This window comes from Candidatus Accumulibacter sp. ACC005 (assembly GCF_907163215.1).
In the GTDB taxonomy this organism is placed as follows: domain Bacteria; phylum Pseudomonadota; class Gammaproteobacteria; order Burkholderiales; family Rhodocyclaceae; genus Accumulibacter; species Accumulibacter regalis.
In genome coordinates this window covers 230,687-277,595 of sequence record NZ_CAJQUB010000015.1, presented here as the reverse complement: position 1 = coordinate 277,595, position 46,909 = coordinate 230,687, and the positions used below count along the sequence as shown (strand labels likewise).

Here is a 46,909-nt window from a genome sequence, read left to right as displayed (position 1 = left end):
CAACGCGGCGTCGTCACCGAGCGGCAGTGACCTCGTCAGCTTCGCCTTGTCCGTAAAACGTCGCGTCGTCCCAGCCGAGCCCCTACCATCGCGCCTGGGTGGGCGCATACGTGGCGGTTGAAGGTTTCCCTGCGCACGAGCATTCTCTACGGCCGCGGGTCAAGGTTTCCAGCGTGGCTTTCGACGAAGGACACCGCGCTCCAGTACAGCGGGCGATTCCAGGATCGCAAGTTCCTTCTCAGGGGACTTCGACAACTCGGGTCTTGCTCGTGCCGTCCCGAGGTAAGCAGTACCGTTAAGAAAAGACCGGCCGGTCGAAACGATGGATGCACTTCAAACGCAGGCACCCGCTTGCACTGGTAGAGAAGGTGTGGGTTGCAAAGCCGACGTTGGGTGCAGGCCAAGCGACAACAAAGAGCGACAGCTAACTTGCGTGCTCTTTGCCGTTCTCAGCTTGTGGGTCGAAAGTGGTGCACATCACCGCATGGCTGCCGTCCTGAATGCCGAACACCAGGTAGGCGCGCGGCTTGCCAAGCAAGCAGGCGGAGTTGGCCAGCGCCGACACGTATTCGCCAAGCACTGGGGCTCAAGGCGATTGGCCTTGAACTCCAGCCCACTCGGTCTCGCGTGGTTCCGCGCGCAGCCGGTCCAGCAGGGCGGTTGAGTTCAGCGGTGTTCATGTTGCGGAAGGCTGGCCAGCGTGGCTGCCGCAGGTGCTGCGTGACGAGCCTGGATTTTGGGGGGGGGGGGGTTGGCATCGACCTCAGGACTCCGATCTCACCGGACGATCGACAGACGGCGGCGACTTCGGTCGACGATGCGGTGTTGTTCCGCCAGCTGGCCCGCCTTTTTTTGGTACCCCGTTTCGTGTTCCCTCTCTCCGGTAGGGATTGATGGGCCACCCCCGCGCAGGGAGCCATCCAGCTCCGCACTTCAGATGCAGAATTTCCAACACCCGGCCGCCAAGCGCGCAAAACGTCTTTTGCACCATCGGTAAGGCACGTGTGAAGAAAGAAGTAGTAGACGATCTTTGCGGCTGGCATGTCTAGCAACATTGTCGAATGCGTTTATTTTTCCGGTCGTACTTTCTGAATCAGTATGCCCTCCTTCTGTTTTATGGTAGCACGCGTTCGGGATCTCCATTTCACCCATCACCCATTATAAGAGTCTGGTTGCCACAGCCACCCACCTCCATTGGGCCTACCGGAGGGCCTCAGATAAAAGAATGTCGCCCCAACTCGCAAGCCGGTAGCGTCCACATGTTGGAAAAATTCATTGATCTTGGACCTCCCTAGATGCAAGTCCACCCATCCCCAAGTCACATTGCGTTTCCGTTCACTTTTTGTACACGTAGGACGGCTCTCGTTCAGAGGCAGCCCGTGAACCCGGCGCGCGTTGCTCGCCGAGCGCACGTCCGCGCATCCATGTCTTTCTAGACGTTCCAGGCCAATGCCAGGAGGCTGGTCTTCCGGTATAACAAGGTACGGCAGTTCCATGGCCCCCCGGCTTTGAGGACGGCGCGCCTTGTAGCGTTTGAGGTGAAGCCTTGACGCGATGATGGTTGGCGGATCGCTTCGTCGAGGCCCGGCGAGAAAATGGCATTTTTCGTTTTTCACTGCAGTACGATCTTTCTTGCCTCTCTCTATAGTGGCGCGATCGGAATTGCAATTTTCTTTGCATTGAGCACCGATAAGCTTCTCTCAGTGTAACCGCCAGATGGCTACCTGTCCCGATGAGGCTTATACCGCGCGCCGTTTTTGGATCCCTTCCCCATGTCCCATACTATAGACGTATTCCGGCATGATACGCCCGTACCGTGATTTCAGTTCTTTACAGAATGCCTCCTTGAATCCCTGGTTGTAGCGATCGTGATTTGTAGGTCCGCTAATCGCACATGGCCGTATTGTGGGGCGCGCACGCCCACTTTGTTCTCCCGTGCACCAGCACCAATCTATGTGTCCCGCCCGACTAGGATGTCACTGGGTGCGTGCAATGCTCGCGCATTTTTTTTTCCTTTACCTTTTTCTGCGTTGATGGATAGCGATGCTCCACGGAGCCAACGTACTTGTTCAGGTGGTAGCAGAAAGATACGGTCAGCAGGAGGAGCACATTGTTTTTTTTTTCCACCCGCCGAATGGTCGCAGTTTTCGATAGGTTGGCTGCTTTTGTCCCGTTGAGCCCCCCCGCGGTTAGCCCCTGGCACACCGCACCCTTCCCGCCGATTCTTGCGGCGCCGATTATTTTTTGACCTATGTCGTCGTCTCCACCTCTATCCCTAGGTTATCCCACACACGGCATAAGGTTCCCCCTTTCGCCCACCCGCCGGAACCGGCGCTCTACGCCGCCACACTCTTCCTTCCTGTTTATAGTACGTTCCTTCATAGTCCATCCTTTCGTCATCCAATTCCTATTTCGACAAAAATCTGATGTCCATATTCTCCCAAGCCCCGCACCCGCTGAGTGTGCGCCCCCCCACGGGGTGCGTAGCTGTACTTTTGCGCAGTTCACTGCCTCCTGACTCGTAGACTTAGATTTCTTGTATTTTTTTTCGTGGCATGACACCCGCCACTGTGCTCGGTATCCCAATGCCGTGTTCGGTTACATTTGCCCCCACCAACCAGCGTGCTAGCTAGCGTGATTTCATGCTTTTCTCCCTGTCCTTGTTTTTCCCTGGTTCTCTCCTGCTGCGCACCATCCACCAGCCTAGATTTTTAGTTGGCGGCCGATTTTCGGCCGCCGGGGGTAGTGGCACCAGTTCGTTTATCCTCGTAGTCATGGGTATTTTCGGCACCAGCGATGACGAGGTCGGTAGTGTTACGTCGCTGGCTGGCGCCGACGCACCCTTCTTGTGTCGTCATACGCTGGATTTTCGAGCGTTTTGGCATAGGAATGCAAAGAGCTGGCTTTCGGTCCATAGATGCGGCCCCATTTGGTGCCTGCAGGGTGTCGGCGCCCAGCGACGTTTCACAGTCGGCGGAAAACTCAGTCGTTGCGCGCCCGGGGTCGGGCGGTTGTAGAAGACATTTGAGCGCGGGTAGCTGTCGCGCATGCTCGGTGTGATTGAACGGTTTTCCACAGGTCGAAGCTATGGGACGATGCCCTGCGGCCCCCGCCCTCCGCGGGCGGCCTGTCGGATTACCATCGGCGGCGAGCCAGGAGACCCCTCCTGGTTGGACGATGTCGTACACCAGTTCTTATGGCCTTGAGTGATCAGCAGCAGCTCGCGCAGTGGCGCTTGGCCCGAGCGGATGACCGCACGAGTAGCGCAGCGCGCTTCGGCTGATGCGGCGAGCGGCGCTGCTCGTGGTTGAGCGCCTGCACGATGGGCGTGACAGCTCCTTCAGCTCGACGCCTGCCGGGGCGCTGCGCACACTGGCGCGACTCGGCGCTGTCCCTTTCATTCGCTGAGCCGCGCGTAAGGGACGCGTAACAGGACGTAACGCGACGCTGGACAGCACTCGGGTTTCGACGTTGCCGAGGCTGATGGCCTGCACCACCCCGCGCAGCTCAACTTGGCAACCGATTATTTGGCTCCATCGGCCATAGGCGGATGTTCAGAGTCTTGTCGCGCTCCTCATTCTTCTTCCGACACCAACGCAGTCGAGATCACAGAAGGCGGCCTTGTGTGCGTGTTCGCCGGGTTGTGGTGTGATCCGCCGCGCAGGTCCGTCGTCGCTGACGATGCGCACGCCGCGTTTTTCTCTGTTTATCCCTTCATATGTTCACCCGAGAAAGCTGCGGCTCTTGACGCCCTGCGCATGAAGACGACGTATTTCTGCCACCCGGCTTGCGTCGGTTGCCGGGTGGAGATCATGTCGACGGTATGACGGACGATATTGCGACGGGTTTAGTATGCTGCTTGCGGAGGACGGATCAGGTTTACGGCGTGTAGCCGCGCTGAAGCGGTAGCGCCCCGATCTTCATCTTTGTCGCGACCCCAGTCTGGTGCAGCGCCAAGAAAATCCCTGGTGATGTGTAAGATTTCGACACGATGGCTTCAGAGAGCGGCGGTTGTTCGTCCTTGTCGAAGACCAGCGTCTTGGGCAGCTCGCTGCGCGCGGAAAGAGTCGCGCTGCAAGTTGTCGCGCAGACGTGCGGGCTGAGTTGGGTGCGGACTATGGTCCGGGCGTCATGCACGATGCGTGGTCGAGTTCGGTCGGATAGTACTCCCGATTAGGTAGTCGTGGCGAGCTGAAATTTGAACGTCGCACGGCGCGAAAGGGTAAGCCTTCCCCCCCCCCCCCTGTCCGCGCACTTCGAGCCAAGTGAGTTGAAGGCTTCCACTTTCGTCGCCGGTTCGCATCGGACCCTTCGGGCGGATGCGATAAAAGGTCGTAGTTGAATTTCTCATGTTGGACGCCGTCGCGACCGCCTGCTCGTGGCTTGTTTTTTATCCATCACCCATAGGTTTTTGTTGAAGAAGACACCAAAGGTCTGCTTGTTTGGGCTGTCGCGGTGAGGCGACCAGGTAGGCGGCGAAGTATTCGAGCACCTGCGCCACAAGTTGTAGATCGAGCGTGCGCTTCGTCACAGGTACGATGATGTCGAAGGTCTCGATCCGGGATCCGCCGGGTTTGTAGTGATCGGCTCGGGATGCTTGACCGGGCGTCGATGCCGGCGGTGTGCTCTGCTCGTCGTCGCCTCGGCCAGTTCGCGGCCCTTGAGCATCGAGTACATGCGCTGGATGGTTTGGCGATGCAGAGGACGCGCGCGGTGCTGTCAGGTGGTTGCTGACGAGTGTGCTGGACGATGAACTCCTCGCACGAAACTTGAAAGTGTGTCCGGCGAGACTACTGGTTCAAACCCCTTTTTCGCATGGCGGCCAGAGGTTGCCGCGGTCGACCAGGAACAGCACGCGCGCGCGCCGGCGAATTTGTCAGCCGGTAGATGACAGTGATCCGGTTTTGAAGGTATGCCACTGCGGAAGGCCATCATGGACAGCGCGCGCGGCTTGTTGGCGCGCCCACAGTGACTCCCGTTCCAGTTGTTGATGGCCCCCGGTGATCTGGGCCGGCCCGAGTCCGCTGCGCTGGACGCCGTCGCCCGGTAGCCCACTCGGTGAGCAGCCGGGCATTATGGTCATACGGGCAAGGAAGGTGAGCGGTGCGAACTCGGAGTGCGGGGCAGCTGTTGCCGCGACCGGTGGCCGAAACCGCGTTTGCGGCAGCAGAGCGTGAGCCATTCGCTAGCGTCGCAGGTTTGCTTGTGAATAAGCTGCAAGATCGTGTACCTCGGCCTTGCCTCTCTTTTCACCGACCCCCCACCAGGCGCGTGGCTCGGGCGAGGCCGTTGCTGAAGTGCGTTTTCGGCGCCAGTCGATTTTCGTTATTTGCTGTGAACGCCTGGTGCAGTCCCGGGCACCGCCCGCCATGCGTGGCCACATGGTGCGCGCGCCAGGCCCTGCGCGTTATACGCGCCCGATGGATCTCGACGCCGAGTGAGAGTCGCGCCCCGCTCTTGGTTCGTGATTTGACGCCAGCGGCCTTGCAATCGACTTAAAGCAGGTAGTAGGCAAAGCCGTTACAGGCTTCGAAGCGGGGAAATCGCGCAGCGCGACGCCACGCGGCGCATGAATGTCGGCTGCAGCGGTTCCAGTACATTGCACGCCACAGACCGGGCGGCGCGCAGCAGATGGTCGATTGCTCGCGCGGCGGTTGCTCGGCGGTGCGCATGGCTTCTTACGCAGGGGTCGGGAGCGTGTGTTGTATCGACCATCACGCACACGCGGTGGCAGGGCTCACGTGTGAGCGCCATGGGATGCGGGTGCTCGCGGCTCGTCATGAACATCGCTTCAAACTCCCGGTTGTTTTTCGTTGGCTTTGCGTCGCGCACAGTCAGCGTTTCGAGGTGCCTGAGGGCGATGAAGCAGACCTCTTGTGACACTAGCGATGCCCCCTCGTGGATAGGTTAGCATGGGCGAACACGGGGCGCACGCATGCGGCACTTCGCACCGTTTGTCGTTGCCCGCCGCTAGGATGGCCGGGCTGCGGGCAGCTGGTGGGTGGGCCGACGCGCGGGCGGGCCTTCGATTGCCCCCGGCACGCAAAACAGCTGCTGCCAAATGCTTAGAGCCGGCTTCCGAACATGACCAAGCAAGGCTGCATGCGGGCGAAGTCTGGATCGTTCCGTCAGGCCAATGCCTGGCCGGCCAACGCAGTATGTGAACGGGAAAAACCATTATGGAAGCCACCCGCATTGCTTGTACGCCAGGCGAACGTCCTGGAACGCTGAAAAAAACGGCGTTATTCCAGGAAATATCGACGTTGGTCTGGAGAAGCGGCGCCCGCCCTGGCCGTCAGGCTCGATGCTGCCGCAACAGTGGCTGGCCGCCGCTGGGCGTTCGGACGCGCTCTACAGTGACCGAGTTACATGAACGCCGCGCGCCAAGACGCCGGGCGCAACGCCGTGGCGCTTGAACCTGGTCCGGAATCCTGCGGCAGGAGTCCGGCGAGCGGCGCTACGGGCTTTCGAAGGGCTGACCTACGAGCAGTCGCGGAGCCGCTACCCGACGTGTATCCGCGCTGTGCGATATAGAGCGCGTGCCGGATTCGTGATTCCGTACGGCGGATCGAGAGTCTGCCAGCAACTGTCAGTGCGGGTGCGCGCGGCTGGCCGACGCGCGTCGACGAGCATCGCGGCCAGGATTCGATCGTGTGGCTGACGCACGGCCGGTGTCTGGACATCGTCAACCCGTTGGTGCGTGGCCACTTCAGCTGCGTCAGCCTGCGGATTTCACGAGCCACAACGCCGGGCATCAACTGGGTGGGTGACTGCCATCGGGCGGCGACCGATGGCACAGAAAGCGTGGGGCGTGACCGACCATCTGGCGCGGTCGGGCCTTGACGAGCTACCGTCGCGACCTGGCGACCGCGCAGGCCGCCACGCGGGAAGTCGCCAGGTCGAGTTCATTTCGGCGTCAGGATTTCGGCTGAGATACAGGGCTGCCGGCGACAACTTGACCGAACTATATCAAGTCCCCTCGAGCAGCGACGCCATCCCCTGGCGCAGATTCCCCAGCACCGGCGGCGGCATTTTCCCCAAGCGCCGCGCAGCTGGCCCTGCATCGGGCCGGGAATATCCTTGATCACTTCGGCGCCCTCATCGGTGAGGTGCAGACGGACCACGCGGTTGTCGGTGTCGCGCCGTTCACGGCGCACCAACTGGCGTGCTTCGAGCTTGTCGAGCAGGTTGCTGGCGGTGGAAGGCCTGATATGCAGGGCACTCGCCAGCTGCGAGACACGCAGACCGGGGCGCGCCGAAATCTGCCACAGCGCCCACAGCTGCGAGCCGCTCAGACCGTGCGTGTCGTCGATGTTCTGCATGCCGTTCTGAACCGAGCGCACCAACTGCCAGCAGCTTGCCGAAGGCGTCATCCGCGCCGGCAGCGGGCCCGTCTTGCTGACCATCAGGCAGCTGCTCTCGCGAACTTTCCTGGGCTACCGAACTGTCCTTGTTGAGTAATCTATCAACCCCTCCCTGCGTGCCTGAAACCTATGTCATCACATACTATGTTGGCTCAAAACTGTTGTACAAGCACAAAAATTTTAGGCCAGATGCTTGCCAACCCGGATGTAAAGACAAAACAATAACGATTCAAATTCTTCCTCGGAAAACAGCTCACGCTCAATGGGTCGGCCGGGCGGCATATGCCTCATCCATAGTGCTCGCCTGCTGGCGTATGGCCTTTCGCATAAAATGATCCGCAACTTTCCGCATTCTACATCAGCAGTGGCTGCACACGATGTGAGAGGTGCAGAGGCTTGCGACGCTCGCGGCGCGTCTTCGCTACGCAGTGTTCCGGTTGTGATTCATTTCGGGGGTGCAGGCATCCTGCCCGGCTGGCCGAGGTGGGCGTGTCGGTCTGCTCGATATCCTTGGCACGCCCTGGCACACGGTTCGTTTGTGTGTTCTGGCGTCGTCCGTCGGCTGTCGGGCTCGCAGATTGTCGGTCAGGCCGATTATCGGGTTTTTCCTGCTGCGGAGAACCAGATTCCGTTTTTTTTTGGCGATCGTGATAGCCTAACCGCCCGGCTCGTGGCTTATCAGTTATTGTTGGCCCCCCCCCCCCCCATGGTCCCACGCGAGTTTGAACCCTTTTTCTCCACCTTGCTTTGATAGCTTAAGTGTCCATGAGCATACTACGACTTTTTTTTTGTGCCTAGCAGTGCACTTTTGTTCAGCTCTTTTTTTTCTTGAAACGGCAGCATCCCCCACGACGGTCACCAATATGACACCCGTGGTCTGTCGCTTTGGCACGGCAGTCGACGATTTGGACGGCGTTTGTGCTTTTAACGCACGTTGAGGAGCGTCGATCAGGCACGCTGGCGGTGCATGCGCCCACTTCGGCGGCACCAGTTGTGCGCCGATCCCGATTGCGCGGCCAAGATTCCCCCTCGACGGACCCCGTCGAGATTTTGATTGATCAGGCCCGTCGAAATGCTGGCCGCTGATTCGGGGAGTGGTCACAGCTTGCACGCTATTGTTCGCTCCAAGGTTGTCGCCATTTTTCTTGATATTTCAGTGGACCCCATTCTGCCGCGATACTGCGTTTTCCCCCCCACCGCTTTTTTTTTCTGAGGACGCCCTTCGATGGGTCGCCCGCATCGAAATTCCCTATCCTACGCATTAACCGTCCCATTACCGGCAGGCAAAGATGGCTCAAGCCCGCACTTGCATAATGGCGATGGATGGAGCCACGCAGATCCAGGAGGCCTACGCAATGAACCAGCTTCCGACAATCCGTCGTAGCAATATGCCTGCTCAGCGAACACGACATCTACTCTTCAGCTGAGGGCAGCCACCAAACGCTCTCCGACAGTTTCGGCGCGCACCGGCCACCACAAGGCCACGGCCCCCCCAAGGCACGTTTACCAGTTCCCAGCGTATGGGCGCCCAACGCGGAGAAAGAAAGGATCGGTTGTCACGGCGCCCGCTACAACACTTTAGGGCCCGACAGTCATCGGTTGCATCGTCGCGGCGACCACTCGGGCATCTGGGAGGGCTTCATCGCCGGACCGACGCTGGGCGACAGCTACAAATTCCAGATCACCAGCCGCATGGGGACGCAGGAGAAAGCCGACCCCTTTGCCCGCCAGTCCGAAGAGCCGCCGCGCAGTGCTTCGCGCCTGTGCACGCTCGACTACAGCTGGAGCGACGACGAGTGGATGGCCAAGCGCCGGGCGATCAATGCCCTCGACGCGCCGCTGTCGATCTACGAGGTGCATCTCGGTTCGTGGCGGCGCGTTCCCGAGGACGGCAACCGCTCGCTGAGCTACCGCGAAATGGCTCACCAGCTGGCCGCCTACGTGACCGAGATGGGCTTCACGCACGTCGAACTGATGCCGGTGATGGAGCACCCTTTCTACGGCTCGTGGGGCTACCAAACGACGGGCTATTTCGCGCCCACGGCACGCTACGGAACGCCCGCGGATTTCATGTTCCTGATCGACACCCTGCACCAGGCCGGGATCGGCGTCATCCTCGACTGGGTACCCTCGCACTTTCCCGCCGACGGCCATGGCCTGGCCAACTTCGACGGCACCTGCCTCTACGAACACGAGGACCCGCGGCAGGGTTTCCACCCCGACTGGAAAAGCTCGATCTTCAACCTCGGGCGCAACGAAGTCCGCGGCTTCCTGATGTCCAGCGCGCTGTTCTGGCTCGACAAATACCACGTGGACGGCCTGCGCGTCGACGCCGTGGCCTCGATGCTCTACCTCGACTACGGACGTGCGGACGGTGAGTGGATCCCCAATGAACACGGCGGCCGCGAGAACCTCGAATCGATGAGCTTCCTGCGCAGCCTCAACGAAGCGGTCTATCGCGACCATCCGGACGTGCAGACGATGGCCGAGGAGTCCACCGCCTGGCCGATGGTTTCGCGCCCGACCTATATGGGCGGCCTGGGTTTCGGCATGAAGTGGAACATGGGCTGGATGAACGACACGCTGAAGTATTTCCAGCAACAGCCGCTCTTCCGCAAGTACCAGCACGACAAGCTGACGTTCACGATCTGGTACGCGTTCACGGAAAACTTCGTCCTGCCGCTGTCGCACGACGAGGTGGTGCATGGCAAGGGCTCGCTGGTCGGCAAGATGCCGGGCGACGAGTGGCAGCAGTTCGCCAACCTGCGCCTGCTCTACGGCCTGATGTGGGCGCATCCCGGCAAGAAGCTCCTGTTCATGGGCGGCGAACTCGGCCAGCGGCGCGAGTGGCAGCACGACGAAAGCCTCGAATGGCACGTCCTGCAATACCCGTCGCACCATGGCGTGCAGTCCTGGGTGAAGGACCTCAATCGTGTCTATCGCCAGGAAAAGGCGCTGCACGAACGGGACTTCAGCGGCGACGGCTTCGCCTGGATTGATGCCCAGAACTGGGAGGAAAGCGTCATCAGCTTTCTCCGCTACGGCAAGCACCGCGACGACACCGTGCTGGTGGTCTGCAATTTCACGCCGGTACCGCGCCATGACTACGTTGTCGGCGCGCCGCGCGGCGGGCAGTGGCAGGAAGTGCTGAACAGCGACGCAACGCTCTACGGCGGCAGCGGCATGGGTAATCTTGGCCAGGCGGAAGCCTTGCCGCAAGCCGCACACGGCCATGGGCATTCGCTGTCGCTGACCGTGCCGCCGCTGTCCGTGATGGTTTTCAAGCCGGTCCCCGAAAACCGGGCCAGCTCCTGAGCGATGGCAGGTTCAGCGCGCAAGAGGGAGTACGCCGCCCGGCCAGCGCCGCGGTCGTGCTCCGCCCTTGCATGCGCTCGACAATCCCGTCATGCTTTGCTTCTTCGTGGTGACCAACGCTGACACCGTGCTCACCATCGCCCCCGGCCCTGTAAAACGGTCGGGCCGGCCGGATAGAACAGCCCCTGGCCGTGCCGGCTTACCGCCGGCGCGCCTTGCCAGATGGTCGAAACGCCTGCTGACAACCGCCTTCTCGTGACCACGAGATACGCAACTTTGACGACTTCCCTTGAGTGGAGGAAATGATGCAAATGGCCAACGAGTCGATAGAAAAAGCCGCCGCGGCGGTTGAACTGACCTGGGAAAACGACCCCCTGTGGTACAAGGACGCGATCATTTACGAATTGCACGTCAAGGCCTTCAAGGATAGCGGCGACGACGGCATCGGTGATTTCAAGGGACTGACCGAGAAGCTCGACTACATCCAGGATCTGGGCGTCAACACGCTCTGGCTGCTGCCCTTCTACCCGTCGCCGATGCGCGACGACGGCTACGACATTTCCGACTATCACAACGTCAGCCCGGACTACGGCAACCGCAACGACGCGCGCATTTTCATCCGCGAAGCCCATCGCCGCGGATTGCGGGTGATCACCGAGCTGGTCATCAACCACACCTCCGACCAGCACCCCTGGTTTCAGGCGGCAAGAAGAGCCCCGGCCGGGTCGAAGAAACGCGATTACTACGTGTGGTCCGATACCGACAAGAAGTTTCCGGAAACGCGCATCATCTTCACCGATACCGAGAAGTCGAACTGGGCCTGGGACGACGTCGCCAAGGCCTACTACTGGCACCGCTTCTTCTCGCATCAGCCGGACCTCAACCACAACAATCCGGACGTCGTCAAGGCGGTCATCCGGATCATGCGCTTCTGGCTGGATATGGGCGTCGACGGCCTGCGCCTCGACGCCATCCCCTACCTCTGCGTCCGCGAAGGGACGAACAACGAAAACGTCCCCGAAACGCACGAAGTCATCAAGCAAATTCGCGCGGTCATCGACTCCCGCTACCAGAACCGCATGCTGCTCGCCGAAGCCAACATGTGGCCGGAAGACGTGCGTGAGTACTTTGGCGACGGTGACGAGTGTCACATGGCCTACAACTTCCCGGTGATGCCGCGCATCTTCATGGCCGTCGCCCAGGAAGAACGGCATCCGATCATCGAGATCATGAACCAGACGCCGGAAATCCCCGCCAACTGCCAATGGGCGATCTTCCTGCGCAACCACGACGAACTGACGCTGGAAATGGTCACCGAGAGCGAACGCGCCTTCATGTACAAGGCCTATGCGTCCGACCCGAGGATGCGCGTCAACGTCGGCATTCGCCGCCGCCTGGCACCGCTGATGGACAACAACCGCCACAAGATCGAGCTGGTGAAGTTCCTCATCCTCACCCTGCCAGGATCGCCGGTCCTCTACTACGGCGACGAGATCGGCATGGGCGACAACATCTATCTCGGCGACCGCAACGGCGTGCGCACGCCGATGCAGTGGAGCCCGGACCGCAACGCCGGCTTCTCGCGGGCCGACCCGCAGCGACTCTACCTGCCGCCGAACATGGACCCGATCTACGGTTACGAGGCGATCAACGTCGAAGCGCAGGCGCGCAATCCGTCGTCGCTGCTGCACTGGACCAAGCGCCTGATCGCGGTACGCAAGAACTACAAGGCTTTCGGCCGCGGCAGCATCGCCTTCCTCGAACCGGGGAACCGCAAGATCCTCGCCTACGTGCGCGAGTACGAGGACGAAACGCTGCTCTGCGTCGTCAATCTGTCGCGCAACGCGCAACCGGTCGAACTCGACCTGGCGCCCTTCAAGGGCCGCGTGCCGGTCGAGCTGCTCGGCCGCTCGGCGTTCCCGCCGATCGGCGACCTGCCCTACCTGCTGACCCTGGCCGGCCACGGCACGTACTGCTTCCGCCTGACCACCGACGCCGAAGTGCCGTACTGGCACGAAGAACGTCTGCCGCGCGCAGAACTGCCTGTGCTGGTGCTCACCGAGGGTTGGCTGACCTTCTCGGGCGGCAAGACCACGGCCACCACCGTGCGCCGGGCGATCGCCGCAACCACCCGCAACCAGCTGCAGCACAAGGTGCTGGCACCCTACCTGGTGACCAAGCGCTGGTTTGCCGGCAAGGGCCACGCCATCGAGAGCATCAATATTGTCGAGCAGGCGCCGTGGGATACCGACAAGGGAAGCTGGCTGTTGACCATCATCGAGGTGCACTGCGCCGGTATCGAGCCGCAGGTCTACTTCCTGCCGCTGGCCATCTGCTGGGACGACCAGACCAGCGAAGAACAGCGCGCCCTGCTCGGCTCGTGGGCGCTCGCCAGAGTGCGCCAGCAAGACCGCACCGGCCTGCTTTACGGCGCCTTCGGCGCCGACGACTTCTGCCGCGACCTGGCCGAAGGTATCGGCAGGAACGTGGCCATCCCCTTTGCCCGCGGTCGTCTCGAGTTCCACGCCTCGCCGGCGTTTGCCAAGCTGGCCGCCGGCCTCGACGCGCCGGTACGGCACCCCTCGCTGGAACAGAGCAATACCGCGGTGTACTTCGGCGACAAGCTGTTCCTCAAGGGCTATCGTCGCCTGCAAACGGGGACCAACCCGGAGGTCGAAGTCGGTCGCTTCCTGACCGATACCTCGCCCTACGAGCACATTGCTCCGGTCGCCGGCTCGGTCGAAATCCGCCGTGCCGACGGCCAGACGATGACGCTGGCACTGTTGCAGGGCTACACCAAGAACCAGGGTGACAGCTGGAACTTCACGCTCGACTATCTTGAACGCTACCTCACCGAAGTCGCGGTGACGACCGACGAGCTCGACGGCAACCCGCACGACTTCTTCCTGGCCCTGATCGAGGTGCTCGGCCGCCGTACCGGCGAGTTGCACCAGGCTTTCGGTCGTTCGACCGGCGACGCGGCCTTCGAACGCGAGCCAATCAGCGAGCAGGACATGAGCGGCTGGTCAAACGCCTTGAAGGCCGAAGCAGTGGCCACGCTCGACGAACTCGAACGGCGCAGAGAGGACTTCTCCGAAGAGGTGCGCGACGGCTGCGACCGCCTGTCGGCGTTGCGGCCGGTGCTCCTGGAGCGCATTTCGCCGCAGGCACTGGCCGGCATTTCGGCCGCCAAGATGCGCTATCACGGCGACTATCACCTCGGCCAGGTGCTGCGCGTCGACAATGATTTCGTGATCATCGACTTCGAGGGCGAACCCGCACGTTCGATGGACGAGCGTCGCCAGAAGCATTCGCCCCTACGCGACGTCGCCGGCATGCTGCGCTCGTTCAGCTACGCGGCGGCGGTGGCCACCAACCGCCTGACCAACGAAGACCCGGTCGACCGCCATCGGGCCGGACCGCTGGTCGAGAGCTGGGAAGAGCAGGTCAGAGACGCCTTCATGAGCGGCTATCGCGACGCCGTCAAGGGTTGCCCGGCGTGGCCCGAGGAAGCGGGCGCTGCGGAACGACTGATCGAGTTCTTCGTCATCGAGAAGGCGCTCTACGAGTTGCGCTACGAGATGGGTAACCGGCCCGACTGGGTTGCCGTCCCCCTCTTCAGCCTGCTCAGGAACCTCGAAGAGCAAGAACCGAGCTAATTGCTACCCGTAAAGGAGAAACACCATGAAAGTACTCGCGATGGTCCTGGCCGGCGGCCAGGGTTCCCGGCTGCACCCTCTGACCGCAGAACGTTCCAAGCCGGCGGTGCCCTTTGGCGGCCGCTACCGGATTGCCGACTTCGTGCTCAGCAACATGGTGAACTCCGAGATCCGCGGCATCTACATGATGGTTCAGTACAAGTCACAGTCGCTGATCGAGCACGTCGCCAAGGCCTGGGGCAATTCGAACGCCTACACCGGCCAGTTCGTCACCGTCGTGCCCCCGCAGATGCGCGAGGGTCCGGAGTGGTTCCAGGGCACCTCCGACGCCGTCTTCCAGAACATCAACCTGATCGAGCGCCACTCGCCGGACCTGGTCGCCGTGTTCGGCGCCGATCACATCTACCGCATGGACGTGCGCCAGATGATCGACTTTCACCGGCGCAATTCTGCGCACGTTTCGGTGGCCGCGATTCCGGTGCCGCTGGCCGAAGCCTCATCCTTCGGCATCATCGACGCTGACAAGCGACAGCGCATCCGCGGCTTCCTTGAAAAACCGGCCAATCCACCGGCAATGCTCAGCGACCCGACGCGCGCCTACGGCTCGATGGGCAACTACCTGTTCAACACCGAAGTCCTGCTCAAGGCGCTGCGCGAGGCCAACGAACTCGGCGAACACGATTTCGGCCACCACATCCTGCCGCGTCTGATCAAGACGCATCAGGTCCTGGCCTACAACTTCGCCGACAACCACGTCCCCGGCGTCGCCGATTACGAGGAGCAGTCGTACTGGCGCGACGTCGGCAATATCGACGCCTACTACGCCGCGCACTACGACGTCCTCGGCGCGCAACCGCGTTTCAACCTTTTCAACCCGCAGTGGTTCATAAACTCGAGCGCTTACCAGGGCCCGTCGCCGCGCATCCTCTCCGGCGACATCAAGGACAGCACCATCGCCGCCGGCTCGCTGGTCAAGGACGCGCGCATCCGCAACTCGATGCTGCGTCGCGAAGTCGTCGTCGAAGAAGACGTCGAAATCGACGACTGCCTGATCATGGACTACACCGTCATCCGCCGCGGCTCGCGCCTGAAACGAGTGATCGTCGACCGCTACAACGTCATCGAGCCCAACTCGCGCATCGGCTTCGACGCCGCCGCCGACCGCGCCCGCTATACCGTCAGCGAAGGCGGCGTGGTCGTCCTCGCCAAAGGCCACGATGTCCCCGACGTGACCCGTTACCAGATTTAGGAGAGCTAACCATGAACCTTCCCGTTACCGCCGTCTGGCCCGGAGCACCTACGCCACGTGGCGCTACCTGGGACGGCGAGGGCGTCAACTTCGCCCTCTTTTCGGAACACGCGGAACGCGTCGAGCTGTGTCTCTTCGATCCCAGCGGGCGCCGCGAGGTGCAGCGCATCGAATTGCGTGAGCAGACCAATCTGGTCTGGCACTGCTACCTGCCCGAGGCGCGCCCCGGCCTGCTCTACGGCTACCGGGTCCACGGCCCGTACGACCCCGCCAACGGCCACCGCTTCAACGGCAACAAGCTGCTCATCGAACCCTACGCCAAGGATATCGTCGGCCAGGTGCGCTGGAGCGATGCCCATTTCAGTTACAAGATCGGTCACCGCACCCAGGATCTTTCCTTCGACCGGCGCGACAACCACGCCGGCATGCCCAAGTGCCGGGTCATCGACCCGGCCTTCACCTGGGGCGACGACAAGGCACCGAACATTCCCTGGGCGGACATGGTGATCTACGAAACGCACGTGCGCGGCTTCACGATGAAGCATCCGGAAGTGCCACCGGCCTTGCGCGGCACCTACGCCGGCCTGGCCACGGCGCCGGTCATCGACCACCTCAAACGTCTCGGCGTCACTTCGATCGAGTTGATGCCGGTGCACGCGTTCATCAACGACCGCCACCTGATCGAACGCGGCCTCACCAACTACTGGGGCTACAACTCGATCGGCTTTTTCGCGCCCGACCACCGCTACAGTTCCAGTGGCGTCGTCAGCGAGTTCAAGACGATGGTCAAGACCTTTCACTCGCACGGCATGGAAGTCATTCTCGACGTGGTCTACAACCACACCGCCGAAGGCAACCAGCTCGGCCCGACGCTCTCGTTCCGCGGCGTCGACAACGCCTCTTACTACCGACTGGTCGGCGACAACAAGCGCTACTACATGGACTACACCGGCTGCGGCAACACCCTCGACCTGCAGCAGCCACGCATGCTGCAGCTGATCATGGACTCGTTGCGCTACTGGGTACTGGAAATGCACGTCGACGGCTTTCGTTTCGACCTCGCTTCGGCACTGGCCCGTGAGCTGCACGCCGTCGACAAGCTCGGCGCCTTCTTCGACATCCTGCTGCAGGATCCGGTGCTGTCGCAGGTCAAGCTGATCGCCGAACCGTGGGACCTTGGCGAAGGCGGTTACCAGGTGGGCAACTTCCCGGCCGGCTGGGGCGAGTGGAACGACCACTACCGCGACACCATGCGCGCGCACTGGAAGGGCGAAAGCGGCCTGATCGGCGATTTCGCCAGCCGCCTGACCGGCTCCAGCGACTTCTACCAGCACAGCGGTCGCAAGCCCTACGCCAGCGTGAACTTCATCACCGCTCACGACGGCTTCACGCTGCACGATCTGGTCAGCTACAACGGCAAGCACAACGACGCCAACTGCGAGGACAACCGCGACGGCACCGACAACAACAACTCCTGGAACTGCGGCGCCGAAGGCCCGACCGACGACGCCGGGATCAACGCCCTGCGCGCGCGCCAGAAGCGCAATATGCTGGCGACGCTGTTCTTCTCGCAGGGTGTGCCGATGCTGCTTGCCGGCGACGAAATGGGGCGTACCCAGGGCGGCAACAACAACGCCTACTGCCAGGACAACGAAACCAGTTGGGTCAACTGGGAGCTATCGGACGCCGACCGCGACTTCCTGGCCTTCGTACAACGCGTCATCGCCCTGCGCCGCGAACATCCGGTTTTCCGCCGCCGCAACTTTTTCCACGGCAGCGCCCCCGAGGGTTCGCTGATCAAGGACATCCACTGGCTGAAACCCGACGGCAACGAGATGAACGACCACGAGTGGGCGCACAGCTATGCGCAATGCCTGGGCGTGTATCTCAGCGGCGAAGCGATGCTGGAGCGCGACCGACGCGGCCGCCCGGTCCATGACGACAACTTTGTGCTGCTCTTCAACAGCCATCACGAGAACATCGACTTTCGCCTGCCGGTATTGCCCAAGGCCTGCGAATGGCAGAGCGTCCTGGATACCCATGTCGCCAATGGCCTGCAGCCCGACGGCGTCTTCCAGGGCGGCGACGCCTACCCCCTCGAGAGCCGCTCGCTGGCTCTCCTGATGCAAAGGAAGCAATCATGAAGCGCCAGCACAGCATGCCCTTCGGCGCCGAGCTGCTCGACGGGGGCGGCGTCCGCTTTCGCCTCTGGGCGCCCGGCGTAGACGCCGTCAGCCTGCAACTCGTACAAGCCGACGGCGCCGCCGAGCTGCCGATGACCGCTGTTGCGGGCGGCTGGTTCGACCTCACCGTCGCCGAAGCACAAGCCGGCAACCGCTACCTGTTCAAGCTGCCTGACGGCCTGCTGGTACCCGACCCGGCTTCGCGCTACAACCCGGAAGACGTGCATGGCGCCTCCGAGATTGTCGCTCCAGCCGCCTTCGACTGGCCCGACGGCGAATGGCGCGGTCGGCCGTGGGAGGAAGCCGTCATCTACGAGCTGCACATCGGCAGCTTCACCAAGGCCGGCGACTTCGCCGGCGCCATCGAGCGCCTCGACTATCTCGTCGAACTCGGCGTCACCGCGCTCGAAATCATGCCGGTCTCCGATTTTCCGGGGCAGCGCAACTGGGGCTACGACGGCGTACTGCCGTTCGCACCCGATGCCGCGTACGGTCGCCCGGAAGACTTCAAGCGCCTGATCGCGGCCGCGCACGAACGCGGCCTGATGGTCCTGCTCGACGTGGTTTACAACCACTTCGGTCCGGAAGGCAACTATCTGCACGCCTACGCGCCGGACTTCTTCAACCCGCGCCACGAAACCCCCTGGGGTGCGGCAATCAACTTCGACGGCGAGGGCAGCCGTGCGGTACGCGACTTCTTCGTGCACAACGTCCTCTACTGGCTGGAGGAGTTTCATCTCGACGGCCTGCGCCTCGACGCCATCCACGCCATCTGCGACGACAGCTCGCCGGACATCATCGAGGAACTCGCCGCCGCCTTCAAGGCGGTGCCGGGACGCGCACGGCACGTGCACATGGTGCTCGAAAACGAGCGCAATCAGGCGCGCTACCTCGCCCGCGACGAGTCCGGCCGCCTGGTGCATGGCACCGCACAGTGGAACGACGACATCCACCACTGCTTTCACGTCGTGGCCACGGGCGAAACCGACGGCTACTACACCGATTACGCGGCCGAGCCGGTGCGCCTTCTCGGTCGCTGCCTGAGCGAAGGCTTCGCCTATCAGGGCGAAGCCTCGACCTTCGCACACGGCGAACTGCGCGGTGAAGCGAGTGCCCACCTGCCGCCGGCGGCGTTCATCAATTTTCTCCAGAACCACGACCAGATCGGCAACCGCGCCTTCGGCGAGCGTCTCGCTCACCTCGCTTCGCCGCTGGCCATGGAGGCCGTCACCAGCGTCCTGCTGCTCGCGCCACAGCCGCCGCTGCTGTTCATGGGCGAGGAGTTTGCGACCGCGCAGCCGTTCCAGTTCTTCTGCGACTTCGGCCCCGAACTGGCGCGCCTGGTTACCGAGGGCCGCCGCCGCGAGTTCGGGCGCTTTGCCCGTTTTGCCGATCCGGCGGTGCGCGCCAGCATTCCCGATCCGAACGCGCTGGCGACCTTCGAAGCCGGCGTTCTCGACTGGAGTGCGATCGACCGTGCGCCCCACCGTGCCACCCTGGAACTGCACCGGCAGCTGCTCTCGCTACGCCACCAGTGGCTCGTGCCACGCCTGGCCGGCATGGGTAACGGTGACCCGCAGCTGAAGCTCGTCTCGCCACGCACCTTGTCGATCAACTGGACCCTCGGCGACCGCAGTCTGCTGACCCTGCTCGCCAATCTCGGCGACGAGCCGCTCGCGGTCACCCCGCCGGGCGGACAGCTGCTCTTCGCGACCGCCAATCTCGACGCCGACGCGCTGGCCAGCGGCCAGCTGCCGGCGTGGTCGGTGGCCTGGCATCTGCACCTCGGAGACCGTCCATGAGCGCTGCCAACGAGAACGGCCGCGACGCGCTGGCCCAACTCGCCGCGCACTGCGGCATCAGCGCCGGCTATGACGACGTCTGGGGCAAGACGCACGCCACCTCGGAGAAAACCTTGCGCGCCCTGCTGGCAGCAATGCATTTCCCCGCGGATGGCGACCCGGCGGCACTGCTGCAGGGCTTGCAGGACGACGAATGGCGGCGGCCACTGCCGCCGGTCAAGGTGATCACGCTTGGCGAAACGCCAACGCTGGCGGTCTCGCTGCCGGTCGCCCGTGGCAGCCAGCCGCACCGCTGGATCCTGAGCGCAGAAAACGGCGCCACGAGCAGCGGCGAGTTCGAACCCGCCAAGCTGCCCAGACTCGCCGAGCAGCGGCTTGACGGGGTTGATTTCCTGCGCGGCGAACTTCTTCTGCCGCCGCCGAGCGAAGCCGGCTACTACCGCCTGGAAGTGGAACAACCCGGCAGCGGTGGCCTGGCACAGGTGGCGACGACCCTGGTCGTCGCGCCGCCAAGCTGTTTCCTTCCCGACGCCGTGCAGCGCGACGGCCGTGTCTGGGGTCCGACGGTGCAGCTCTATGGCCTGCGCTCGCGGCGCAACTGGGGCATCGGTGACTTTGGCGACCTGCGCACGCTGATCGATCTGTCGGCGGACGCCGGCGGCGGCATCATCGGCGTCAATCCCCTGCACGCGCTGTTCCCGGACGACCCGACGCGAATCAGCCCCTACAGCCCGTCCAGCCGCTGCTTCGTCAACGTGCTGTACATCGACGTCGAAGCCGTTCCCGAGTTCGCCGAGTGCGAGGCGGCGCGCAACCTGGTTGCCTCCGAGCGTTTCCAGGGCCGGCTGCGCCGCCTGCGCGTCGCCGACGAAGTCGACTACGAGGAGGTCTCGGCCGCCAAGCGCGAGGTCCTGGCCGCACTTTACCGCCACTTCCGCGACCAGCATCTGGCCAACGACTCCGCCCGGGCGCGTGCTTTCCGCCTGTTCCGCGCGGAAAGCGGGCAGACGCTTGAACTGCACGCCCGATTCGAGGCCCTGCAAGCGCACTTCCAGAGTGACAACCCCGACGTCTGGGGCTGGCCCGCGTGGCCCGAGGAATACCGCGACCCACAGGCTCCGGCAGTGGCCGCCTTCGCCGATGAGCACAGCGAAGCCGTCGAATACTCGGCATGGCTGCAGTGGCTCGCCGACGAACAGCTCACCGCGCTCGGCCAGCAATCTTTGCGCCGCGGCGTCGGCGTCGGCCTCTATCAGGATCTGGCGGTTGGCGTCAATCCCGGCGGCTCGGAGGCCTGGGCATGGCAAGGCGCTTTTGCCGGCGCCGCTTACGTGGGCGCACCACCCGACGAGTTCAACCCGGTCGGCCAGAACTGGGGGCTGCCGCCGCTGGTGCCGCACCGCCTGCGTGAAGCCGCCTACGCACCCTTCATCGCCATGCTGCGCGCCAACATGCGCCACTGCGGCGCGCTGCGCATCGACCATGTCATGGGCCTGGCGCGACTGTTCTGGGTTCCCGTTGACCAACCGGCAACCGAGGGCGCCTACGTCAGCTATGCGCTCGAGGACTTGCTGGCCATCGTCGCGCTGGAAAGCCAGCGCAATCGCTGCATGGTCATCGGTGAAGACCTGGGCACCGTCCCGGACGGCTTCAGGCCGCGCCTGGCGGCGGCTGGCGTGCTCTCCTACCGACCCTTCCTTTTCGAACGCAGCGCGGACGGCAACTTCAAGCCACCGGCCGAGTATCCGCGTCAGGCACTGGTCGCCGTCAGCACACACGATCTACCGACCCTGCAGGGCTTCTGGAAGGGCCACGACATCGACACCCGCGCGGCGCTGCAGCTTTTCCCCGAGGAAGCGCAGTTCGACCACATGGTCGTCGACCGCGCCCAGGATCGCGCCCGTTTCCTGATGGCGCTGAAGCACGCCGAACTGCTGCCCGAGGGGGCCAGCGTGCACCCCTTCTCGATCCCCGAGATCACACAGCCGCTGGTGGTCGCCATCCACGCCTTTCTGGCGAGAACGCCCGCGCAACTGCTGGTCGTCCAGCCCGAGGATATTCTCGGCGTCGTCGAGCAGGCCAATCTTCCCGGCAGCCGCGATGACCAGCATCCCAACTGGCGGCGCCGGCTGCCGCTGCATCTTGAAGACTGGCCGGAAGACGGTCGCTTCAACGCCGTTGGTGAAGTGCTGATCAACGAGCGTGGCACCGCGGTCGTGCCGCCGAGCGAAATGCTGGCGCCGACACGGGTGGCGGTCATCCCGCGCGCGACTTACCGCATGCAGTTCAACCGCGACTTCACCTTTGCCCAGGCCGGCGCGCTGGCGTCTTACCTGGCGGCGCTGGGGGTCAGCCACTGCTACGCCTCGCCGTACCTGCGGGCGCGCCCGGGCAGCACCCACGGTTACGACATCGTCGGCCATTCCGAGCTCAACCCGGAAATCGGTACGCCACAGGAATTCGAGGACTTCGCCACCGCGCTCAAGGAGAACGGACTGTCGCAGGTCATCGACGTGGTCCCCAACCACATGGGGATCATGGGGTCGGACAATGCCTGGTGGCTGGACGTCCTGGAGAACGGTCCGGCGTCAGCCTGGGGGGCGTTCTTCGACATCGACTGGGATCCTCTCAACCGCGACCTCAAGGGCAAGGTGCTGCTGCCACTGCTTGGCGCGCACTACGGGCAGGTGCTCAACGCCGGCGAACTGCGCCTGGACTACGACGCCGAGCGCGGTGAGTTCAGCATCTTCTACTACCAGCACCGGCTGCCGGTGGACCCGGCGAGCTACCCGCGCATCATCGGCCATCGCCGCGAGCGACTGGCTGCAGCCCTCGGCGAGGGGCACGAACGCTACGGCGAACTGGAAACCCTGCTCACGGCGTTTGGCCACCTGCCGGCGCGGAGCAATTCCAAGCCAGTGAAGATGGCCGAGCGGCAACGCGACAAGGAGGTGCATAAACGCCACCTGGCGGCGTTCACCGCGGAGCACGCCGACATTGCCCACCATATCGCCGACAACCTCGCCGAGTTCAACGGCCGCCCCGGGCACCCGGCCAGCTTCGACCTGCTGCACGAGCTGATCCAGGTGCAGGGATACCGCCTCGCCTACTGGCGCGTCGCCTGCGACGAGATCAACTATCGACGCTTCTTCGATATCAACGACCTCGCCGCGCTGCGCATGGAAGACCCGGCGGTGTTCGATGCCACCCATCATCTGATTCTCGACCTGGTCGCCCAGGGCAAGGTCGAGGGACTGCGCATCGACCATCCGGACGGAATGTTCGACCCCGGTGAGTATTTCCGCCACCTGCAACAGGCGGCTGGCGGCAGACTGCCGGCGCCGGGAGGGCCGCTGTCGATCTATCTGGTCATCGAGAAGATCCTCGCCGAGCACGAGCGTCTGCCGGACGACTGGCCGATTCACGGCGCCACCGGCTATCGCTTCGCCAACCTGGTCAACAATCTCTTCGTCGACACCGCCTCCGAGCGGCGCATGACGCGCATCTACCGCGATTTCACGGGCGTCGACAGCGACTTCGAGGAACTCGCCTACGACGCCAAGAAGTTGATCATGTACACCGCGCTGGCGAGCGAGTTCAGCGTCCTTGCCAACCGCCTGGCGCGTATCGCCAACGCCAGCCGCGACACCTGCGACTTCACCCTCAATGGCCTGCGCGAGGCGCTCATCGAAGTGGTCGCCTGTTTCCCCGTCTATCGCAGCTACGTTGCCCATGGCGAGCTGTCGGCCGACGATCGCCGCCACATCGCGTGGGCCGTGGCGGTGGCCAAGAAGCGCAGCCCGCTGCTCGATACCGGCATCTACGATTTCATCGAGGGGGTGCTGACCACCGATCTCGCCCGCGGCTGCAGCGCCTCGTACCGCGAGCCGCTGGAGGCCTTCGCCATGAAGTTCCAGCAGGTGTCGTCACCGGTGATGGCCAAGGGCGTCGAGGACACGGCGTTCTACCGCTACCATCGGCTGACGTCGCTCAACGACGTCGGCGGCGAACCGCGCCGCTTCGGGGTATCGGTGGCCGCCTTCCATGCCGCCACACGTGCCCGTGCCGTCCGCTGGCCGCACAACATGCTTGCCACCTCGACGCACGATAGCAAGCGTTCCGAGGACGCGCGCGCAAGGATCAACGTTCTCTCCGAGATTCCGGCCGCCTGGAAGCTGATGCTCAAACGCTGGCGCCGCCTGAATCGAGGCCGCAAGCGCCTGGTCGACGGCGGCGAGGCCCCGTCGCGCAACGACGAGTACCTGCTCTACCAGACGCTGATCGGCACCTGGCCGCTGCTGTCACCGAACGACGACGAACTCGCCGACTACCGGACGCGCATCGCCGCTTACATGACCAAGGCCTTGCGCGAGGGCAAGGAGCACAGCAGCTGGGTGCAGGTCAACGACGACTACGAAGCGGCGGTCAGCGACTTCGTGCACGCGCTTCTGGCACCTGGCGAGAAGAACCTCTTCCTGGCCGACTTCGTGCCCATGGTGCATACCATCGCCCACCACGGCCTGATCAACGCGCTGGCCCAGGCGCTGATCAAGGTCACCTCACCGGGCGTGCCGGACATCTACCAGGGCTGCGAGCTATGGCAGTTCAACCTGGTCGACCCGGACAACCGCCGCCCGGTCGACTTCGTGCTGCGCGGCGAGTTGCTGGCCGAGGTGCAAGCGCTGGTCGACGCGCCGCCCGAGCAATGGTGCGAACGCCTGCAGCCGCTGGTCAGCGACATGAGCGACGGACGCATCAAGCTGTACACGCTGTGGCAGAGTCTGGCACTGCGCGCGCGCTGGCCGAAGGTTTTCGAGCAGGGCGACTACCTGCCTCTGAAAGTGACCGGCGAGCACGCCGCGCACGTCTGTGCCTACGCACGCCGTCACGGCGAGCACGCCATGGTCGTCGTCGTGCCGCTGCTGTCGGTGCGCCTGCTCGGCGACAAGCAGCTGCTGCCACTGGGCAACGAGGTCTGGGCCGATACGCTGCTCGAACTGCCCGACGGGCTGGCCTCCGCGGGCTGGAACAACGTGCTCAGCGGCGAAAGCCATTCGCCAGGCGCGCAGCTGGCCATCGGCGACATCCTGGCCAGCTTCCCGGTCGCGCTGCTGGCTTCGCCAGGCGAACCCTGAGCAGGCGGCGGGCGGTGGCAAGATGGCGCCTTGCCACCGCACCCGCCGTTCAGCCGCCGCCGGTCGCGCGCTTCACCAGCGACGGCCGCGTGCGGCGTTGAGAAACTCCTCGAGGATCGGCGAACTATCGAGCAGGTCCGGGCTTCCCGGCGGATGAAACTCGGGATGCCATTGCAGACCCAGGACGTAGGGTTTGCCTTGCAGGCGTACGGCTTCGACGATGCCGTCGCTCTCGCCGCGCGCCTCGACCTTCAAGCCGCGCCCGAGCGTCTTGATCGACTGGTGATGGATAGAGATCACGTTGCCGCCGCTGCTGCCAGGATAGAGCTTGGCCAGACCGGAATCCTTGTCCCAGGCAATGGCGTGGCTGTGACGATCGTAATCGTCATGAACGTGCGTTCCGGCGCCGTCGATCTGCGTCGCAATGTCCTGGTAGAGCGTTCCGCCAAGGGCCACGTTGATCACCTGGGCGCCGCGACAAATGCCGAGAACCGCTTTGCCGGCCTCGATAAATTCGTGCAGCAGCTCCATTTCGTAGGCGTCGCGGACCATATCTCCCGCCCAATCGGGATGCATTGGCTCCTCGCCGTAACTTTGTGGATTGACGTCGGCGCCGCCCTGGAGCAGCAGGCCGTCGAGGTATTCCGGATAGTCCGAGAGGCGGATACTGCTGCGATTGACGAGGCCGTCACCGCTCACCGCCGGGATCATGAACACCATTACGTCGCGCGACATCGCCCAGTGCGCGACCGATTGTTCCAGATAGTGCAGCGACTTCGACAGCAGCGCGGTCGCGCCGGCCTGGGGATGGTAGATGCGCGCGGAAAGGCCAATACGTAATGGGCGCCAGCTCATGGGACCTCCTGATTGAAGTGTCAAACTGCCACGCTCTGAGCCTAGCATACCGAGACTCGATGTCGAGCAGCAAGGCGAGGCGGACAGCCACAGACAGGCACTCCGCCTGGCCCTGCGTGCGGCTCCCCGGTCTGCTCGCACTGGCCAGCACAGGTGTTAGACTGCGCAGCTTGGGTAGCGCGTGGCGCGTACCCACCACACCGACAGAATGCCCATGAAAAACCTGAACCCACTCCGCGGCAGGCTCAGCACCTTCAGGTGGCGTACCCGTTTGACCCTGTGGGGGGCGGCAGCGTGTGCCGGCCTGGCGGTGGTCGCTTTCACGCGCCTTGCCGACGTTGCGCTGAGGACATTTTTCGACCTCTACAACTACCATCCCGGCTTGCCATTTCCCTGGATGCCGTTCGTCACTGCGCCGGTGGCCGGAATGGCCGCGGTGTGGCTGACGCGGCGCTTCTTCCCGGGAGGACAGGGCAGCGGCATTCCGCAGGTGATCGCCGCAACGCATCTGGCCGCGCGCGGCGAATCGGTCAGCGGCCTGGTTTCGCTGCGCATCGCCTTGGGCAAGGTCCTCGTCGGATCGATGGCGCTCCTCGGTGGATTTTCCGCCGGTCGAGAGGGACCGTCGGTACAGGTCGCAGCGTCGATACTGCACTTCGCGCATCGTTTCCTGCCACACTCGCGGGCAATTTCCCCCGCCGATCTGATTCTCGCCGGTGGCGCCGCGGGAATCGCTGCGGCCTTCAACACGCCGCTCGCCGGAATCGTCTTCGCCGTCGAGGAACTGGGCAAACGCCTGGAGGCGAAGACCACCGGGATCCTCGTCGGCACGATCATCCTCTCGGGCCTGGTGGCCATCGCCATAGAGGGGAACTACTATCACTTCGGGCGCATGAAAATCGCGCAGTTCAACGAAATCGTCGGCCCGGTGGTCTTCTATGGCATGGCCTGCGGGCTGCTCGGCGGGGTTTTCAGTCGGCTGCTGCTCTGGCCGCAGCAACACCCCAACTTCGTCCTCTGGCGCTGGCGCACCGCGCGTCCGGTGCTTTTTGCCGGCGGCTGCGGGCTGGTCATTGCGCTGGTCGGCTGGCTTGGCGGCGGCCTGTCGTTCGGAAGTGGCTACTCGGTGACCTCGTCGCTGATTTCCAGCGACGCCTTGTCGGCGCCCTGGCACGCTCCCGTCACCCGCTTCGTGGCGACCGTGGTCACCTACTTTTCCGGCATCCCCGGCGGCATCTTCGCCCCCTGCCTGGCCGTCGGCGCGGCTCTTGGTGCGAGTACCAGCGGTATCCTCGGCTTCGGCGCGGACGCGGTACCGATCACCGCGCTGTGCATGGCGGCCTTTCTGGCCGCAGTTACGCAATCGCCGATAACCGCGGCGATCATCGTCATGGAAATGATCGATGGCCACGAGATGGTGATCAGCCTGATGGCCGTCACCCTGATCGCCAAGGCCGTCAGCGGACGGGTCAGCCCGGAGCTCTATCAGCAGCTGGCTCTGGGCTTCGTCGCCCAGCAGCGCGCGCAGACGGCAGCGGCGAAGGCGCGCGAAGAAGAGCAGACGGCAGCGCTCCAGACACCGCCAGAGACGGACCCGCAAACAGCCCCCGCGGGCCCAGAGGAGACGAAGAGCAAGTGATTGCCCGGATAATTTGCCCCCCGACGCCGGGTCTTGCCGCCCATGCGCCACTGGCGCGCCAACCCGCTGGCGCCAGCCCGCAAGTGTCCGGGAACCCGGGAGCGCTCGCTTTCCGGTCGCCTGGCCGGCGTTGCGCCAGCGTTCTGGCCATTGCCTTGTCCCTGTCCGGATGCGGCGCCCTGCCGTGGCAGTCGCAAGAAGAAAGCAAAGCGCAGAGTCCCGCCCCGCCGGCGATGACGGCGCAGGAAAAGACCGCTGCAACACTCGAGCAAAAGGTGATCGCCGCCGCCAACCAGGTGGAAAACAACATCTACTTCTCGCTCGGCGGGGTGACGGTGAGCAGCCGCGAAAGAGCGAAGCTGCAGCAGCATGCCGCCTACCTGAAGGAGAACCCGGAGACGTCGGTGACCTTGATCGGCTTCACCGACGACCTCGGCAGTCGCAGCTACAACGTCGCCATCGCCGAACAGCGGGTGGCGGCGGTGAGGAAGCTGCTGCGCGCTTACCGGGTCCCTGGCGGCCAGATTCGTCGCTACAGCGTCGGCAGCGAGAAAACACCAAAGACCTGCAAGACGGAAGAGTGCAGACGGAAGATGCGCCGGGTGGAATTGCGCTATGCGGAGTGAGCACGACGCGAGTCCGGCAAGCCGCCCGGCTTGACCTCCTTGAACACCGTTGGCTGGCAAGCCGGCGATGACCTGGGATAACGCTTCGCCGTCGCCGGCGACGGATCGCGGGATACGCATCGCCTTGATCTTCGCCCTCGCTGCCGAGCGCCTGTCGGTCTATTACGAGCACGATCAATGGCTGAAGGAAGGCCAGGGCGCGAGCCTCGCCGCGGACTGGCTGGCGCGCTCGAAACGTCGCCTGCCGCTCGACGAGCGACGGCAGCTGTCGGCCTTGAGCGAGCAACTGGCGCGGCAGATCGCCGACACGCTGTCGCGCGAAGCGGCACTGCACACCGCACATGAGATGATGGAAGCACTCGACCCCAACTACGAGTCAGAGATCGGGCGCGCGCTGATGGTGGAGTGCGAGCGGCTACTGGATGGCGCCGTCGCCGAGCAGGCTGCGGCGAAAGGGGAGGTGAGGCTGGCCCCGGATCCGTGAGCTCGGCAGTATTCCTGAGCGCTATCGCGATGGTCGTGCTTTCCAGCCAAGGACGCTTGGATTACCCTTGCAAGAGGCAATTCCGGCGGCAACCCGCTGCGCTACGCCCAGTCAATCGGCGATCAAGCCGCCGCCAGGCGCGAGCCTTCGTCGTCGCAGGACTATCAGGAGGTCTGACATGAAAGCTATTTTCGCGTTGCTGGCGTTTTCTTTTTCGAGCGTCGCTTCTGCCGCGTGCTACATCATCTATTCGCCGTCGAATGAGGTGGTCTGGCAGGGGGACAGCCCACCGGTGGCAATGAATACCCTGGCGATCGACAACGAAGTGCAGAAGAAGGTGCGCAAAGGGCACATGGTGATCCTGATCGATTCCAAGGCGCCTTGTCCGGCGATAGATTTCACGACGCCGAGAAAAACGATGCGGCAAAAGGCTGAAGAGATGAAGAACAGCTGAGCCAGCGACCTGCTCCGGCGGCTCTCGCCGGAGAGCCAATGCCGCGTTCATTCGCGACAGCTGCCGCAGGGTTTCGACAGATAAAGTTTCTTCAGCGCCTGCTGGCCGGCAGCGACCTCGTAGTCGCCTGTAAGCGCAGCTTGGGCATGGTGGTGATGCCCAGCGCGACGCGCCCCGGCTCTGCCCGGATCGAAGCTACGGCAGGGTGCTGGCGCTGGCCGAAGCGAGCGCCAGCATGGCGCCGCCGGCACGCGCAGCAAGCCACGCACATGGGATTTTTCAAAGGCGTACGCACTCCGTTGGCAGCGGACTGCCGGGCCGTTCCCGGTGGAGCGGCCCCACTCGTCAGCGATATCAGGTGGCGGCGTGCGCCTTGGGCTGCGCACACCCCGCCAACCCCCCGCCGCGCTATTGCGGCCCCGGTTGCACGTGCGTCAGCGGCTTGCCGTCGAGCGCCTCGGCCTGCGCACCTTCCAGCTTCTTGACTTCTTCAGGTGACAACGCCGGCCGATCGATCTTGATCGTCAGTTTGTTCAGCTTCGCGGTCAGCGGAAATGGCGGCTTGTAGTCGGCGTCGTTCACGCCGGTGAGGGTGTCCGAGCCGATGTCGAAGCTCTCGTCCCACTGCAGGATCATCGGCAGGGTGCGCTCCATCTTGATCGTCTGCACGTCCTTGCCGTCGACCTTGAGCGTGCCGGTACCGGGTCGGCCGAGGCCGCTCATGTTGTTGAACGCCAGCGTGCCGAGGCCCAGGCCCTCGTACTTGAAGTCGAACTCCAGCGTGTGCTTGCCTGGCGTCAGAGCTTCCGGGCCCTCCCATTTCACCCGCTTCAGATCGATCAGGTTCCACAGGAATACCGGCTTGCCCTTCAGCAGGTAGAAACCGTAGCCGGCGAAGCGCCCGCCCGAAGTCAGGATCATGCCTTCGGCGCCGCCTTGCGGTACGTCGATGTCGGCGGTAATCGTGTACGACGCGTTCAACAGGAACGGTGAGTCGCCCTGCGGCAGGCCGACCATCGGCCGCGTATAGACGAACTCGCTGCGCCCGGCGGTGATGTTCGGGCGCGGTGCGACGACGCGCGCCGCCACCGAGGCATCCAGCGGCAGGACCTGGTACTTCTTCGCCTCCGCGAGGAATTTCGCACGCAGTTCCTTGACCTTCTGCGGGTGCTGCGCAGCAATGTCGTCGGACTGCGAGAAGTCCTTGTTCAGGTCGTAAAGCTGGAAGATCTGGTTGTTAAGCGGATCCGTGTTGGCGACGCCGAATGCCTGCCACGGCGCACGATTGACTTTCGTGCTCAGCAGCCAGCCGTCTTCGTAAAGCGCCCACTGGCCCATCATCTCGAAGTACTGCGTCTTGTGCTTCGACGCTGCCTTGGCGTTCTTCGCATCGAAGGTGTAGGCAAAGCTGGTGCCCTCGATCGGCGCCTGCTTGATGCCATCCACCACTTCAGGCGCGTGAATCCCGGCAGCCTCGAGGATCGTCGGCATGACGTCGATCACGTGAACGAACTGCTCGCGCAGGCCCCCCTTGTCCTTGATGCGCGCCGGCCACGACACGACCATGTTCTGGTTGATGCCGCCGAGCCTGGATGCGTTCTGCTTGAACCAGTCGAAGGGTGTGTCGAAGGCCCACGACCAGCCGGCCGACATGTGGTTGTAGGTCAGCTCGGTGCCCCAGACGTCGTACCACTTCATCTGCACATCGACAGGCAGCTCGCTGACGCCATTGAAGAATGCGACCTCGTTGGGCGTACCCAGCGGACCACCCTCCGCACTGGTGCCGTTGTCGCCATTGATGTAGATGATCAGCGTGTTGTCAAGCTTGCCCAGGTCCTCGAAGGACTTGATCACGCGGCCGATCTCGTGGTCGTTGTAGGCGGCGTAGGCAGCGAAGATCTCGACCTGGCGGACAAACAGCTTCTTCTCCTCGGCGCTGAGCTGGTCCCACGGCTTGAGTACTTCGTTGGGCCAGGGCGTCAGCCTGGCGTCCTTGGGCACGACGCCCAGCTTCTTCTGGTTTTCAAAGATCGTCTCGCGCAGCTTGTTGTAGCCGTCGTCGAAGAGGTGCATCGCCCTGATCTTCTCCACCCACTCCTTGGTCGGGTGGTGCGGCGCGTGCGTGGCGCCCGGCGCGTACTTGATGAAGATCGGCTTGCTGGGATCGGTCTGATGAATCCGCGTCATCCAGTCGATGGCCTCGTCCGCCATGCCGGTGATCAGATTCCAGCCCGGCTTGCCTTCGAAGGGATAGATCTGCGTCGTGTTGCGGAACAGGTTCGGCTGCCACTGATTGGCGTCGCCGCCGACGAAACCGTAGAAATACTCGAAGCCCATGCCCGTCGGCCACTGATCGAATGGCCCGACCTGGCTGGCGGCAAAGGCCGGCGTGTTGTGGTCCTTGCCAAACCATGACGTGGAGTAGCCGTTGTCGAGCAGGATCCGCCCGATCGTCGCCTTGTCCTTGCCGATGATGCTGTTGTAACCCGGGAAACCCGTGGACTGCTCGGAGATGACGCCGAAACCGGCCGAGTGGTGGTTGCGCCCGGTGATCAGCGCGGCGCGTGTCGGCGAGCACAGCGCGGTCGAGAAGACGCGGTTGTAGCGCAGGCCCTCACTGGCGAGGCGGTCCATCGTCGGCGTCGGGATGACGCCGCCGAAGGTGCTCGGAACGCCGAAGCCGGCGTCGTCGGTGATGATCAGCAAGACGTTGGGCGCACCCTTCGGGGGCACAATCCGCGGCGCCCACCAGGCTTTCGACTGCAGCGCATCGTTCTTGATCACGCCGCCAAACTTCGGGTCGGGTGCCGGCAACTGCTTGCCGCTGATGCTGGTGGTGGCGTCGGGCGAACCCAGGGTGCCGGTGACCTGCTGCGCCGTCGCCGGGGCGGCGACCAACAGGGCGGAGACGAGCAGGCAAAGTACATTGCTCAGGCAGCGAATCTTGCGCATGGTTTTCTCCTGCGTAACGGGACAGCCGGCAATATAACAAGACTGACGGTCATCTGTCTTGCATCCCGGATACTCCGGCCGGCATTGCCCGTTAGAAAAAGCGGCCCGCGCCGGACTGCACCCCAGGCGAACGTCGCGCGGCGGCTGCGGTCAGTCAAGCTGACTGCTACTATGCAACGGCTGATCCACGCCGCATACCGATACCAACCTCGCCAACCGACGGAAGCCCCATGCGAAGCGCCACCGATCTGCCCCTTCTCCTTGCCGGCGTGGCCCTGCTCTGCGCGGCGGCCCTGGCCGCTGAGCCGCCGCCAGCCGGGGTGATCGTCGCCCCGGTACGCCAGGTCCAGTTCGCCGACACCATCGAGGCGCTGGGCACGGTCGCCGCCGTGGAATCCGTCGCCTTGACGGCGACGGTCACGGAAACCGTCGGCGCCATTCACTTCGACGACGGTGATCGGGTCGAGAAGGGTCAGCTACTCGCCGAGTTGAGCAGCCGCGAAGAACACGCCCAGCTCGACGAGGCGCGCGCCACGGTCAGCGAGGCGCTGCGCCAGTATCAGCGCTTCCAGTCACTGGCGGCCAGGGGCACGGCGGCCAGGTCACTGCTCGACGAGCGCCAGCGCGACTGGGAGACGGCGCGCGCCCGACTCGCGGCCATCGAATCGCGACTCGCCGACCGGCTGATCAAGGCGCCGTTCGCCGGTGTCGTCGGCCTGCGCGACCTGAGCGTCGGCGCGCTGGTCGAGCCCGGCGACCTGATCACGACCCTCGACGACGACAGTACCGTCAAGCTCGAGCTGCCGGTTTCCGCCACTTATCTCCAGCAGCTCCGCCCCGGGTTGGAGGTGCTTGCCAGCAGCCGGGCGTTTCCCGGGCGCAGCTTCAGCGGCACGGTGAAGGCGGTGAACAGCCGTATCGATCCGGTCACCCGTTCCATCCGCGTGCGCGCCACGCTGCCCAACCCCGAGCACCTGCTCAGACCCGGCATGCTGATGCAGGTCGTCGTGCAGCAGGAGCCACGCACGACGCTGGTCATCCCGGAGGAGTCGCTCCTGCCACTCGCCGAGCGGCAGTACGTCTTTGTCGTCGGCGCTGACAGCAGGGTCGACAGGCGCGAAGTGCAGATTGGCGGGCGTCGTCCCGGCCTGGTCGAGGTGGACAAGGGTCTCGCGGCCAACGAGCAGGTGGTCACCCACGGTCACCTGCAGTTGCGTCCCGGCCAGGCGGTCAGGGTTCTGGCCATCGATGATGGCAGCCGCAGCCTTCCCGAATTGTTGCGCACGCTTCCCGGCGGGGTCGGCAGCCCATGATCCTCTCCGACGTGTCGGTCACCCGGCCGGTGTTTGCCTCGGTGATGTCCCTGCTGCTCATCGCCTTCGGCCTGCTCTCGTTCGACCGCCTGCCGCTGCGTGAATACCCGGACATCGATCCGCCGATCGTCACCGTCGATACCGGCTACCCGGGCGCCGCGGCCAACGTCGTCGAAAACCGCGTCACCAAGCTGATCGAGGAGCGCATTTCGGGAATCGAGGGAATCCGCTTCATTGCTTCGAGCAGCGAGGATGGGCGCTCGCGCATCACGCTGGAATTCGCCGTCGGTCGCGATATCGACGCCGCCGCCAACGACATCCGCGACCGCGTCTCGGCGATCGTCGACGACCTGCCCGACGAGGCCGAACCGCCGGACATCCAGAAGCAGGACAGCAACGAAGACGTGATCATGTGGCTCAACCTGGCCGGCGACGGGATGAACATCCCGCAGCTGACCGACTACGCCAGGCGCTACCTGATGGACCGCTTTTCGGTCCTCGACGGCGTCGCCCGGGTGCGCGTCGGCGGTGGCCAGGAGTACGCAATGCGCATCTGGCTCGACCGCCGCGAGCTGGCGGCACGCAAGCTCACCGTCGCCGACGTCGAGGCCGCCCTGCGTGCCGAGAACCTGGAGCTGCCGGCGGGCAGCATCGACTCCGAGAATCGTCAGTTTACGGTGCGCACGCAGCGCACCTTCCTGACCGCGCAGGACTTTGCCCAGCTGGTGCTGGCCCGCAGCGACGACGGTTACCTGGTCCGCCTCGCCGACGTCGCGCGTGTCGTTCGCGGCACCACCGAAGACCGGCTGTTCTTCCGCGGCAACGGCGTGCCGATGGTCGGCATCGGCATCACCAAGCAGTCGACGGCCAATACCCTGGCTGTGGCCAAGGCGGCGAAGGCAGAAATGGTGCGCATCAACAGCAGCCTGCCGCCGGGAATGGCGATCAAGCAGAGCTACGACAGCTCGGTCTTCGTCGAAGGCGCCATCCACGAGGTCTACAAGACGCTGTTCATCGCCATCGCCATGGTCGTCGGCGTGATCCTGCTCTTCCTCGGCAGCCTGCGCGCCATGCTGGTGCCGGCAGTGACCGTGCCGGTCTCGCTGGTGGCGACTTTCATGGTCCTGCTGGCGCTCGACTTCTCGCTCAACATTCTCACCCTGCTGGCGCTGGTGCTGGCCATCGGCCTGGTCGTCGACGACGCCATCGTGGTCATCGAGAACATTCACCGGCGCATGCAGGAATATGGTGAAACGCGCCTCGTGGCCGCCTACCGCGGCACCCGCCAGGTGGGTTTCGCGGTCATCGCCACCACCGTCGTGCTGGTGGCCGTGTTCGTGCCGATTGCCTTCCTGCAGGGCAACATCGGCCGCCTGTTTTCCGAGTTTTCGCTGACCATGGCCGCGGCGGTCTGTTTCTCGAGCTTCGTTGCGCTGTCGCTGTCGCCGATGCTGGCGTCGAAGATCCTGCCGCAGGACGCCGGCCACTCGCGTCTGTCGGGGGTCGTCGATCGCCTGTTCGGCAGGGTGCGCAACGGCTATCACACTCTGCTGCAGGGCGCTCTCGGACACAGCTGGGTGATTGGTCTGCTCTTTGTCGCCCTGCTCGGAAGCTCGGTGTGGCTCTACCGCAACATCCCCGACGAGTACGCGCCGCGTGAAGACCGTGGCGTTTTCTACGTCATGGTCAGCGGTCCGGAAGGAAGCTCGTATCCGTACATCGCCGCGTACATGACCGAGATCGAGCAGCGCCTGATGCCGTTGGTGGAAAATGGCGAGATTTCGCGCATGCTGGTGCGTGCACCGCGCGCCTTCGGCAATTTCGAGATCTTCAATACCGGCATCGTTATCAACGTGCTCAGCGACTGGGCGCAGCGACGCTCGGCGTGGGAGATCATGGAAGACGTCCGCCTGCGTCTCCAGGATCTGCCCGGGGTGCGCGCTTTTCCGGTGATGCGTCAGGGCTTCGGGTCGCGTATCCAGAAGCCGGTGCAGTTCGTCATCGGCGGCGGTACCTATGAACAGCTCGCGCAATGGCGCGACACCCTGGTCGACAAGATCAACGCCAACAATCCCGGCCTGGTCGGGCTGGACTGGGACTACAAGGAAACCAAGCCGCAATTGCGCGTGGTGATCGACTACGACCGCGCGGCCGAACTCGGCGTCAGCGTCGGCAGCATCGGGCGCACGCTGGAAACCGTTCTCGGCTCGCGGAAGGTGACCACCTATATCGACGCCGGCGAAGAGTACGACGTGATCCTGAAAGGCGAGCGCAGCACGCAGCGTACGCCGGCCAGCCTGGAGAACATCCACGTCCGCTCGGCGCGCACGCAGGCGCTGATACCGCTCGCCAACCTGGTGCGGCTCGAGGAATTCGCCGATTCGATACAGCTCAACCGCTACAACCGGGTGCGCGCGATCACCCTCGAGGCCAACCTCGCCGACGGCGTGGCGCTGGGCGACGCCCTGCGCAGCCTCGAACAACTGACCAGGGAAAGCCTGCCCAGCGAGGTGATCATCGACTACAAGGGCCAGTCGGAGGACTTCAAGTCCACCGGCGGTGCGATCGTGTTCGCCTTCGTGCTCGGCGTCGTCGTCGTCTTCCTGGTCCTCGCCGCGCAGTTCGAGAGCTGGATACATCCCTTCGTGATCATGCTCACCGTGCCGCTGGCGATGGCCGGAGCACTCTTCGGGCTGTACGTTTCCGGCCAGACGCTCAACCTCTACAGCCAGATCGGCCTGATCATGCTCGTCGGACTCGCGGCCAAGAACGGCATCCTGATCGTCGAATTCGCCAACCAGCTGCGCGACGCCGGCAGGCCGTTTCGCGAAGCGCTCGTCGAAGCCTCCGAAATCCGCCTGCGACCGATCATCATGACCGGCGTGACGACCGCCGCCGGCGCCATCCCGCTCTTGTTTTCTTCCGGCGCCGGCACCGAAACGCGCACGGTAATCGGCACCGTCGTCCTCTGCGGCATCCTCTCGGCGACCCTGTTCACCCTCTTCGTCGTCCCCGTCGCCTACGACCTGTTGGCCAGGCACACCGGCTCGCCAGGGCGCGTCCGCCGGCAACTGGAAAAGGAACTGGCGGCGAGCGATGAGCCGGCATGCGCAGTGGCGAACCCGGAGACGAAGTCGGGACGAGAGATTTCAGGACTCATGCTACCGGGGCGTACGGACAACTCCCCGGGCGGGACTTCAACCCGCTAGACTTACTGCTGTTACTGCGAACGGTCAGGTCTTGACTATTGCCCAAGACAGGGGGAAGACCTGACGCCAAAAGGACGTTTGGTGGCTAACCAATCCTTCCGCTAAATCGGCGCGAAAATCCACGCAGTTCAGCAGTCCAGTGAATGCGGATGCCAGGCATCGAAAATGGCGAATCGAGCACAAGTCTAGGATGGCCAGGGGGTGGGTGTGCGGAACGTGGTGGCGACATTCCTGAAGCGCCATTTAATCCGGAACGACGGCATCACGCAGTTCAATGACGCAATAGGGTCGGCATTCTGGCGGTGCAACTCGGTGCTCGAAAATGCCGAAGCCTGATAAAATCGGGGCCGTGCAATCAGGCGCCGTCAGGCGGAAGCACGCAAGGCACGGCGACGAGAAGAGCGCATCTCACGTATCCTGAAACGGCTTTGGGAGCAGGATTTTGGCCTGCTCCTCGTTTCAGCTGTAACCCTTGACGAGGAGACTTTCGCAAATGCCTTTATTTCAACGCTCCCTGGCCGAACTAATCGGCACCTTTTGGCTGGTCTTGGGCGGCTGCGGCAGTGCCGTTCTGGCCGCCGTGTTTCTGCACCCCGAGGCCGGCAACCTGGGCATCGCCTTCGCCGGCGTAGCACTGGCCTTCGGCCTGACCGTTCTGACCATGGCCTACGCCATTGGCCATATCTCCGGCTGCCATCTCAACCCGGCGGTCTCGGTCGGGCTGGCGGTAGGCGGCCGCTTCAGCTTTGGCGACCTGCCCGCCTACATTATCGCCCAGGTTCTCGGTGCCATCGCCGCAGCCTTTGTCCTGCTGATCATCGCTGGCGGCCACGAGGGTTTCACCCTGGCTGCCAATAGCCTAGCGGTCAACGGCTACGGCGACCTGTCGCCCGGCAAGTACACCATGATGGCGGCCTTGGTGACCGAGGTGGTCATGACCGCCATGTTCCTGATCATCATCCTGGGCGCAACCGACAAGGCTGCCTCTGCTGGTTTCGGCGGGCTGGCCATCGGCCTCGGGCTGACCCTGATCCACCTGATCTCCATCCCGGTGACCAACACCTCGGTTAATCCCGCCCGCAGCACGGGACCGGCGCTGGTTCTGTTCCTGAACGGCCAGCCGGCTGCCCTGGGTCAGGTCTGGCTGTTCTGGGTTGCCCCGATTGTCGGCGCCGTGATCGGCGCCCTCCTCTACGGCCTGATATCCGCCGGCCGCAAGGTCTGATCGGCCTCACGTCAAGGACCTCCGGCAAGGATTCGTCGAAGGTCCTGCGGCGGGTCCTCTTGCGAGCAACAGCGTGGTTCCACGGACACACGGGTCGACGCTGCAAAATGCCTAGAACCAGTGCAAAGTAGCCGACCGACGGACGCCATCTTGCAGACCAGCAATTGGCCATGCGTCTCTCAGCGCACGGGCGGAAGCGAAGACCCACGCCGTGGCGAGGAACAACGCGCCATCACCAGACGCCGGCCGCCTTCGGCTAAGATGCCGGCTTCGCAACGCAACCAGAAAGCCGGCAATGAGCAAACTCTTCAGCCCACTCGCGCTGGGCGCGATCACGGTCCCGAATCGTATTTTCATGGCGCCGCTGACGCGCTGCCGTGCGGACGCCGGGCATGTGCCGACCGCGCTGATGGCGCAGTACTACGCGCAACGCGCGAGCGGCGGACTGGTCATCGCCGAAGCGACGATGGCCATGGCCGGCAACTCGGCGTTCTGGAGGGAACCCGGCATCCACTCGCCGGAACAGGTCGCCGGATGGAAGCTCACCACCGACGCCGTACACGCCGCCGGCGGCCGGATCTTTCTCCAGATTTGGCATGGCGGGCGCGCCTGCCATCCGCTGCTCAATGATGGCATCCAGCCGGTCGCCCCGAGCGCGATTGCCATCACCGGCGACCATGTACAGACGCCGGAGGGCAAGAAGCCTTACGTGCTGCCGCGCGAACTGCGCAACGACGAGCTGCCGGCCATCGTCGCCGGTTTCCGGGCGGCGGCCGTGAATGCCCGGGCCGCGGGCTTCGATGGCGTCGAAGTGCACGGCGCCAACGGCTACCTGCTCGACGAATTCCTGCGCGACGGGGCGAACAGGCGCGTCGGTCCCTACGGTGGCTCGTTCGAGAATCGCGCGCGGCTGCTCCTCGAGGTCGTCGCCGCGGTCAGCGAGGTCTGGGGCAGCGATCGCGTCGGCCTGCGCCTATCGCCGCTGAACAGCTACAACAGCATGGTCGACAGCGATCCGATCGCTCTTGCCAGCTGGCTTGCCGGGCGACTCAACGACTTCAACCTGGCCTATCTGCACCTGATGCGCAGCGACTTCTTCCAGAAGCAGAGCGGCGACGTGGTGACCCCGGTGCGGACGAACTACAGGGGCGTCCTGATCGGCAACATGGGCTACACGCCCGATGAGGCGGAGAAAGCCGTTGCTGCCGGCAAGGTCGACGCCGTCGCCTTCGGGACGAGCTTCCTGGCCAACCCCGATCTGCCGCAGCGGATCAGGAGCGGCGCCGCACTGAACAAGCCCGACCCGGCCACCTTCTATTCGCCGGGCGCAAAAGGCTATACCGACTACCCGAGCCTGAACGCCTGAGCGGTGGCTCGCGCGAAGGTCGCCCGGCAGATGCCCGGCTTGCCGAGCGCAGCGTTCGCCAGGCGCCGTTGCCGACTTTTCGAAGATGAGTATCGCCATGCCCAAACCGCTCACTATTGCCGAATCCGAGCCGCCCACCGACGCGCCGGCCGCAGCATTCGCCCTCTGGGCGCTCGGCTTCCGGCCATTCTATCTGCTCGCCAGCGTCTTCGCCGCACTGTCGATTCCGCTGTGGGTGGCTCAGTACGCGGGCTATCTGCCGGCGGCTCTCGCGCACAGCCCGGCCTGGCACGGCCACGAAATGCTCTTCGGCTACACGCTGGCGGTGGTTGCCGGCTTCCTGTTCACGGCCGGTCGCAACTGGACCGGACAGCCAACGCCAACCAGCCACGCCCTGCTCGCCTTCGCCCTGCTCTGGGTCGCCGGGCGCGTCCTGATGCTGACGCCTTACGCGCTCGCGGCGGCGGTGGTCAACGCCGCTTTCCCGGTGGCCGTGGCCATCGCGCTGGCCGTCCCGCTGTGGAAGAGCCGCAACCAGCGCAATTACTTCTTCGTTCCCCTGCTCCTGCTGCTCGGCGCGGCGGTCCTGGCGCTGCACCTTTCCTGGCTCGGCATCCTGGCGTGGCCCGAACGCGCCAGTCTGCTGGCGGGGCTCGACATCGTCCTGTTCATCATCGCGGTAATGGGGGGGCGAGTGATCCCGATGTTCACCAACAACGGCATCCCCGGCACGCAAGCGAGCCGCCATCCGCTCGTCGAAAGGCTCGCCCTGGGAAGCGTTCTGCTCTTGCTGGCGGCGGACCTGGCGCAGGCGCCAGCGGCAGTGATCGCGGGCATCGCCCTGGTCGCCGCGCTGGCGCACGCCGCCCGGCTCTATCGCTGGCAACCGTGGCGGACGCTGCGCACGCCGCTGGTGTGGGTGCTGCACGCGGCCTACGCCTGGATCGTCGTCTACCTCCTGTTGCGCGCCTCGGCGGCACTCGGCCTGGTCGCCGAGCCCCTCGCGCTGCACGCACTGACCGTCGGCGCCATCGGCGGCATGACGCTCGGCATGATGACGCGCACCGCTCGCGGCCATACCGGCCGGCCGCTCGTCGCCGACCGCTACGAGGTCGCGGCTTACCTGCTGGTTCTGTGCGCCGCGCTGATCCGCGTCTTCGGCGGAATGATCGTTCCCGACGCCTATCCGGGCACGCTCATCGGCTCGGGAGTTTGCTGGTCGCTCGCTTTCGCCATCTACGCCATTCGCTACTGGCCGCTGCTGTCACGGGCAAGGATCGACGGCAAGCCCGGCTAGCGCCGCGTTGCACGCCGTATGGAAGCCGAGAATTCCAGCGACGGCATCGTTTCGAGCGGCTATCCAGCTCGCTGAAAGTGTCGTCGTAGATGCAGCGCACCCGCAAGCATGTCATTGCGAGGAGGCGACGCCTCCTCGCAATGACGGTGGCTGGGGAATGGTTGCCCGGATTTGGCGACGACGGCAGCGGGATCGAGCGGGCGAAGGCCAGCCGCCAGCCACCACACGGCGTTCACGCGGCTGTCAGGGCCGTTGAAGGTCTCCTCAAGAACGCAGCACCACGGTCACTCGCGGATTTCCGGCTCGACGAGTCTGGCGAGCGACTCGAGCGAATCCTGCCAGCCCAGGTAACACATCTCCACGGGGATGACTTCGGGAATTCCCTCCTGCACGATATGCAGCTCGCTGCCACACGACACCGCCCTGAGCGAGACCGTTACCTGCAGGACGCCCGCCAGGTTCGGATCCTCGAAGCTGTCGGTGTAGCGGATCAGTTCATTGGGGATGAGTTCGAGGTACTCGCCGCCGAAGGAGTGGATCTGCTCGCTGGCAAAGTTGGTGAACGACATTCTGAACGTGCCACCGACCCTGGCCTCCATATGGTGCACGGTGCACGTGAATCCGTTCGGGGGAATCCACTTGGCCATCGCCATGGGATCGAGGAAGGCGCGGTAGACGCGCTCCGGCGGCGCGCGCAAGATGCGGTGAAAACGAACGGTACTGGTAGCCATGGCTGCTTCTCTCCTTGCTTGTCGGTCGTAAGTGGTCATGCATCGCTGGGTTCCGACGTTGTCTCTCGACTGCTCCTGGTGCGCAAGGTGCAGCCAGCCTCGGCAAACGCTGTGGCGCGTAACGTCTGGACGGGCGAATCAAAAAGCCGCCCCCCGCGTTCGATCAGCTCCCGCGAAGGGCGACCCAGTGTTCGTGCGTATCTGTCTTGTGACAGAACTTCGTCACCTGTCCGTCGCTGTCAAAGTGCCAGATGTGAACTTCGTCTTCTTCGACGACTTCCTTGCCGGTCGCCTTGACCACAAACACGATGTCGTTGAGGGCAACGACAATGTTGCCGGATTCGAGCAGGGTCTTGGGCTGGAACTTCCGGAGATCCAGGCCACCCAGCGCCTGAAAGAACTTCGGCACCTCATTTCGCCCATGCCGCGGCACAAGCCAGGGGATTCCGGCGTCTTGCTTGTCGTATTCCCAAATCACATCCTCGCGCAAGTGACTCAGGATGGTCGGAACGTCGCCGCTGGCGAACGCTGTGTAGATCTCTCGAACTCTGGCAATATTGCTCACGGCAGGCTCTCCTTCCTGGTCAACCGTCTGACTGCTGCTGAGACCGATTCTGCTGGCGAAGGTTTGCGGCAAGCGTCAACGCCGGCATTGCGTCTACCGCCGCGATCACCGTCGCTGTGGGGATTGTAGGGCGACACCGCCCGAGGTCAATCTTTTTTGCGCAGTGCAGAAACGCAAGCCCTCTGAACGAGCCGAACAGTAAATATCAGGGCCCCAGGCCAGCAATTGTTGGCATAATCCGAGCCACGTTCACCCACAGGAGGGGTCGGTCCATGGTCAGGAATCGTCTTGTAGCCAGGGAAGCGGTCATTCACAGGCGAGACGAGAAAATGGGCGCCGAAGCGCCCGCTGAAAATACTGCTGCAAGGCGATTAGCGCACCAACTCAATCTCGCCCGGCTTCCACGTCTTGTCAAACCACGACTCAAGAGGGCCATACAGTCGCAGGATCATGAACCAGCCCTTTCCGGGAATGGTCTGCACCCAATTACCTTCCTTTCCGGCCGGAGCCTTGGGGCCAAAATAGACATCGACCGAGCCATCCTTGTTGACGACCATATCCTTGTTCTGGCTACTGACACTAGGGAAGCGCTGGTCGGTCTGGACCATCGAGCGCGTCTGGTTGTCATAAACGATGACTGACCAGAAGTCTTTGACTGGAATATTCGGCGGCAAATGCAGCCTGTAGTTTTTCCCACCATCAAACGGGTTGCCGGCGGCATCCTGTGCGGACCAAGGATACTGCGAACCTTTGCCGACCATCTTCTCCGCCATGGCAGGTGTGACGCCGGTGGCGAAATAGTAAAAGAAGGCTGCTCCATCCAAATTGGCCACACCGGGTGAAACCTCGAACTTATAGCCGCCAAAGAAGGGCAGACGCCACGGGCTGTTCGGATAGAAGAAGGCTTCTTTTTCGCGCATCCTGAAAGCAATCGCCCGCGCGGTTACAGCGCCGATATTCGCGGCGTCCGTCAGAATCTTCTTCATTCGATCATCGGGACTGAAGGGCTTGCCTTTTTCGATACCGATGGCGGCAAACAGACCAAGCGTGGTGGAATCACTTCCCTCACTGGGTTCCTCCTGAATGACTTCGTTCAGCAGACCCCAGAAGGCGTAGTCGCCGGGCGGGACAAAGTTCGCGGGAATGCCGGAGGCATTGACGAACTTGACCTCTGGAGGATTGGCCGCATCGGAAAGCTGATAGATTTTCAGATGCTTCTTGGCCGACTCGACGCCGGGTTTGGTCGAGCCATCGACGAGAAAGGAGCGAAACGGCATCCACGTGCCATAGGTACTCGGCCGCACAACGAAATACCCCTTGGGTACTTCGCCTTTGTAGCCCGGCGGCAGGATCAGGTATTTGCCACCCTTGCCCTTGTCGGGACCCGTGATGCCGACGTCGGCAACCCAGCGATACCAGAAGTCATCAACGAGCCCCAGGACCATGGGCGGAATCTCCACGACCAGCGGCCCTTTTTTCGTATCCAGCCAAATGAAGCTGTATACCGTGTTGTCGTTCGCCGTCAGTTCTACGGTTTTCGAATCGACGAGGTCTTCCCAGATCACATTTGTCTGGTTCGCTGGTCCAAATTGGCGGAGCGTGGCACGCATGCCGGCCTGGTTCACTATCGGGATGGCCAGCAGGTAAGCCTGCAGCGCTCGCGAGGCATCCAGGTTGTCATAGACTTTCTGCGTGGTCGCGTCATCGGGATAGCCATAGTTCAGGTTTAGAGTACCGATGGATGTTTCGATCTTGTCCGGCACCATAACGCCAGGCGCGATGGGGGTTGTCATCTTCATTTGCTGTGGGCTTGCTGCGTAGCTGGTGGTTGCCCACAACACACACGGTAGTGCTGCCGCGAGAAGGCATTTTGTGAAGCCGGTTTTCATTTCCTTTCCTTTCGTCTGAGATTCCTTCTTTCTTTCTTAGGGATCAGCGGCTGGAGTAGATAAACCCGTGGCGCTGACTGATCATTGCCGGTGTCTCAACTTCGGGGCCGCCTTAGCGACCCCGGATTACCGCTTTGAGCGGCTTACAAACCAAAGGCCCCGGCTTTGCCAGAGGATGCTTACTCGGCTTTTTTTGACTTAAAAACGGAGGGGTTTTTCGAGTGAATGTGCTGCCTGTCCATGTTCATCTAGATAGAAGGTCACAGTGTTACCGCCCGCCGTGGACGGACGGACGAGGGTATCGTCGGCAGTGAATTCCTCAACAGTCCAAACATCAGGTCTGTGCGAGGACATTGGCTCTAGTTTCCCCTCAGGAGAGGTTCTCCATTGAAGAACTAGATACACGTCCTGATTGCTGAAGTTCCACGGAGATTTCTCCACCAAAGATTTGTTTAGCATATCGCGCCTTGCTTCGTCAGCAAGTCCATACGGGGGGAATGAAGCAACTACACCCACAATTGACATCAGCGCAACCATCAATCTTTTCATACCCCGATCTTATTAATGCTTGTATATATCGAATGATACGCGAGCACGGGGCATGCGCGCAGGGTCAGGCCTCCGCTCGTGACTGCCCGACCATGGTCGTCACGCCCGGAGGTGCAGGTCAAGGCGAGTGCCCGTTGGGGGCCAAGTCTTGCAGGCGCCGACGGCCGGCGGTCAAGCCTTCTCCACCTCGTCCAGTTCCAATTCCAGTATTGCCGAATCGCGGGTCAGCAACGTCAGTCGCTCGTCTTTCGCCTGCGCGACAAGCAATCGATCGAATGGGTCGGCGTGCGCGCAGCTCAGGCTGCGCACGGCTTCGATGTGGCGCGGGAGGATCGGCAGCAAGACAAAGCCCTGCGCTTCGAGTTGTTCGCCAATGGCGCCCTGCGCTAAGGGCAGCTTGCCTTTGGCGTTTTTCAACACCATTTCCCACACGCTGGCCGTGCTGACCGTGATGTCGGATCGTGCGATGAGGGCTCGTGTGGTCTCGCCCAGACGCTCGTCGCCCGTCATCCACCAATAGATCAGATGGGTGTCGAGCAGGTAGCGCATCACGATATACCGCCACCGGTGAGTTCGTCGGCGATGGCGGCATTGGTCGCAGGCGCATCCCAATCCGCCTCAGCCGGGGGCAAGGCAGCCCACGCGCCGGGCTGGCGCGCAACCTCCGGCGCGCCGACCTTCACCAGCCTGACGACCGGGACGCCGTTGTTGGCAATGACGACGTCCTCACCCGCCAGCGCTGCCTGTACCAGTTTCGATAGCTGGTTCTTGGCCTCGAGCATGTTGACTTGCATTGTGACTTCCTTCCAGAACGACCCCGGATAGCTGCAGTTTAGCTCTGCTTGGCCAGGTTAGCCAAGTGCGATCCCTTTCCGGATCGCAAAGCCACGTCCGCCGAGTTCGTCGCGCGATATGCCGCTCTGCAACGGAACCCATGTTTCGTCCGGCTCGCGGAGTTTCGCCGATGCCAGTCCGCCGCGTGGGGCGAGTGCTATGCAGCCGTCGATTGGTGGGGTCGGCTACCTCGATGGATCGCTTCGTTCGGCGGGATCCAGGGTGACCCGTCGGCGGGCCAGTCCCTGCTCGAGTGATCGTTGCACCTTGGTGAAACCCCTCGGGCTTCACTATGAGGCCGCCTGGCGTCAGCACGGATAGGGTGATGGAGCTTACCCGCAACGGCGGCAAGGCTCTTTTCCACCCTGCCCCCATCGGCCGGCAGCAGTACCCCGGCGCTGACTACGTCCGCCCGTACTTCCCATCCGTTTACAGACTTCGCCGCATCGATGCCCTTTACAACGGTATTCGAGAGCTGCTCCAGCCCGGCCTTGCCACGCGTCTCGAGCGCCACCTGAACGGCCCGGTCGGCCGCGGTCATCGGTGCGAACTGTGCGCTACCAAAGAGCACCCGCCCCTTCGCCGTGATGTCACTTAGCCAGCGCGATCTCGCTCGGCCGCCAATTCTGCGTGAAGAATGGTTCGAGCGGACTAAGCAGGGGCAGCATGGGGAAGAATCGCTTGTTGGACCTCGTCTGGATCCGCTTGCCGCACTCGGGTTGCGTCGGACCGAAGCCTATCATCGTCGAACTATCGGCGGCCGGAGACGGAGAGCGCTGGCTGTCGGCGCGCGGCTAGTGCAGTGTTGCCCGCCGTGTGGAGCTGATGAACTCCAGCCAGGTCAACGATCGTGCGCCGTTTGCAGGTCTGCTCTGCTGAAACATTGCGAGGAGGCGCAGCCGACGCGCCAATCCAGAGATTTAGCGCGGCGCATTGGCGATGCGGCGGAAAGGCCGTGAGAGAATGGCACTGGACTACCGCGTCGGCTACGCCTCCTCGCAATGACGGTGGGTGCGGGACGGGCGCCGGATTCCCCGCAGCTTTAAGCTTCTTAAAGTCTCGTCAAGAAGGCAACACTACACTCGCTGCGTAGCTAGTGGTGATGGTGTGACTACCAAGTCTCGTTTATACAGCATGTTAAGGATTGGGATAGACCTTGGCGGCAGCAAGATTGAACTGATCGCGCTCGACGGCGCGGGCGGGGTCTTGCTGCGGCGGCGCTGTCCGACGCCGCAGGGCGATTACCACGGTACGCTGCGGGCGGTCGGCGAGCTGGTCGAGACGGCGGAAAGCGAGCTTGGCCAGAGCGGCAGCGTCGGCATCGGCGTGCCCGGCGCCGAATCGACCCTTGACGGGCGGATCAAGAACGCCAACTCGACCTGCCTGATCGGCGAGGCGTTGCGCGAGGATCTGCAGGCGCTGCTGCAACGCGAAATTCGCCTGGCCAACGACGCCAACTGCTTTGCCCTTTCGGAAGCCATCGACGGCGCCGGCGAGGGGGCAGAGGTGGTCTTCGGCGTGATTCTCGGCACTGGCGTCGGCGGCGGCATCGTCGTCAGGCAAGGCGTTCTCGCTGGCGCCAACCGCATTGCCGGCGAATGGGGGCATAACCCCTTGCCCCTTTTGGAAGAGGAAAGCCGGTCGCCGGCGCGCTGCTACTGCGGGCGACTCGGCTGCGTCGAAACCTGGCTGTCGGGTCCGGCGCTGTGCGCCGATCACCTGCGCCATGGCGGCCAGGCACTCGCCGCCGAGCAGGTCTGCGCCGCGGCCGCGGCCGGCGACCCGGCCTGCGAGCAGACGCTGGCGCGCTACGAGCGGCGCCTGGCCAAGGCCCTGGCGCAGGTGGTCAATATTCTCGATCCACAGGTCATCGTGCTCGGTGGCGGACTGTCGAATATCGAGCGCCTTTATGACAGCGTGCCGCGACTCTGGGCGGCGCACGTCTTCTCCGACGTCATTCGCACGCGGCTGTTGCGCAACGTGCATGGCGACTCTTCCGGCGTCCGTGGCGCCGCCTGGCTATGGAGCGAGAATTGAGCGAGATCGTGCTGTTCAGCGGTGGTTTGACGAGAATCGACGAACACGGGCAGTCGACCGGGATCTTCAAGACGCCGGTCGCCGGCCCGGTCGAGCTCGGCTTCGAGGGCCTCGCCGGCGATGTCCAGGCCGACCGTCGCGTCCATGGCGGGCCGGAGAAAGCACTCCATCAGTACG

Annotated in this window: 26 protein-coding genes (1 of these 26 only partly in view); 17 read left to right on the top strand and 9 right to left on the bottom strand. The window is 63.5% G+C overall.

Annotated elements, in window-relative coordinates:
• Positions 1-424: 424 nt before the first annotated feature.
• Both QZ613_RS19025 and QZ613_RS19020 read right to left on the bottom strand, forming a co-directional pair.
• The gene (locus tag QZ613_RS19025) at positions 425-580 is read right to left on the bottom strand and encodes a hypothetical protein (protein WP_291983607.1); all 156 of its coding nucleotides are present in this window, start codon (positions 578-580) and stop codon (positions 425-427) included.
• Between the two features lie 6,325 nt (positions 581-6,905).
• Complete coding sequence (locus QZ613_RS19020) at positions 6,906-7,406, bottom strand: MarR family transcriptional regulator (protein WP_291983605.1); 501 nt, start codon at positions 7,404-7,406, stop codon at positions 6,906-6,908.
• Positions 7,407-8,750: 1,344 nt separating this feature from the next.
• Here QZ613_RS19020 and glgB point away from each other — a divergent pair.
• From glgB to QZ613_RS18990, 6 genes are all read left to right on the top strand, one after another.
• Complete coding sequence (glgB, locus tag QZ613_RS19015) at positions 8,751-10,679, top strand: 1,4-alpha-glucan branching protein GlgB (protein ID WP_291983618.1); 1,929 nt, start codon at positions 8,751-8,753, stop codon at positions 10,677-10,679.
• A 311-nt stretch (positions 10,680-10,990) separates the two neighbouring features.
• Entirely contained in the window at positions 10,991-14,338 is a 3,348-nt protein-coding gene (gene treS, locus QZ613_RS19010; protein ID WP_291983603.1) for a maltose alpha-D-glucosyltransferase, read from the top strand.
• Between the two features lie 25 nt (positions 14,339-14,363).
• Positions 14,364-15,587 (top strand): glucose-1-phosphate adenylyltransferase, encoded by a 1,224-nt coding sequence (locus QZ613_RS19005; RefSeq protein ID WP_291983600.1) that lies wholly within the window; start codon positions 14,364-14,366, stop codon positions 15,585-15,587.
• An 11-nt stretch (positions 15,588-15,598) separates the two neighbouring features.
• Positions 15,599-17,731, top strand: a complete 2,133-nt coding sequence (glgX, locus tag QZ613_RS19000) for a glycogen debranching protein GlgX (protein ID WP_043566319.1) — start codon at positions 15,599-15,601, stop codon at positions 17,729-17,731.
• Complete coding sequence (treZ, locus tag QZ613_RS18995; RefSeq protein ID WP_291983598.1) at positions 17,728-19,572, top strand: malto-oligosyltrehalose trehalohydrolase; 1,845 nt, start codon at positions 17,728-17,730, stop codon at positions 19,570-19,572. The genes glgX and treZ overlap by 4 nt, the downstream gene beginning before the upstream one ends.
• Positions 19,569-24,707, top strand: coding sequence for a malto-oligosyltrehalose synthase (locus QZ613_RS18990; protein ID WP_291983596.1), 5,139 nt, complete (start codon positions 19,569-19,571; stop codon positions 24,705-24,707). The genes treZ and QZ613_RS18990 overlap by 4 nt, the downstream gene beginning before the upstream one ends.
• Positions 24,708-24,779: 72 nt before the next feature.
• On the opposite strand, the gene QZ613_RS18985 is transcribed toward QZ613_RS18990, so the two are convergent.
• Positions 24,780-25,562, bottom strand: a complete 783-nt coding sequence (locus tag QZ613_RS18985) for a type 1 glutamine amidotransferase (RefSeq protein ID WP_291866340.1) — start codon at positions 25,560-25,562, stop codon at positions 24,780-24,782.
• A 208-nt stretch (positions 25,563-25,770) separates the two neighbouring features.
• On the opposite strand from QZ613_RS18985, the gene QZ613_RS18980 reads away from it, so the two are divergent.
• From QZ613_RS18980 to QZ613_RS18965, 4 genes are all read left to right on the top strand, one after another.
• Positions 25,771-27,201 (top strand): chloride channel protein, encoded by a 1,431-nt coding sequence (locus tag QZ613_RS18980; protein ID WP_291866343.1) that lies wholly within the window; start codon positions 25,771-25,773, stop codon positions 27,199-27,201.
• Positions 27,198-27,827 carry an OmpA family protein gene (locus QZ613_RS18975; RefSeq protein ID WP_291983594.1) on the top strand — a complete coding sequence of 210 codons (630 nt, stop codon included), beginning with the start codon at positions 27,198-27,200 and terminating at the stop codon, positions 27,825-27,827. The genes QZ613_RS18980 and QZ613_RS18975 overlap by 4 nt, the downstream gene beginning before the upstream one ends.
• A gap of 67 nt (positions 27,828-27,894) precedes the next feature.
• A complete protein-coding gene (locus QZ613_RS18970) occupies positions 27,895-28,311 on the top strand; it encodes a hypothetical protein (protein WP_043566310.1) in 417 nt (138 codons plus the stop codon).
• Positions 28,312-28,489: 178 nt separating this feature from the next.
• Complete coding sequence (locus tag QZ613_RS18965; protein ID WP_043566307.1) at positions 28,490-28,765, top strand: hypothetical protein; 276 nt, start codon at positions 28,490-28,492, stop codon at positions 28,763-28,765.
• A gap of 408 nt (positions 28,766-29,173) precedes the next feature.
• Here the strand turns inward: QZ613_RS18965 and QZ613_RS18960 are convergent, their stop codons facing one another.
• Positions 29,174-31,717 carry an arylsulfatase gene (locus QZ613_RS18960; RefSeq protein WP_291983592.1) on the bottom strand — a complete coding sequence of 848 codons (2,544 nt, stop codon included), beginning with the start codon at positions 31,715-31,717 and terminating at the stop codon, positions 29,174-29,176.
• 230 nt (positions 31,718-31,947) lie between these two features.
• Between QZ613_RS18960 and QZ613_RS18955 the strand changes: the two genes are divergently transcribed.
• From QZ613_RS18955 to QZ613_RS18935, 5 genes are all read left to right on the top strand, one after another.
• Positions 31,948-33,030 carry an efflux RND transporter periplasmic adaptor subunit gene (locus tag QZ613_RS18955; RefSeq protein WP_043566303.1) on the top strand — a complete coding sequence of 361 codons (1,083 nt, stop codon included), beginning with the start codon at positions 31,948-31,950 and terminating at the stop codon, positions 33,028-33,030.
• Positions 33,027-36,239, top strand: a complete 3,213-nt coding sequence (locus tag QZ613_RS18950) for an efflux RND transporter permease subunit (protein WP_291983590.1) — start codon at positions 33,027-33,029, stop codon at positions 36,237-36,239. Before QZ613_RS18955 ends, QZ613_RS18950 begins: the two co-directional genes overlap by 4 nt.
• A gap of 493 nt (positions 36,240-36,732) precedes the next feature.
• Positions 36,733-37,464, top strand: a complete 732-nt coding sequence (gene aqpZ, locus QZ613_RS18945) for an aquaporin Z (RefSeq protein WP_043566301.1) — start codon at positions 36,733-36,735, stop codon at positions 37,462-37,464.
• Positions 37,465-37,759: 295 nt separating this feature from the next.
• Entirely contained in the window at positions 37,760-38,830 is a 1,071-nt protein-coding gene (locus QZ613_RS18940; RefSeq protein ID WP_291983587.1) for an alkene reductase, read from the top strand.
• Positions 38,831-38,927: 97 nt separating this feature from the next.
• Positions 38,928-40,127, top strand: coding sequence for an NnrS family protein (locus QZ613_RS18935; protein WP_291983586.1), 1,200 nt, complete (start codon positions 38,928-38,930; stop codon positions 40,125-40,127).
• A gap of 284 nt (positions 40,128-40,411) precedes the next feature.
• Here the strand turns inward: QZ613_RS18935 and QZ613_RS18930 are convergent, their stop codons facing one another.
• The 5 genes from QZ613_RS18930 to QZ613_RS18910 form a co-directional block, all read right to left on the bottom strand.
• Entirely contained in the window at positions 40,412-40,858 is a 447-nt protein-coding gene (locus QZ613_RS18930) for an SRPBCC family protein (protein ID WP_043567766.1), read from the bottom strand.
• Between the two features lie 163 nt (positions 40,859-41,021).
• Positions 41,022-41,423: a nuclear transport factor 2 family protein gene (locus QZ613_RS18925; protein ID WP_291983583.1), complete on the bottom strand. Its 402-nt coding sequence runs from the start codon at positions 41,421-41,423 to the stop codon at positions 41,022-41,024.
• 371 nt (positions 41,424-41,794) lie between these two features.
• Positions 41,795-43,312, bottom strand: a complete 1,518-nt coding sequence (locus tag QZ613_RS18920; RefSeq protein ID WP_291903990.1) for a DUF1254 domain-containing protein — start codon at positions 43,310-43,312, stop codon at positions 41,795-41,797.
• A 720-nt stretch (positions 43,313-44,032) separates the two neighbouring features.
• Complete coding sequence (locus QZ613_RS18915; protein ID WP_291904000.1) at positions 44,033-44,410, bottom strand: type II toxin-antitoxin system VapC family toxin; 378 nt, start codon at positions 44,408-44,410, stop codon at positions 44,033-44,035.
• A complete protein-coding gene (locus tag QZ613_RS18910; protein ID WP_291903991.1) occupies positions 44,410-44,655 on the bottom strand; it encodes a type II toxin-antitoxin system prevent-host-death family antitoxin in 246 nt (81 codons plus the stop codon). Before QZ613_RS18910 ends, QZ613_RS18915 begins: the two co-directional genes overlap by 1 nt.
• Positions 44,656-45,829: 1,174 nt before the next feature.
• On the opposite strand from QZ613_RS18910, the gene QZ613_RS18905 reads away from it, so the two are divergent.
• Together QZ613_RS18905 and QZ613_RS18900 are read left to right on the top strand one after the other, a co-directional pair.
• On the top strand, positions 45,830-46,732 hold the full coding sequence (locus QZ613_RS18905) for an ROK family protein (RefSeq protein ID WP_043567752.1): 903 nt from the start codon (positions 45,830-45,832) through the stop codon (positions 46,730-46,732).
• Positions 46,729-46,909 carry the 5' end (the start) of an MOSC domain-containing protein gene (locus tag QZ613_RS18900; protein WP_291983580.1) on the top strand. It continues 518 nt past the right edge of the window, so the window shows 181 of its 699 coding nt (coding positions 1-181); it begins with the start codon at positions 46,729-46,731; the stop codon falls past the right edge of the window. Before QZ613_RS18905 ends, QZ613_RS18900 begins: the two co-directional genes overlap by 4 nt.

What these genes read in the sequence shown, in the direction of transcription:
- QZ613_RS18965 (WP_043566307.1), top strand. Translation starts at nt 28,490, where the DNA reads ATGAAAGCTATTTTCGCGTTGCTGGCGTTTTCTTTTTCGAGCGTCGCT.
- aqpZ (WP_043566301.1), top strand. Translation starts at nt 36,733, where the DNA reads ATGCCTTTATTTCAACGCTCCCTGGCCGAACTAATCGGCACCTTTTGG.
- QZ613_RS18935 (WP_291983586.1), top strand. Translation starts at nt 38,928, where the DNA reads ATGCCCAAACCGCTCACTATTGCCGAATCCGAGCCGCCCACCGACGCG.
- treS (WP_291983603.1), top strand. Translation starts at nt 10,991, where the DNA reads ATGGCCAACGAGTCGATAGAAAAAGCCGCCGCGGCGGTTGAACTGACC.
- QZ613_RS18985 (WP_291866340.1), bottom strand. Translation starts at nt 25,562, where the DNA reads ATGAGCTGGCGCCCATTACGTATTGGCCTTTCCGCGCGCATCTACCAT.
- QZ613_RS19005 (WP_291983600.1), top strand. Translation starts at nt 14,364, where the DNA reads ATGAAAGTACTCGCGATGGTCCTGGCCGGCGGCCAGGGTTCCCGGCTG.
- QZ613_RS18970 (WP_043566310.1), top strand. Translation starts at nt 27,895, where the DNA reads ATGACCTGGGATAACGCTTCGCCGTCGCCGGCGACGGATCGCGGGATA.
- QZ613_RS18915 (WP_291904000.1), bottom strand. Translation starts at nt 44,410, where the DNA reads ATGCGCTACCTGCTCGACACCCATCTGATCTATTGGTGGATGACGGGC.
- QZ613_RS18950 (WP_291983590.1), top strand. Translation starts at nt 33,027, where the DNA reads ATGATCCTCTCCGACGTGTCGGTCACCCGGCCGGTGTTTGCCTCGGTG.
- QZ613_RS18910 (WP_291903991.1), bottom strand. Translation starts at nt 44,655, where the DNA reads ATGCAAGTCAACATGCTCGAGGCCAAGAACCAGCTATCGAAACTGGTA.
- QZ613_RS18905 (WP_043567752.1), top strand. Translation starts at nt 45,830, where the DNA reads ATGTTAAGGATTGGGATAGACCTTGGCGGCAGCAAGATTGAACTGATC.
- QZ613_RS18940 (WP_291983587.1), top strand. Translation starts at nt 37,760, where the DNA reads ATGAGCAAACTCTTCAGCCCACTCGCGCTGGGCGCGATCACGGTCCCG.
- QZ613_RS18990 (WP_291983596.1), top strand. Translation starts at nt 19,569, where the DNA reads ATGAGCGCTGCCAACGAGAACGGCCGCGACGCGCTGGCCCAACTCGCC.
- glgX (WP_043566319.1), top strand. Translation starts at nt 15,599, where the DNA reads ATGAACCTTCCCGTTACCGCCGTCTGGCCCGGAGCACCTACGCCACGT.
- QZ613_RS18955 (WP_043566303.1), top strand. Translation starts at nt 31,948, where the DNA reads ATGCGAAGCGCCACCGATCTGCCCCTTCTCCTTGCCGGCGTGGCCCTG.
- QZ613_RS18980 (WP_291866343.1), top strand. Translation starts at nt 25,771, where the DNA reads ATGCCCATGAAAAACCTGAACCCACTCCGCGGCAGGCTCAGCACCTTC.
- treZ (WP_291983598.1), top strand. Translation starts at nt 17,728, where the DNA reads ATGAAGCGCCAGCACAGCATGCCCTTCGGCGCCGAGCTGCTCGACGGG.
- QZ613_RS18960 (WP_291983592.1), bottom strand. Translation starts at nt 31,717, where the DNA reads ATGCGCAAGATTCGCTGCCTGAGCAATGTACTTTGCCTGCTCGTCTCC.
- QZ613_RS19020 (WP_291983605.1), bottom strand. Translation starts at nt 7,406, where the DNA reads ATGGTCAGCAAGACGGGCCCGCTGCCGGCGCGGATGACGCCTTCGGCA.
- QZ613_RS18920 (WP_291903990.1), bottom strand. Translation starts at nt 43,312, where the DNA reads ATGAAAACCGGCTTCACAAAATGCCTTCTCGCGGCAGCACTACCGTGT.
- QZ613_RS18930 (WP_043567766.1), bottom strand. Translation starts at nt 40,858, where the DNA reads ATGGCTACCAGTACCGTTCGTTTTCACCGCATCTTGCGCGCGCCGCCG.